Raw genomic sequence first — 57671 nt, 5'->3', positions numbered from 1 at the left:
CGCGCCGAGATCGCCGAGCGCCGCGATCGCGACGTTGCGGACGTCGGGCTGGGCGTCGTCGAGCATCCGCGTCAGCGCGGTGATCGCGGCCGGGTCGCCGAGCTTGCCGGCGGTGATGACCGCGGCCTTGCGCACCTCGATGTTGCCGTCGCCGAACGCGGCCACGACCGCGGCGACCGCGCGGCGGTCGCCGATGCCGCGCAGCGCCTCGATCGCGGCCCGCCGCACCTCGGTCTTCTCGTCGTTGACGCGCGAGATCAGCGGCACGACCACCGAGCGGTCGCCGCGCTGGCCGATCTTCGCGAGCGCGTTGACCGCGCCCAGCCGGACGTCGCTGTCGAGATCGCCCAGCGTGCGCACCAGCGCCGAGGTGCCGCTGGCGTCGGCGATCATCCCCAGCATGTCCGACGCCACGCGCCGCGTCGCCCGATCGGGATCGGCCAGCCAGTCGATCAGCCGCGGCACCGCCTCGACCATCTTGCCCTGGCCCGCGACCTGGGCCGCCTCGAGCCGGACCGCGGGGTCGTCGTCGTCGAGGGCGTGCAGGATGAACCGTCGGGTGAGCGCGGGATCGTAGGGCCGCAGCGCGCTGACCGCCGCGCGCCGGGCCTCGGGCTCGGCGCCGGGATCGAACAGCGGCGCGCCGTCGCGCTCGATCCGGCCGGCCCACGCGAAGCCCCAGGGATCGGCGGCGGCCGGCGCCGCGGCGGCGAAGGTGGCGAGGGCGAACGCGAGGCGCCGGAGCATCGCGGGGAGTATACGCGGCCGATCGCGTCGGCGCTCCGACCTTGGCGTCGGCGCGCCGTCGGTCACGGCGCCAGCTCGGCGATGGCCCACTCGACCTTGGCCCGGACCCGGTCGGGCAGGTCGAGGCGCAACAGCGCCTGGTACTCGGCGCGGGCGCCGCCCCGGTCGCCGTCGGCCCAGCGCAGCGCCGCCAGCGCCAGCCGGGGCCGGGCGTCGTCGGGCGCGGCCGCCTTGGCCCGGGTGAACGCGGCGGCGGCGCCGGCGCGATCGCCGGCGTTTGCGCGGACCATGCCGAGGTCGTGCCAGGCGGCCGGGTCGCCCGGCGTCAGCGTGGTCAGGGCGTCGAGGTCGGCGGCGGCGCCGGCGAGGTCGCCGACGAAGACGCGCGCGTCGGCGCGCTCGCGCAGCGCCAGGGCCTGGCTGCGTCGGTCGGGCGCGGTCGCGACCGCCTGGTCGTAGGCCGCGGCCGCGGCGTCGTAGTCCTTGCGCCCGAGGGCCGCCTCGGCCACGGCCAGGTGATCGCGGGTGCGGGGGCTGGCGCCGCCGGATGAGGCGCACGCGGCCAGCGCCACCAACGTCGCCGCGACCGCCAGTGCTATGGTCCGCGCATGCAGCACGCGACCGCGATCGAGATCCTCACGCAACAGGGCATGAGCCGGGATGGGGACGTCTTCCACGCTCCGGCCAGCGCCGTGGTCTCGGTCTACCTGGCCTACGGCGCGCAGTCGCTGATCCTCGACCGGGTGATGACCGTCGCGGTCTCGGCCGACACCGCGCTCATCACGACCCACCGCAAGGAGGTCTACGGCGTCGAGCTCGCCGACGTGCGCGCGGTGCGGGTCACGCCCGAGGCCAGCGGGCCCGGCTACCGGTAGCCGCGGCATCAGTCCAGCTTGGTGCGCGACCGCGGCGGCAGCGCCGAGCCGGTCGGGCGCGGGCGCACCACCGTCGGGCCGTCGTCGCGATCGTCGGCGGGGTCGGGATCCGGCGCGATCACGGGCACCGGGCGCGTCGCGGGCGGCGGGCCCTTGAACAGGCCGCTGTGCTCGGACCGCGGGCTCAGCGTCAGATCGATCGTGGCCTCGACGTCCTCGGCGTCGACCTCGTGGGTGACGCGGCGGCGCGGCCCTGGCGGCGGCGGCGGCGTGGTCCGGTGGGTGGGCGCGTGGCTGAACGCGTCCTCCTCGGCCTCGAGCATCGCGTCGAGGCGCGACGCCAGCGCGGTGGCCCAGGTCCCTTGCGGGACCAGCTCGATGACGCCGGAGCCGGGCGCGGCCTCGGCGGCGGCGGCGGCCAGGGCCGCGGTGACAGGCTCGGGCGCGGCGACAGGCGCGGGCGCGGCGACAGGCTCGGGCTCGGGCGCGGCGACGGGCTCGGGCGCGGCGACGATCGGCGGCGGCGGCGGGCGCACCAGCGACGCCGGCGCGGCCAGGTCCAGCGGGGCCGCGGGGGCGGCCAGCGCGTGGGTCGGCGCCGGCGCGGCCAGCGCGACCATCGGCGCCGGCGGCTCGGGCGCCAGCGTCGGCGCGCTCGCCGGCGGCAGCGGCAACGCCTGCAGCGGCACGGGCGCGGCCGGCTCCGCGGGCGGCGGCAGCGTCGGCGCGCCGGCCGGATCGACCGGCGCGATCGGCGGCGCGGTCGGGGCGGTGGCCAGCGCGTGCTGCTCGGCCAGCGCGCTCGGCCGCAGCGACACGGTCGGGGTCGGCGCGGCCAGCGGCAGCCGGCTGGTCTCGTTGATCGGCATCGGCGACGGCATCGGCACCGTCGCGGCGTGGGCCGGCTGCTCGGTCGCGGTCCGGGCGCGGTTGCGCGGATCCCACTCGAGCGGGCGGGGCGCGTCGAGCGAGTCGAGCCGCGGCTCGGTCATGAGCTGCTGGGTCGCGGTCGCCGCGCGCATCGCCGCGGTGGCCGCGGTCTGGGCCGCCTCGCGCTGCCACGGGTACTCGATCCGATCGTGGTGCGCGGCGCGGATGGCCTCGCGCAGGGAGTCGCTCATGCGGCGGAGATCCGCCATCGACAGGCCCGACTCGTCGAGCTGGCCGAGGTGGAGCTTGCCGTAGACGATGCGCTGCACCAGCGACTCGATGGCGCGCTCGTCGGGGCGCTTGAGCGTGCGCGACGCGGCCTCGACGGCGTCGCAGATCGCCAGGATCGCGGTCTCGCGGCTCTGCGGCGGCACGCCCGGGTAGCGGAAGTCGGCGATCGTGAGGCCGCGCGGGTTGCCCTGCTCCTGGCACTTGGCCCAGAAGTACTCGAGCACGCCGTCGCCGTGGTGCATGTGCATGAAGTCGATGATCCGCTCGGGGACGCCCGAGCGGCGGGCCAGCGCGATGCCCTCGGTCACGTGCGCGAAGATCGCGTCGCACGAGACCTCGGGCGCGAGCTGATCGTGGGGGCTGGGCTCGCCCGAGCGCAGGTTCTCGATGAAGTAGCTGGGCTGCAGCGACTTGCCCAGATCGTGGAAGTACGCGCCGACGCGCACCAGCCGGCCGCTGGCGCCGATGCCCTGGGCCGCGACCTCGGCCAGGTTCGCCATCGCCAGGCTGTGCTGCCAGGTGCCGGGAGCCTTGTCGCTGATCTGCTTGAGCAGCGGGTGCGAGAGGTCCTCCATCGCGACGAGGCGCCCGTGGGTGATCTCGCCGCACGCGAGCTCGAACAGCGGCATCAGCGGCAACGTCAGCAGGCCCGCGATCGCGCCGCCGAAGGCCGCGGCCAGCCACGCCGAGCGCGCGGGCTCGGCCAGCTCGTGCAGCGGCACGACGCCATCGGACAGGTAGAAGAACCCGAGGTAGGTGAGCGCGGCGCCGACCATCGCGACCGCGCCGGCGACGAGCGCGATCGACCAGCGCGGGCGGGCGTGGTCCGGCAGGACGATGGCCGCGGCCACGGCCTGGACGACGAGCACCGTCGAGATGCCGACGTCGAACGGCACGAGCAGGCCCATCGTCACCGCCGACAGGATGCCGGCCGCGAGCCCGACCGTCCGATCGAACACCAGGGTCGGGACCATCGCGCCGAGCGCGACCGGCACCGCCAGGACCGACAGCGGGTACGCCAGCAACAGGCCCTTGGTGACGATCGCGCCGAGCGCGACCGTGCCCAGCAGCACCATCTGGACCCGCAGCAGCCGCCCGCGGTTCGAGCGCCGCAGCTGGTGGGTGACCCCGACCGCGAGCAGGAACAGCACCGCCGCGTAGGCGGCGAAGCGCGCGCCGGTCGACGGCTGGCTCGCGCGCATCGCCGCGACCACCGACTCCTGGCGCGCGTCGGCGATCTCGTCGCGGGCGATCACCACCGAGCCGCCGCGCCCGGCCATGTGCTCGTCGTCCCAGCCGTCGAACGCCGGCACGCGCACGGTCACGTTGGCCGGCTTGCCCGCGGCGATCGTGGGCTCGAGGAACCACGCGTCCGCGAGCACGACCGGCGCGACGATCAGCGCGAACCCGAGCGACAACAGCACCGCCACCCACGGCGTGACGCGGGCCCGCCGTCGGATGATCTCCGACAGGCGTGCGCGGCTGGGGACGACCGGCGATCGCATCAGACGCCGATCTCGAACTCGGCGCGGGTGCGGGGCCCGTCGATCGGCGGGAACTTCATCCCGCGCAGGACGCCCGCGAGGCAGCCGTGGAGCGCGCCCGACTGCTCGCCGTTGACCTTGACCCAGGTGACCTTGCCGCTGGGCCCGTCGATGATGATGCTGATCGACGCGCTCGACGCGCCGGTCTTCTGCAGGCACCGCCCGAGCTGGCTGCCGTGGCGGGCGTAGACCCCGTAGACCGTGTCCATGTCGAGGGTCTCGCTGCCGCCGTCGCCGTCGTCGGACATGTCGAGCGCGAGGTTCTCGTCGCCGCTGTTGCCGCCGCGTCCGCCGCCGCCGCCGCCGCTGCGTCGTCCGCCGCCCCCGCCGCTGCCCTTGCGCGGCGGCGCCTTGGGCGCCGAGACCTTGACGTCGAGCGAGGCCTCGGCGACCGACGCCACGCCCTGGACCTGCTGCTTCTTGGCCGAGGTCAGCGTCGTCACGACCAGCCACACCGCGCCGACCGCGGCGGCGACGCCGAGGCCGATGACGCCGTACAGGGCGACGCCGCGCTTGCGCTCCGACGCCTGCTGCTTGACCTCGGCGTGGGCCCGGCGCGCGTCGTCGCGGACCTGCTTGGCGGCGTCGACCAGCGGGCCCAGCAGCGGGTGCTCGTCGACCTTGGCGCGCCCGCCCTCGTCCTTGTCCATCAGCACGTGGCCGTGGTGGATCTGGCCGTGCAGGACCTGCTCGACGATCGCCTTCATCGTGAACGGCCCGAAGTCGAAGTGGCCCTTGCTGACCAGCCAGCGCTCGTGGCCGTCCGCCATCGCCGCCTCGAGCGCGGGCGGGATCGGGATCGAGGTCAGCGCGACGTCGTCGCCGTCGTCCTCCTCGGGCGACATCAGGATGTCGACGACCAGCTCGCGGAGCGCCGCCGCCGACGCGAACCGCCGATCCGGGCGCTCGGCGCACGCGCGCGCGATCAGCTCGTCGACCTCGGGCGCGACCGCGGGCGCGGCCTCGCTCGGGCGCGGCCCGCCCCGAGCCAGCGGTCGGCCGACCAGCGCGTCGTACAGGAGCGCGCCGACGCCGTAGACGTCGGTGGCCGTCGTCGGCGCCTCGCCCCGGCCCAGCTCGGGCGCGAGGTAGCCGGGCGCCTCCACCAGGCCGGCGGCGATCGCGGCGGCGTGGGCCGGCCCCAGCGCCAGGTCGGCGAGCGCGACCCGGCCCGAGCGCGCGATCGTGACCGACTCGCTGGTCAGCGCGCCGTGGATCAGCCCCGAGGCGCGCAGGGCCTCGGCGACCAGGGCGATCACGTTGGCGGCGCCGCGGGCGGGCAGGCCGGCCCCCGAGCTGGCGTGCTTGCGGGCCAGCACCTCGCGCAGGGTCGGGCCGTCCTCGGCCTCGGTGATCACGTAGAGCAGGCCGTCCTCGAAGCCGGCGCCCAGGGTCGCGCTCAGGTTGCGCAGCTCGGTGCACGCGGCCGCGCGGGTGGCCTGGGTCTCGATCGCCCGGACGATCTCGGGGCGGGCCGCGAGCGCCGCGTGGACGAGGTGGATGGTGACCGCGACGTCGTCGCGTTCGGCGCGGTAGACGTCGGCGCAGGCGGTGGTGCGGATCCGGGCGCCCAGGGCGTAGCCGGCGATCCGCTGGCCGGTGGCCCCGGCCGCGAGGTCGGGGGACGAGGTCCCGGGCTGCATTCGCCACAGGATACCGGAATCGCTGCCCGGGAGGTCGCGGATGGCTACGGACATCGAGCGGCGTCGGCCCGGCGCGTCGCGGCGGCCAGCTTGGCCTGGCGGAGGAACGCGCAGCCCGACAGGTCGCCAGCGCCGACCAGCGCGTCACCGACCAGCCAGCGCGCGGTCCGGTTGCGCGGCGACAGCTGCAGCGCGGCGTCGGCCTCGGACAGCTGGCGCAGGCGGTTGCCGGCGCGGTGGGCGGCCAGCGCGGCGTCGAGGTGGGCCCCGACGCGATCCGCCCGATCGGCCCGATCGGCTCGATCAGGCGTGGACCCGCTCGACCGCGCCGAGGCGTCGGGGGTCGCGGCGTCGGTCGGGATCGGTGCGTCGACGCCCGCGTCGCGCGCCTCGCCCTGCGCGGCCAGGGCGGCGTCGTCGTTCGGCGCGCCCGCGTCGCGCGCCGATCGCGAGCGCGACAGCGCCACCGCGACCAGGGCGGCGGCGCCGAGCACGGCGACCGCCCCGATGATCCACGGTGCGCGGGGCCGCGGCGCGCCGGCCAGCAGGCTGTCGCTCGGGTCGGGCTCGTCGACGATCGCCGGGACCGGCAGCGTCGCCCCGTGGGCCTGCCGCGGTGCGCCGCCCAGCTCGAGCTCGATCGCGGCCAGGGCCGCCGCCAGGGCCTCGGCCGAGGCCGGGCGGTCGGTCGGCTCCTTCGCCAGGCACGCGGCGACGAGCGCCTCGAGCGCCGGCGGCGCGGCGACGTCGGGCGCGACCTCGTGGATCGTCGGGACCGGATCGCGGACGTGGGCCGCGAGCACCTCGAGCGGGCTCGAGCGCGGGAACGGCGGCTGCCCGGTCAGCATCTCGAACAGCGTCGCCCCGAGCGCGTACAGGTCGCAGCGGCCGTCGAGCGGCTGCCCCAGCGCCTGCTCCGGGGCCATGTAGTCGGGCGTCCCGAACACGATGCCGCCCTGGGTCAGCGCGGCCATCGACAGCGCTTGCTCGCCGGTCCCCTCCATCACCTTGGCGAGGCCGAAGTCGAGCACCTTGACGTGATCGGGATCGGCGCCGCGCCGGACCAGCATCAGGTTGTCGGGCTTGAGGTCGCGATGGATGAGCCCGACCCGGTGGGCCGCGGCCAGCGCGTCACACACCTGCCGGGCGATCCGCACCGCCCGGCGCGGCGCCAGCCGGCCGTCGCTCTCGAGCTCGGCGCCGACGGTCCGGCCGTCGAGGAGCTCGAGCACCATGTACAGGAGCCCGGCGTCGGTCACCGCGAAGTCGAGGACCTTGACCGCGTGGGGGCTGGCGATCTTGAGCGTGCCCCGGGCCTCGCGCACGAAGCGTCGCACCGCGCTCGGATCGCGGGCGAGGTGCGGGCGCAGGACCTTGATCGCCACCGGCTCGTCCATGAACCGGTGGTGGCCGCGGAAGACCGCGCCCATGCCGCCGGCGCCGAGCAAGGCCAGGACGTGGTAGCGGCCGTCGAGATCCGTGCCGATCAGCGCCTCGGCGGCGCGGGCGATCTCGCTCGAGGACGCGGCCGCGGGCACGAGGCGCTTGCTACAGCCGCAGGCCGTGCTTCATGCGGAAGCGCAGCCAGTCCCAGCCGAGGTACGCGGCGCCCGCCAGGCCGACGACGCCCAGGATCGGGTTGACCACCACCAGCACCACGGCCGAGCCGACCCCGGCGGCGGCCGCCAGGCCTCCCTTACGCTTGGCCACCGCGGTGTTGCGCTGGATCAGGGAGCCCATGACCGGAAGCTGCCTCATGGAAGCGCGGCTGTCAAACCGCGGTCGCGTGTCTGCCGGGACGCGGCGTGCGCCGCAAGTCCTTGGACCATCGCGGACCGGGCCTGGCCCGGTCGCTGCAAGAGCCCAGGCGTCGCCGCAAACTCCAGATCGCATAGCTCGCTGTGCTAAGAGGTTCCATGGTCCGCCGTTCTGCCGATCGTCGTCGTGGGTCGATCTATCTCGGCCTCGCCGCTGGCCTGTTCGTGACCAGCGGCGCCCTGATGGGTGGCTACATGCTGTCCGAACAGCCGCCGAAGTCGCCGGCGGCCCCCGCCGCGACCACCGAGGCCGGGGCGGATCACGCGGCGCTGGCCCAGGCGGTCGAGGCCACGCTGGGCGGGTCGGTCAAGCTGACCGCGGTCGGGCGTGAGCGCACGATCGCCTGGCGCGAGCTGGGCGTGTCGGTCGATCCCGGCGAGCTGGGGTACGCGGCGCGCAAGGCCGCTGACGGCGACGCCGTGCCGACGCTGCAGGCCGCCGGCGCGCTGCCGATCCGGCTCGATCGCGCCGTCGCCATGAAGGCCCTGGCCGGGCTCAAGGCCCAGGTCGATCGGGCGCCGACCGACGCGTTCCTCGACCTCGAGGCCCGGACGATCAACGACGACGCGCCCGGCTTCGCGATCGACGTCTACGCGTCGCTCGATCGGATCGAGGCCGCGGCCCGCAGCGGCGCCGCCACCGTCGAGCTGGTCGGCGTGCCGGTCCCGGCCGCGGTCACGCGCGCGACCCTCGGCATCGACGACATCTCGCACGTGCTCGGCACGTTCAAGACCACGTTCCCGGTCGGCGACAAGGACCGCAACTTCAACCTCAAGCTCGCGGCGTCGAAGCTCAACGGCTACGTGCTGCAGCCGGGCGTCGAGTTCTCGTTCAACGGCGTGGTCGGCGACCGCACCGAGAAGGAGGGCTACAAGATCGCCCACGTCATCACCGCCGGCGAGATGGTCGACGGCCTCGCCGGCGGCACCTGCCAGATCTCGACGACGCTGTTCGGCGCGTCGTTCTTCGCCGGCATCGAGATCGTCAAGACCACGAACCACTCGCGCCCGTCGACGTACGTGACGATGGGGCTCGACGCGACGGTCGTCTACCCGACGACCGATCTGATCATGAAGAACCCGTACGACTTCCCCGTGGTGATCCACTACCGCGTCGCGCGCGGCGAGTCGGTGGTCGAGATCCTGGGCAAGGAGCGGCCCTGGGATCAGATCGCGTTCGAGCGTCGGGTGATCGAGACGACGCCGTTTTCGACCGAGGAGCGCCTCGACGAGGCGCTGCCCGAGGGCTTCGAGACCCCGGACCAGAGCGGCTTCGACGGCTACAAGCTCGTGCGCTACCGCAAGTACTACAAGGGCGGGCGCGAGGTGAAGCAGGACAAGTGGACCCTCACGTACAAGCCGGTCACCGAGTACCTGCGCAAGGGCACCAACCCCGACCCGACGCTGCCGGTGCCGAAGGTCAAGCCGCCGCACACGCCCAAGGCGCCCGGCGACGGTACCGGGCGCGTGGTCCAGTAGCAGCGCGACGGGGGGGGCGGCGAAGGCGGGGGACTCGGCGGGTGGCAGAGTTGGAGCCGGACGCGGAACCGGAGCCGGAACCGGAGCCGGACGCGGAACCGGACGCGGAGCCGGAGCCGGACGCGGAACCGGACGCGGAGCCGGAGCCGGACGCGGAGCCGAACGCGGAGCCGGAGCCGGACGCGGAGCCGGACGCGGAGCCGGACGCGGAGCCGGACGCGGAGCCGCACGCGGAACCGGACGCGGAGCCGGACGCGGAGCGCACGCGGAACCGGAGCGGGCGGCCGGAGCCGGAGCCGGAGCCGGACGCGGAGCCGGAGCCGGAGTTGGAACCGAACGGGGAGCCGGAGCCCGACGCGGACCAGACGCCCGCGCTCCGGAACCCGGCGCGGGCCGGAGCGAGGCCTGCGGCGCGCCTGAGGCGCGGCGCCTACTTCACGGGATCGGGGCTGTCGGCGACGTCGCCCGAGGCCTTGGCGGCCTTGGCCACGCCGCCCGGGTTGACGTCGATGGCCGAGCCCTTGAGCGCGACCATGTTGCCGTCGATCTTGAGGCTGGCGGTGCAGCTGGCGTCGACGCCGGACGACTTGCCCATCAGGTCGCAGGTGCCCTTGGCCGTGATCGCGATCTCGCCGGCGAGGATCGTCAGGTCGTCCTTGCACTGCATCGCCACGTCGCCCTGCTTGGCGGTGAACTCGATCATGTTGGCCTTGGCGTCCATCTTGATCGAGCCGATGCCGCCGCCGTCCTCGATCAGGATCGAGCCGGCGTCGTCGTCGAGCGTGATCGTGTGGCCGGTCTTCGACTTGAACATCCGGCGCGCGTCCTTGCCGTCGGCGTTGGCGTCGATCGCCTTGTCCTTGCCGTTCCAGAGCGCGCCCAGGATGATCGGTCGGCCGATGTCGCCGTGCTCGAACGCGACCAGGACCTCGTCGTCGATCTCCGGGATCGAGAACCAGCCGCGATCCTTGCCGCCGCCGATCGAGATCCAGTTGCAGAGGTGCGTGTTGTCGGTGATCGGCAGCGACGGCAGCTTCACCTTGATCCGGCACAGCTTGCCGTCGTCCTTGATCTCGGTGACCAGGCCGATCACCGGTTCGTAGACGCGGTTGCTCTCTTCCTCGGCTGTCCGGGTGTCGGAGAACAGCAGGCTGGGGAAGTCGGTGATCATGGTGTCCATCGTAGTACGGACCGGGCCCGAAATATGCCCCCTGCGATCCGCCCGGCCGGGCGCCGGTCGGCCTACAGCCGGGGCGCCACCGGACCCAGCGACCCCGGCGGAATCGTTGGCGTGGCCGGGGTCGGCGGCGGCGGCGGCGGGGTCGGCACCGGGATCCGCGCCGGCCCCAGCGACAGGCACGACGGATCGCTCGACGGCTGTGGGCCGAGGAACTCCGGCCGGGACCCGTCGTTGGTCCCGACCACCAGCCCGAGCAGGACGTCGCCCGCGGTCCAGGTCGGTGGCATCGCCAGCTGGAACTCCTCGCGGAGGTACTCGCCGGCCCGCCAGCGGTCGGAGGGCAGGAGCCCGTCGAGCGTGACCCGGGCCCCGACCCGCACCTGCAGCGGCGCCATCGCCACCGTCAGGGCCGCGTCGTCGCCGACCAGGCCCGTCGGCGCCGCCCACAGCGCGGCGCCGATGCGGAACACCTTGCTCGGGCGTTCGACCGCGTGCAGGTACACCGCGAGCGTGGCCTTGCCGCCGGGGCCCGCCGGGGTGAAGTCGTAGCCGAGCACCTCGACCTTGCCGCCGTCGAAGGCGCGGCCGGTCAGCGGCACGGTCGGGGTCGGGCGCGCCGGCAAGAGCACCTTCTGCATCCGCGCCGCGGCCTGGCTCATCACCGGATCGCGCGAGAACACGACCCGCTCGAGCCAGAGGTCGAGGCGCTCGCGCATGATCGCGAGATCCTCGGGGCGGCTGCCGGCGAGGTTCTTCTGCTCGAGCGGATCGCCGACCAGGTCGTAGAGCTCGTAGAAGTTGCTCTTCATGTTGAAGATCAACTTGCGCGTGGTCGTCACCGCCGCGCGCAGCGGCACCGGGTAGTTGGTCTCGGCGAAGACCGTGCGATCGGGGTCCTCCTGGCCGTAGAAGATCTGCGGCACCAGGCTGCGGCCCTCGAAGCTGGCGCCGGCGACGTCGATCCCGCACAGCGCGGCGATCGTCGGCAGCACGTCGAGGTTCGAGACCACCTTGCCGAGCTTGCGCGGCAGGTTGTCGGGCACGTAGACCAACATCGGCACGTGCAGGATCTCGCGGGTCAGCGCGATCGCGTGGCCCGAGAAGCCGTGCTCGCCGAACGCGTCGCCGTGGTCGCTGGTCACGACCACGATCGTGCGATCGCCGCCGGGCATGCGCCGCAGCTCGTCGAGCAGCCGGCCGATGTGCTTGTCGGTGTAGTGCAGCTCGGCCTCGTACAGATCCTCGGGGCTGCCGCTCCAGTTGGTGTCGTCGGGGTGGGCCACGTACTGGGCGTGGGGGTCGAGGTAGTGCAGCCACAGGAACCACTTGCTCGCCGGCCGGCGCGCGATCCACGCCAGCGCCCGATCGGTGACCCGGTCCGACGACACCCGGTTGGCGTCGTGGGTCTTGCCGATCTCGTTGTCGTACTCGTCGACGCCCTGCTGCAGGCCCCAGTCGTTGAAGTACTCGTGGGTCAGGATCGCCCCGGTCTGGTAGCCGCCCTGCTTCATGATCTCGGGCAGGGTCAGGTTCTCGGGCTTGAGCCGCGGCGGCATGCCCGGCTTGATGTTGGTCTCGTCGAGCGCGATGCCCGAGTGGAAGAACTTCGAGGTGATGATCGCCGGCACCGACGCCATCGTCCCGGCCGACGGCGCCTGCGCGAACGTGAAGTCGGTGCTGCGCTCGGCCAGCTTGGCCAGGTTGGGCGTGACGTCGCGGGTGCGCCCGCCCGGGCGATGGCCGAACGAGGTGAAGTCGTAGCGGACCGTGTCGATCGTGATCAGCACGACGTTGTACGGCTTCTGGAACGCTGGCGGCACCGGGCGCTCGGGCCCGGTCGGCACCGCCAGATCGCGCATCGAGAAGTCACGGCCGTCGCAGTTCTCGTCGACGCCGTTGTCGGGCAGGTCGCGGGCGCCGGGGTGGATCGCGCGGTCGCGCGGGCCGCAGTCGTTCTCGCCCAGGAGCGAGCCGAAACCGTCGCCGTCGAGATCGTTGGCGCGCCGGACCAGGCGCACGAGGGCCTCGAGGCTGGGCGACGACGACGACACGATCGCCTTGACCTGGGGCGCGGCGCCGATGCGCGTGAGCGTCAGCGGCACCAGCACCAGCGCGGCCGCGGCCAGGGCCAGGGCGGTGCGCGACGACGGGGCCCGGGCGACGCGGCGGGCCGCCCACTCGCGCTGCAGGCCGGCGCCGGCCACGAACGCCAGCGCGGTGATCGCCTTGCGCCACGGCCAGACCGGCCGCAGGTGATGGTGGAGCTTGCCGGCGACGACCAGGGCGATCGCGGCGACCGTGACCACCGCCGCCGCCGCCAGCCAGGCTGAGCCCAGCGGGGTCCAGCGGGCGACGCGCGGCCACCGACGCGCGACGCGCACGACCAGCAGGGCGACCGCGCGCGCGAGCCCGCGCGCGACCACCGCCACGACCACCGCCGCGATCGCGGTGATCAACGCGGTCAGGGTCGGCTCCTTGTACGAGCGGATGAAGCGCGCGCCCAGGTGGGTGGTCGCGGCGACGAAGCCGACCAGCGCCAGCCCGCCGGTCAGGAGCCCGGCGACCGCCTCGGGCGACCACCGGCTCGGGGCCTGGCCTGGCGTCGGGCGGGCCCCGGCGACGGCGCGGCCGTCGCGGATCGCGGACCACAGCCGCGGCAGCGCCGCGGCCACCCCGGCCAGCGGGCCGACGATCAGCCACGCCAGCGCGCACAAGGTCGCCGACAGCGCCAGCAGGCGCGCGGTCATGATCACGCCGATCGAGCCGCGGAACTGGTTCCAGGTGACGACCGCCTCGACCAGCGCGGCCGCGGCGAGCCCGGCGCCCGCGACGGCGGCGCCGCGTCGGACGTCGTCGAGCAGGCGGCGGCGCAGCCGAGGCGCGGTCATGGCGCGCGGCGCAGCCGGTGCTTGACCAGGACCCACATCGCCTCGACCCCGTCGGTCCAGCGCACCTTCTTGCCCTCCTCGATCGCGCGCGCGGTGTACGCGATCGGGACCTCGACGATCTTCACCTGCCGGCGGCCGAGCTTGGCGGTGACCTCGGGGCAGAACTCGAAGCCGGTGCAGGTCAGGCCGAGCTCGCGCAGCAGGTCGGTGCGGAACAGCTTGAAGCAGGTGGCCTCGTCGGTGATGGCCAGGCCGTAGAGCAGGTTCGCGGTCACCGTGAGCATGCGGTTGGCGACGTAGTTGGCGGTGCGCATGCCGGTCGGGCGCGGGTTGGCGAGGAACCGCGAGCCGTAGACCACGTCGGCGCCCTTGGCGGCCTCGCCCAGGAGCGCCGGGTAGTCGGACACCTCGTACTCGAGGTCGGCGTCCTGGATCAGGCAGTAGTCGCCGGTCGCGGCCGCGAGCGCGGTGCGGATCGCGGCGCCCTTGCCGCGGTTCTGCTCGTGGCGCACCACCCGGATGCACGGGTCGAGGGCGGCCTGGGCGGTGGCCAGCTCGAAGGTGCGGTCGCTCGAGCCGTCATCGCAGACGACGATCTCCTTGGCGAAGCCGAGGGCCTCGGTGTCGACCGCGGCCACCCGCCGCAGGATCTCCCCGATGGTGGCCTCTTCCTGGTAGGCAGGGATCAGGATCGACAGCCGCATCGGTCCCGGGCGTTTACCACAGGGGCAGGGGCGGTCGCCATGCCGGCCGTGCTACACGGGACGCCGTGGCCGCGCCGCCCGCACCGACTCGCCGCGCCCGCGCCTGGGCCTGGCTCGCGCGCCACCGCTGGGCCCTGGGGTTCGCGCTCGCGTTCGTCTACGTGTTCCCGTACTTCCCGGGCATCCGCTCGGCCAACGAGCTGCCCCGGGTCTACCTGACCCAGGCCATGGTCGACGACGGCACGTTCGCGATCGATCGCGGCGTCGCGCGCTGGGGCACGACCGCCGACGTCTCGCCCCACGCCGGCCACCAGTACTCGAACAAGGCGCCGGGCTCGTCGATGCTGGCGGTGCCGGCCTACCTGGCGCTGACCGGCGTGACCCACGTCGTGGCCGGTCGCGGCCCGACCCTGGGCGAGATGATGTGGACGTTCCGGATCTGGACCGGCGTGATCCCGACGCTCCTGTTCCTGCTCTTGCTCGCGCGGTTCCTGCCGCGGTTCGCCCCGGCGCTCCCGGCCCAGCGGCTGGCGCTGGTGGCCTACGGCCTGGGCTCGATGGCGTTCGTGTACTCGGTCCTGTTCATCGCCCACCAGCTGTCGGCGGTGTGCATCGGCACCGCCTGGATCGTGACGGTGATGGTGATCGACGACGGCAAGCGCGATCGCTGGATGCTCGCGGCCGGGGCCGCGGCCGGGGCCGCGCCGCTGGTCGACTACCAGGCGCTGTTCGCGGCGGTGCCGATCGCGATCTGGGCGTCGGCGCGGCTGATCCAGACCCGGCGCGGCTGGGCCCCGGTGCTGTGGGCGGTGGCCGGCGCGATCGTGCCGATCATGATCCTGCTCGCGTACCACCGCGCGTGCTTCGGCTCGCCGTGGAAGACCGGCTACGACGCGTCGGAGACGTTCGCGTTCCACCACCAGAAGGGCTTCCTCGGGCTCGATCAGCTGCGCTGGCGCGCGTTCACCGGCTCGACGGTGGCCGGCGACAACGGCCTGGTCGTGTTCATGCCGGCGGTGCTGCTGGCGCTGCCGGGCTGGGCGATCCTGTGGTGGCGCGGCCACCGCGGCCACGCGCTGGTGTCGGCGTCGATCGCGATCATGTACCTGGCGTTCATCTCGGCGCTCAACTTCTGGCGCGGCGGCTGGCAGTTCGGGCCGCGCTACATCACCGTGATGCTGCCGTTCCTGGTGCCGGCGATCGCGGCCTGCCTCGACGCGGTCGATCGACGGCCGGGCTGGCGGATCGTCCCGTGGGCGCTGGTCGCGGTCGGCGTGGCGGTCCACGCGCTCGGCGTCGCGACGTTCCCGCACTTCCCGGAGAAGTTCCACAACCCGCTCTACGAGGTGGCGCTGCGGCTGCTCGGCGACGGCCTGGCCGCGCCCAACCTGGGCGCCGTGGTGGGGCTGCCCGGCGCCTGGAGCGTCGGGCCGTGGTTCGCGCTGATGGCGGGCCTGTGGCTGGGCGCGGGGCTCAGCGTCCGTGCGCGCGGCCGCGCGCGCGATCTGGCGGCGGCGGTGGCGCTCGCGGCGCTGGTCGTCGTCGCCTACCGCCAGTTCCCTGGCGGCGGCCGCGTCGCCGACGTCGCGTACACCGGCTTCGTGCGCCCGACGGTGATCGCGGCGCCGCGGTGACGCCCTTGCGCGCCCGGCGAGTTTGACGTACCTCCGCCGCGATGACGCGCCACCGCCGCTCGCTCGCCGTCCTGTCGCTGGCCCTGATCGCGCTGGCCGGCGGCTGCAAGCGCACGGGCGGGCGCGCCGAGGGCGGCCCGGCGGGCGGCGGCGACGGCGGCATGACCGTGAGCGCGGCCCTGGCCAAGCTCGAGGCCGGCTGCACGGGCGGCGACCTCGAGGGCTGCCGCAACCTCGGGGTGATCTACGCCGAGGGCAAGGGCGTCGCGCCCGATCTGGCGCGCGCGGCCGGCCTCTACCGGCAGGCCTGCGACGGCGGCAACGCCGCCGGGTGCAACAACCTCGGGCTGGTCGAGCTGACCGGCCGCGGCACCACCGCCGACCCGACCGGCGCGCGCGCGCACTTCCAGCGGGGCTGCGACGCCGGCAGCCTGCTGGCCTGTCGGAACCTCGGCCTCGCGATGGCCAAGGGCGACGGCGGCGCCCGCGACGACGTCGGCGCGCTGGCGGTGTTCGCCAAGGCCTGCGACGCGGGGCTCGCGCTGGCGTGCACCAGCGCCGGCACGATGCACGCGGCGCCCGACACGACCGTGCGCGATCCGGCCAGGTCGCTCGGCTGGTACCAGCGCGGCTGCGAGGCCGGCGACGGCGGCGGCTGTCGCCAGCTCGGCGGCGCCTACCTGACCGGCTCGGGCACGACCGCCGGCACGGCGCCGGCGGCGCTGTGGCTGGGCAAGGGCTGCCAGCTCGACGACGGGCCGTCGTGCCGCCTGCTCGCTGACCTCACCGCGGCCGGGCGCGGGGTGCCGCAGGATCCGGCGGCGGCGGCGGCGCTGGCGGCGCGCGCCTGCCAGCTCGGCGATCGCGCGGCGTGCCCGCCGCCGGCCCCGACGTCGATCGACGCCGGCGCGCCGCCGTCACCGTGACGGCGGCTCGACCGCGACCAGCTCGAGGCGCGCCAGCTCGAGCTCGGGCGCGCTGACCAGCGCCAGCTCGTTGACGCCGCGCTCGAGCGCGAACGTCGTCCAGGTCAGCGCGGTCTCGTCGGCGCCGACCGTCGCGGTCGCGACCAGGCGCTGGTTCCAGTACGCCCGCACCGGCGCGCCGTCGGGGTGGCGCACGCGCACCGTCACGGTGACGCCGCCGGTGCGGTTGAGCGGGACGAGCAACGTCGCCACCGGCCCGGCCAGGCGCAGCACGCCCGGGCGGCCGCGCGCGGGCACGAGGCCGTAGCGGAACGGCGGCGGCAGCCCGGCCACGTCGCGCCGATCCTCGCGCGGCGGCGGCACCGAGTTGAGCCCCGGGAAGGTCTCGCCGAGGAAGTGGACGCCGACGACGCGATCGTAGGTGTCGAGCGGGACGCCGTGGCGCGCGGCGAACAGCGCCCGGGCCGGCCACGTCGCGGCGATCGACGCGCGGGCGGCGACCTGGCCGGCCCGGCGGCGCACGCCCTGCTGCAGGTGGATCCGGTAGACGTTGGCGGCGCGATCGCCGCCGTAGATCCGCGCGGTGGTCGAGTCGTAGTGGATCGCGAGGCCGACGGTCGCGATCGCCAGCGCGATCGCCAGCGCGGCGAGCGGCGCGGTGACCAGCGCCAGCGCGGCCCGGGCCCAGCGCGGCCGCCGGGTGATCGTCGCCAGCGCGAGGACGCCGGGCGCGAGCAGCGCGCCCAGGCCGATCGCGAACGCCGCGTAGCACGAGTCGAACCGGCGCCCGCCGAACGAGCCGCCGCCCCACCAGTCCCAGGCCGCGCCGTTGATCACGACCTGGAGCGCGACGCCGACGATCAGCAGGCCGGCGAGCCGAGCGCGGCGCGCGCACGCCGCGATCAACCCCAGCGCGGCCAGCGCGTACAGCGGCGCCCAGTGGAACAGGCCATTGCGCGACGAGAACAGCACCTCGCTCCAGGCCGGCGCGTCCCAGCGCATGAAGCCGTCGCCCTGGGGCACGACGTACAGCGCGCCGTACATCGCGCGCCACACCAGCAGCTGCGGCAGCACGCACGCCGCGGTGACCGCGGCGCCCAGCGCCCAGCGGCCGACCAGCCGCGCGCTCGGCCGGGTCCGGCGCAGATCGTCGACGGCGGCGGCCACCAGCAGCACGCCCCAGGTCGCGAGCTGCGGCCGCGCGAGCGCGGCGAGCCCGAGCAGGAGCCCGAGCCACGCCCAGGTGCGCGCGGTGCGCGGGCGATCGTACGACGCGTCCCAGGCGTCGATCAGCCACGCGGCGAAGAACGTCGCGTACGGGTGGGCGTAGCCGGGCTGGCGGACCGCGTAGTAGACGACCGGCCCGGCCGCGGCGACCATCAGCGCCGCGAACAGCCCGACCGGGCCCGGCGCGAACCGGCGCGCGATCACCCGGGCCGGGAACACCAGCGCCAGCGTCGACAGCAAGACCGACATCCACATCACCGCGGTGACCTCGGCCTGGCCGAAGCCGTCCTGGCGATCGTTCGTCGCGATCGAGGCGACGTGGCCGAGCCCGAACGCCGGCAGCGACAAGAGCGCGGGCCCGACGCCGAACACGTTGCCGGGCTTGCCGGTCGGCGTCCGGCCGAACCGATACCAGTTCTGCGTGACCGCGTACTCGTCGGTCAGATCGAGATCGTGATCGAGCGCGAGCGACGGCAGGTACACGTAGTAGTACGGCGCGTCGGCGTAGGGCTCGGCGGTCGTCCAGCCGCGCGCGTCGTGGCCGCGCTGGAACCACCAGGTCGCCAGCGCGAGCAGCGCCACGATCGCCAGCGTCAGGCCCCAGCGACCGCGGGTCTCGCGATCGGCGAGCGCGCCGGCCATCGCGGCGCCGAGGCCGGGGCGGGCGGTCGACACCGACGCAGCCTACGGCAAGCCCGGGGTCGGGTGGAGTTTGTGGCGCCAGGTCAGCGATACGGGGCCGCGGCGATCGCGCCGTGCCGCGTCGCGCGCGCCACCAGATCGATCCCGGCCGCGAGCCGGCGGGCGTCGAGCAGCGGCCCGGCCCAGGTCACCCGCACCCGCGCGCCGACGACCTCGACCAGATCGGGCCGCGCCGCCGGCAGCACCGGCGCGATCGCCGCGATCCGGGCGCGGGCCCAGCTCGGGTCGGTGGTGCGGGCGCTGTGGTCGTCGGGGCCGTCGAGCGCGACCTCGCCGGGACCGCGGGTCGGCGTCAGCGGCTCGGCCACGCGGTCGGCGCGCAGCCACAGGGACGGCGCGTGCGCGGGCGCGGGCGCGCCGGCTCGGGCCACGGTGACCAGACGCTGATCGCGCACCGCGGTCGTGACCTCGATCGTCGCCGCGCCGCGCCCCGTGCGCGCGATCATGCCGCCGTCGACGTCGAACCGGGCGCCGACGACGCTCGCGCCCAGGGTCGCGGCCAGGCGGCGCCACTCGGCGGCGGCGCGATCGCCGCGGCGGGCCAGGAACGCCGCGGCGTGGCGGGCGGCGTCGACGAACGCGCGCGCGGGCGCGGCGGCGGCGGCGAAGCGCACCCGCTGGTCGGCCAGCGCGAACCCGAACGGCTGCGCCGCCTCGGGGTGGAAGGTCGCCGCGATCGCGTCGCGCTCGCTGGCGCCGAACCACCAGCGCGCCCACGCCAGATCGTTGGTGTCGAGCACGTAGCGGTCGTCGAAGCCGGCGTCGCCGAGCCGGGGCTCGGGCACGAACAGCCCGCGCAGGAACCGGTAGCCCGGCCGCGCCGACAGGGCCAGGGGCCCGGTCCCAGGGGCGCGGGCCGCGACCTCGGTGGCGACCCGCGCGTCGTCGGCGCAGGTGGTCGCGACCGCGACGCCGTCGACGTCGACCTCGTCGCGCAGGCCGCGCGCGGGCGCGGCGCCGAGCGGTGGACCGGCCCGCCCGCGGCCGCCGCCGGACTCGACGAACCCCGGCGCCCGGGTCGCGGGCCAGTCGGCGAACGGCATCGGCGCGGGCGCGGGCCGCGTGGTCACGGCGCGCACGCGGGGCGGGCCGATCGCCAGGTCCGCCCCGGTGACCGACCGGATCGCGGCGGCGATCACCTGCGGATCGGTGACCACGCCGGGCCGCCGGTCGGCGCGGCGGCCGGGTCCGAGCACGAGCGTGTGCACGCGCTCGCTGCCGTCCTCGGCCGCGACCAGACGAACCTCGACCGTGGCCGCGCGCGCGGTCGTCGGCACGACGAACGCCGTCTCGCCGCGGGTGCCCCAGCGGCCGCGCCAGGTCGCCCCCAGGCCCGCCGCCAGCTCGGCCCAGGCCGTGGCCAGGTCCTCGGGCCGCCGCGCCAGCGCCGCGGTCACGGCCACCAGGTCGCGCAGGGGCGCGCCAGCGGTCCGCACCTGCCACCGGCCGAAGCTCAGGCGCGCCGAGCCGCCGCTGGCGATCACTCGACCGAGCCGGTTCTCCGCGGCCGCCACCAGCGCCTGGGCGTAGGGCAGGTCGCTCGCGCGCAGATCGAGCTGGGCGAGGGGGCTCAGCGCCACGTCGACGTAGAGGCCGGTCACCGACGTGGCGCACGACGCCAGGGCGCGCCGGTCGGGGCCGACCTCGAGCGCCACGTCGAGGTCCCCGCTGCGCACCAGCGCGTGCAGGCCACCCCCGACCGTCGTCGGCCCGCGGACGCAGGCGAACGGCTCGAGATCCTGGCGCAGCTCCGCCGCGGTGACGGCCACGGGCCCATTCTAGCAGACCATGTACTGAACGGATGTGTGGTATCCGACTCGATGTGCCACGCCGTCACAGGTCGTACGATGCAGTGACATATCCTACCTAACGTCGCTGATCTCGGTCGGTCCAGCGGGGGCGGGCACACCCAACCAACAACTTCTCCACAGGCAGCTCGAGTCGCCACCAATGGTCATCGTAACCGGGTGCTTAGGCGCTTGACGAGCTGTGAATAACCCGCCCGGGCAGGCGAGTTGTCAACAGGCATCCGGAGCACCGGACACTCAGTCCGGTTTTCGGACACGGCCACCCCGCCAGGGTGTCCGGATGGCGGACCAGTCCGTGGTCGGACCGCTTGATTGGTTGTCCGGAGGTCGGACACGGTCACCGCCGCCGGCCGGCCCGGGCGTCCGGAGTGGCGGACATCAGCAGGCCGACCGCGAGGGTCAGCCAGGCCACCGCCGCCATGGCCGCGGCGACGAGCTCGAGGACCGCGGTCACGTACGGGCGCGCCGGCGGCCGGCCGTCGACGAGCGCCGTCGGCACGCCCGCGAGCACCGCCGCCATGGCGACCGCGGTCGCGCAGGTGATCGCGATCGCGCCGAGCGCGCGCCGATCGCGGCGCGCGAGCACCAGCGCCGGCACCGCGGCGAGCACCGCGCACACGATCGCCGCGCGCGGATCGCGCGCGGACAAGGTCGGCGCGCCGCGCCACGCCAGGTCGGCGGCGATCGCCAGCGGCAGCCACGCCACCGACCAGCGCGGCCGCGCGCGCGCGATCGCGAGCCCGCCGCCGATCACCAGCAGCAGCCCGGCGAGCAGCCAGCGCGCGCGGCCCGGGCGCGGGAGCGTCGCGTCGGGATCGGGCGCGGCCAGGGCCGCCGCCAGCGGGCGACCGACCGCGCCGGGCCGCGGCGGCTGGCCGGCGACGTCGCGCAGGTGGCGGGCGAGGTCGACGAGGTGCACCGCGCCGCGCCGGGCCGCGCCCGGCGGCGTCGGCGTCACGCAGCCGCGCACGTAGCGCACGGCGGGCTCGGCGTCGCCGTGGCCGCCGCCGGCGCGGTGGCCGTGATCGCTGAGCACGAGCCAGGTCGCGTCGGGGCGGCGCGCGATCAGCGTCGCGACCAGGGCGTCGGCGTCGGCGCGCGCGCGTCGGTACGCCTCGGTGCCGCGGCCGCCGGCGTGCGCGGCCCGATCGATCGCGAGCACGTGCACGAGCACCAGCGGCGCGGTCGACGCGACCGCGGCCCGCGCGGCCCGCGGGAACTCGGTCGCCCACGCGGCCACGGCGTCGGCGTCGGCGTCGGGCTCGGCGGCGTCGGCGCGGGCGGCGGGCTCGACCCGCGCGAAGCCCATCGAGCCGGCGATGCGGGTCCACGACTCGACCACGGCGATCGAGCCTGGGACCAGGGCGGGCAGGGCCCCGGGCGGCAGCGCGCGCCGACGGTTGCTGGGCCCGAGCCCGAGCTGCTGCGCGGTCAGGCCGGTCCACAGCACCGCCTGCACCGGCAGCGACTTGGTCGGAAACCCGACGTCGATGGTCAGGTCGACGCCGCGGGCGCACAGCGCCGCGAGCGCCGGCGTCGTCGCGTCGGCGGCGGTCAGCCCGTCGAGCACGATCACCCGCAGCGGCGCGCGCGGCGGCGGCGGCACCGCCGGGCCCGGGCGCAGCGGGCGCTGGGTCGCGCCGACGCCGTCGCCGATCATCCACGCCGCCAGCGCCCGGCGCGCGCCGAGGAGCGCCAGCGCCACCGCCAGCGCCACCAGCGCGAGCGCGAGCGCCCGGCGGCGCGGGCTCACGGTCCCGCGGTGCGCGCGCGCCGGGCCGCGCGGAAGGTGCCCAGGTAGTCGCGGGCGGCGGTGCGCCACGACACGTCGCGCGCCATCGCCCGGCCGGCGATCGCGTCGAACTCCGCGCGGTCGTCGCGGAACGAGGTGATCGCGCGCGCGAGCGCCCACCACAGCCCGGGCGCGTCGATCACCTCGAACCGGAAGCCGGTGCCGTCGGGCGCGGCCGCGTCGATGACCGTGTCGGCCAGGCCGCCGACCGCGGCCACGACCGGGACCGTGCCGTAGCGCATCGCGTAGAGCTGGCCGAGCCCGCACGGCTCGAACCGGCTGGGCATCGCGAACAGGTCGGCGCCGGCGTAGATCCGTCGGGCGATCGCCGGATCGAAGGCGAGCCGCACCGCCAGGGCGCCCGGGAACGCCGCCGCCAGCCCGCGCAGGCGATCCTCGAGGTCGCGGTCGCCGCTGCCGAGCACGACCACGCGGGCGCCGGCGGCGATCGCGGTCGGGACCACGTCGGCGAGCAGATCGATCCCCTTCTGCGGCGTCAGCCGCGCCACCGCCGCGACGATCGGGGTCTCGTCCGTGACGGCCAGGCCCAGCTCGGCCGCGAGCGCCGCGCGGCACGCGACCTTGCCCCGGCGCTCGGCGCGGGTGAATCGGGCCGGCAGCGCGGGATCGGTGCGCGGGTCCCACGCGGCGGTGTCGATGCCGTTGGTGATGCCGACGATGCGCGCGACGTCGGTGCGCAGGAACCCGTCGAGGCCCTCGCCGCGCTCGGGCGTGAGGATCTCGCGGGCGTAGGTCGGGCTGACGGTCGTGATCAGGTCGGCGTAGGCCAGGCCGGCCTTGAGCAGGCTGAGCTGATCGTAGAACTCGGCGCGGTGGTGATCGAACACCGACCACGGCAGGCCCAGGCGCGGCACCCAGTCCTTGCTGCACAGGCCGCGGTACGCGAGGTTGTGGATCGTCGTGATCCGGGCCGCCGGCAGGTCGTCCTGGGCCGCGTAGGCCACCGCCAGGCTGCCCTGCCAGTCGTGGCCGTGGACGACGTCGATCGGCCCGTCGAGGATCGTCGGCGCCGCGGCCAGGGCGGCCCGCGCCAGCACCGCGAAGCGCATCGGGTTGTCGTCGTGATCGCGGCCGTCGGCGTCGCCGTACAGGCCGTCGCGATCGTAGAGCGGATCGCACTCGACGAACCACACCCCGGCGGCGGGGCGCACGGTCACCGCCACGATGCGCTCGCCGATCGCCAGCACCAGGCCCCGGCCCGGCCCGAGCGCGACGCCGGCGGCGGCGAGGCGCTGGCGCGTCGCTCGGTACAGCGGCACCACCGTCGCGATCCGGACCTCGCGATCGGCGGCGGTCAGCGCCGGCGGCAGCGCCGCGACGACGTCGGCCAGGCCGCCGGTGGCCGCCCAGGGCGCGACCTCGGACGCCACCGCGAGGATCCTCATGGCTCGTCGGTGCGCTGCCCGAACTGCAGGAACCGCGGGCCGGCCGACTCGTAGCTGTGGCGGCCGTGCTCGGCGATCGCGAAGGTCCCGGCGGTGAGCTGGCTGCGCAGCTCGGGATCGTTGGCGATCAGCTCGGACACGTCGTTGGCCAGCACCACCGGGCCCTTGACCGGCACGACCGTGCCCTTGGGGATGACCGCGATGCCGCTCTCGGTCACGAACGGCAGGCGCGCACGATCGGCGTCGAGGTCGTAGCCGATCTCGGCGCCGGGCGCGATCTTGCAATTCTTGTCCATGATCACGCGGCGCAGCCGGGCGCCGGCGCCGATGTCGCAGCCCGACAGCACCACCGACTCGACCAGCTCGGCGCCGGCGTGGACGAAGCAGTCGTAGCCGAGCACGACCTTGCGGAGCGTGCCGCTGGCGACGATCGAGCCCTCGCACATCAGGCTGTCGTCGATCTCGCACGGTGGCAGGCCCTCGCCGGCGCGCACGAACCGGGCCGGCGGGTAGTCGCGCTGGGCGCTGCGGATGCGCCACTTGCGGTTGTACAGGTCCATGGCCGGGACCCGGGCCCGCAGCTCCATGTTGGCGTCGAAGTAGCTGTCGATCGTGCCGACGTCGCGCCAGTACGGCTCGGCGTCGGCGGGGTCGCCGGGCACCCGCGACGCCCCGAAGTCGAACGCGAACACCCGGGCCCCGGCGGCCAGCAGGCGCGGGATGACGTCCTTGCCGAAGTCGTGGCGGCTGGTGACGTCGGCGGCGTCCTCGACGAGGACCCGGGTCAGGGCGTCGGCCTTGAAGATGTAGTTGCCCATCGACACCAGCGACCAGTCGGGGCGGCCCGGCATCGCCGGCGGATCGGCGGGCTTCTCGACGAACGCGATGATGTTGTGCTGCTCGTCGACGTGGAGGCACCCGAACTGGTGGGCCTCGGACCGCGGCACCGCGAACACGCCGACGGTCAGGTCGGCCTCGCGCTCGCGGTGGAACTGCTCCATCTGGTCGACCGCGAACTTGTAGACGTGGTCGCCGCCGAACACGCACACGTGGGCCGGGCGCGCGTCGCGCACGAGGTTGAGGTTCTGGTAGACGGCGTCGGCGGTGCCGCGGTACCAGAACTCGCCCAGGCGCATCTGCGCCGGCACGACCTCGATGTACTCGCCGAAGCCCGACAGGCGCCAGTTGCGCGACAGGTGCTTGATCAGGCTCGACGCCATGTACTGCGTGAGCATGTAGATGCGGCGGTAGCCGGCGTTGACGAAGTTCGACAGGACGAAGTCGATGATCCGGTAGCGGCCCGCGAACGGGACCGCCGGCTTCGAGCGGTGCAAGGTCAGCGGGCCCAGCCGCGATCCCTTCCCGCCCGCCATGATCATCGCCAGCGTGTCCTTCATCAGGGAGGATGGTACCGCGGCCCCGTCGCCGGTGACAGCGCGCGGCGGTCAGGCTACAACCGCGCGGTGCAGTTGTCGGTTCGACGCCTCGGCGGTCGGGTGGTCGCGGCCGCGGCGGTCGCGGTCGTGGCGATCCTGGTCATGGGCAAGCTCGGCGGCGGCGGCGGCGACGTCCGCTGGCAGATCGACCTGGCGCCCGCCGGCGAGGTCCGCTCGGTCGAGGTGACGATCACCGGCGGCGACCAGGTGCTGGCGGTCCACCAGCAGGTCGGCGGCCGGGCGGTGCGCCTGACCACGCCGGCGCCCAAGGGCCGGGCCAAGGTCACGATCGACCTGATCCTGCCCGACGGGCCGCACCGGGTCGTGCGCGAGGCCGACGCGCCGGCCGGTGCGACCGTGGCGATCACCGTCGGCGAGTAGCGCCGCGGGGGGCCGGCGCGACCGCGGCGGTCACCGTCGTGCGCCCCGCCGCGCCGGCCGGCGCGACCGGGGCGATCACGGTCGGGCGGAACGCCGCGGGGCCGGCGCGACCGGGGCGATCACGGTCGGGCGGAACGCCGCGGGGGCCGGCGCGACCGGGGCGATCATGGTCGGGCGGAACGCCGCGGGGGCCGGCGCGACCGGGGCGATCGCCGTCGGCGAGCAGCGGCGCCGTGCCGCACCCGCCGCGCCGCCTCACTTGAACAGGTTGGCCCGGTAGTAGCGCAGCTCGGCGATCGACTCGCGGATGTCGCCGAGCGCGCGGTGGCTCTCGACCTTGGGCGGCTGGGCCGCGAGCGCGGTCGGGAACCAGCGGCGGCCCAGCTCCTTGACCGTCGACACGTCGATCATCCGGTAGTGCAGGCGGGCGTCGAACGCCGGCAGGTAGCGGCGGATGAACCGCCGATCCTGGTGGATCGAGTTGCCGCACAGGACCGGGCGATCCTTGGGGCCGAAGTGGGCGTCGACGAACGCCAGGGTCTGGGCCTCGGCCTCGGCCTCGGTCACCCTCGACGCGCGCGCGCGCTCGGTCAGGCCCGAGCCGCCGTGGTGGTCGGTGTTCCAGCGGTCCATGGCCGCCAGGATCTCGTCGGGCTGGTGCACGACCAGGTCGGGGCCGATCGCGACCTCCTCGAGCAGATCGTCGGTCACGATCGTCGCGATCTCGAGCACGCGCTCGCGCGCGGGATCGAGGCCGGTCATCTCCATGTCGAGCCACAAGAGCAGGGACGTCATCGGCGCGGCACGGTAGCGCGAGGCCGGCGCCCGGCGCCATCGCCCGACGGCGCGATCACGCGGCGGCGGCGGTCATGACCGCGGCGATCGCCGCGCGCTCGTCGGGCGCCATCGCCCGACGGCGCGATCACGCGGCGGCGGCGGTCATGACCGCGGCGATCGCCGCGCGCTCGTCGGCCGGCGGCAGGCCCCAGCCGGGCGCGTACCCGAACACCTCGCTGGCGGAGCGCCGGACCAGCCCGTCGATGACGTCGAGGCTGTCGAGCGGCACCAGCGCCGGGTGGACCTGGCCGCAGGCGTGGGCGAGCTGGAGCAGATCCTTGCGCAGCGTCACCAGGTAGTTGGCCAGGCGCGCGCTCTTGAGCGTGGGATCGAGGCCGCGCATCAGCCAGCGGTTCTGGGTGGCGATGCCGGTCGGGCAGTGGCCGGTGTGGCAGCGCTGGGCCTGGATGCAGCCGATCGCCAGCATCGCCTCGCGCGCGACGTTGATCAGATCGCAGCCCATCGCCAGCGCCAGGAGCGCGGACTCGGGGAAGCCGAGCCGGCCCGAGCCGATGAAGACGAGGTCCTCGTGGACGCCCTCCTCGGCCAGCGCCCGGTAGACCGCCGCGAAGCCGAGCTTCCACGGCAGCGCGACGTGATCGCTGAAGACCAGCGGGGCGGCGCCGGTGCCGCCCTCGCCGCCGTCGATCGTGATGAAGTCGGGCGCGCGGCCGCTCTGGCGCATCTGCCGGGCCAGCTCGTGCCAGAACGCCATCTCGCCGACGGCGCTCTTGATCCCGACCGGCAGGCCGGTCTCGTCGGCGAGGCGCTCGATGAAGTCGAGCATCGACGACACGTCGCGGAACGACGAGTGCGCGGCCGGGCTGTGGACGTCCTGGCCGACCGGCACGCCGCGGATGCGCGCGATCTCGGGCGTGACCTTGGCGCCGGGGAGCAGCCCGCCCATGCCGGGCTTGGCGCCCTGCGACAGCTTGAGCTCGATGGCCTTGACCTTGGCCGAGGCGATCGACTCGCGGAACCGCTCGATCGAGAACGTCCCGTCGGGGGCGCGGCAGCCGAAGTAGCCGGTGCCGATCTGCCAGATCAGCTCGCCGCCCGCGCGGTGGTAGTCGGAGATGCCGCCCTCGCCGGTGTTCTGGAGCGCGCCGGCCAGCGCCACGCCGCGGTTGAGCGCGGTCACCGCCGCGCCCGACAGCGAGCCGTAGCTCATCGCCGAGACGTTGACGATCGAGGTGGGCCGGAACGCCTTGGCGCGGCCGCGCGTGCCGCCGAGGACCTTGACGCACGGCAGGTCGGCGGTGGCCGGCACGTGGGCCGACAGCGGGAACGCGGCGTGGCGGACGATCACGTACGACGAGGCCTGCTCGAGATCGTTGTCGGTGCCGAAGCCGAAGTAGTTGTTCTCCTTCTTCGACGACGCGTAGACCCAGCGCCGCTGATCGCGCGAGAACGGGCGCTCCTCGTCGTTGCCGGTCACGATGTACTGGCGCAGCTCGGGGCCGACCAGCTCGAACAGGTAGCGGAAGTGGCCGATGATCGGGAAGTTGCGCAGGATCGCGCGCCGCTTCTGGGTCAGGTCGTAGATCGCGACCACGAGCAGGAGCCCGCCGAGGGCACACACGATCCACAGCCAGAGCGCCATCGCGGCCAGGGTACCACCGCCGCCGGTCAGGGTCGGGCGTCGAGCCCGAGCCGGCGCAGCTTCTTCTGCAGGCCGAACCGCGACAGCCCCAGCAGCCGCGCGGCCGCGCTCTGGTTGCCGTGGACCCGGGTCAGCGCCGCCTCGACGTACGCGCGCTCGAGCGCGTCGACCGCGGGCTTGAGCGCGAGGTCGCCGTCGGCCGGCGCCCGCAGCGACGGGCCGGTCGGCGCGCGCAGCGGCTCGGGCAGATCGTCGACGGTGATCGGATCGCTGCCGAGCGCGACCGCGCGGGCCAGCGCGTTCTCGAGCTCGCGCACGTTGCCGGGCCAGGCGTACCGGGCCAGCGCCCGCGCGGCGTCGCGGCCGACCTTGGGCGGCGGGCGATCGCCGACGATCCGCGCGAGCAGCCGACCGACCAGCGCCGGCAGATCGCCGGGGCGCGCGCGCAGCGGCGGCATCGCGATGCCGATCACGTCGAGGCGGTAGCGCAGGTCGTCGCGGAAGCGGCCGGCCGCGACCAGCTCGGCCAGCGGCACCCGGCTCGCGGTGACCAGGCGGACGTCGACCTTGTGGCTGCGCTCGTCGCCGACCCGGCGGACCACGCCGTCGGAGACGACCCGCAGGAGCTTGGCCTGCATCGCCGGGCTGGTGTCGGCGATCTCGTCGAGGAACAGCGTGCCGCCGTCGGCGATCTCGAACAGGCCCTTGCGATCGCGCTCGGCGCTGGTGAACGCGCCGCGGACGTGGCCGAACAGCTCCGACTCGAGCAGGGCCTCGGGCATCGCGCCGCAGTTGATCGCGACGAACGGGCGCTCGCGCCGCGGCCCGACGTCGTGGACCGCGCGCGCGCACAGCTCCTTGCCGGTGCCGCTCTCGCCGGCGATCGCCACCGGCAGCGACACCTGGGCCGCGCGCTCGATCAGGTCGAGCACGGCGGCGATCGCGGGCGAGTCGCCGACGATGGCCTCGAGCCCGGGCCGGCGCGGGCGGGTCGGCGCCGCCGCGCGCACGACCGCGAGCTCGGCGTCGCGCTCGGCGATCTCGGCCGCCAGCCGGGCGTTGAGGTCGGCGATCGCGCGGGCGTCGGCGCGGGCGGCGGCGACGAAGCGCGCGGTCGAGATCGCGACCGCGGCGATCCCGGCCAGCTCGGTCAGCGTGGTCGCGGCGTGATCGTCGAAGGCGCTGACGCGCAGCCGGTGATCGACGTACAGGCAGCCGATGACGTGGCCGCGCTGGAACAGCGGCACCGCCACCACCGAGCGCAGGCGCAGGGCCGCGATCGAGGCGGCGCCGTCGAAGCGATCGTCGGCGCCGGCGTCGACGGTCACGACCGCCTCGCCGGTGGCGATCGCGCGCTGGGCGATCGAGCGGCTGATCGCGGTGGGCGCCAGCGCGTCGGCGACGAAGCCGCGGGCCGCGGCGACCGCCAGCTCGCCCGGGGCGCCGTCGGCGCCGTCGGCCTCGCCCAGCAGCACGAACGCGCGCTCGCCGCCGGTCAGCTCGACCGCGGCGTCGATGATCTCGTCGAGGACCCGGTCGAGCTCGACGTCGGCCGACAGCCGGCGGGCCAGCCCGAGCAAGCGCCGCAGCCGGGCCAGCTCGGCGGCGGTGCTGGGCGCGGGCCCGGTCGCCTCGGCCGGGCGGGGCGGGGCGCTGAGGTAGGCGGCGTCGGGGTCGGTCATGAGTCCTGCCCTCCAGGGGTCGGGGGTCGCGGCGACGAGCTCGTCGAGCCAGGCCCGGGCGCGCTGGGCGCGCGCGGTGGCCCCGGGGGCGTCGGCGCGGCGCGCCAGCTCGGCGGCCAGCGCCAGCGCGCGCCAGGCGCGATCCTGGCGACCGTCGCGCCGGGCCCGCTCGCCGGCGACGGTCAGCGCGTCGATCAGCGTCGGGGCGGCCGGCGCGAGGCCGCGGATCGCGACGCGGCCGCGCGCGACGGTCGTGCGATCGCGGTCGTCGTCGTCGTGATCGAGCGCGTCGGCGGCGGCGAGCGCGTCGGCGGCGGCGGCCGCGTCGGGCGCCACCTCGGCCAGGCTGCGCTGGGCGTGGGCGCGATCGGGCAGGGCGGCGGCGACCGCGTCGGCCCAGGCGGCGCGGTAGCGCGCGGCGGCCCCGGCGTCGTCGCGGCGGCGCCGGGCGACGTCGCCGAGCACCAGCGTCGCGTAGAAGCGCGGCACCGGCAGCCCGGCGGCGGTGGCGCGCTCGAGCGCGCTGGTCGCGGCGGCGTGGGCGGCGTCGAGCTGTCCGCACGCGAGCAGCGACACCGCGCGGTTGGCCTCGACCGCCGCCAGCTCGGCCACGCGCCCGAGGCCGACCAGCTCGGCGCCCGCGGCGGCCAGCGCCGGCAGCGCCGCGCCGTGCAGGCCGCGCTCGGCCAGCGCCGCGGCGTGGTTCTGCAGCGCCACCGCCGCGGTGTGGCCGTCGCCGCCGGTGCGCGCGGCCGCGGCGGCGTCGCGGTAGAGCCGGGTCGCGGCCAGCAGCCCGCCGCCGGCCTGCGCGATCATGCCGCGCACGACCAGCGCCCGGGCGCGCACCGCGTCGTCGCCGGTGGCCTGGCCGATCGCCAGGGCGGTGGCGACGTGGACCTCGGCGTCGGTCAGCTCGCCCAGGTACAGGTGCGCGGTGGCGCGGGCCTCGGCGCACAGCGCGCCGGCGGCGGTGGCCGGGACCGGCTCGAGCGCAGCCGCGGTCGTGACCGCGTCGCGGTAGCGGCCGCGCGCGACCAGCAGCCGCGCGTGGGCGCCGATGCGGGCCGGGTCGGTCGGCGCGGTCGTCGCCAGCTCGGTCAGGATCGCCTCGGCCTGATCGAGATCGCCGGCGCGCTGGGCGATCCGGGCCGCCACCAGCCGGGCCGGGCGCACCAGCGCCGGCGCGCGCTCGGCCCGGGCCAGCGCGGTGCGCGCGCGGGCGTAGGCGCCCAGCACCAGGGCCGCGCGCGCCGCGAGGAGCGCGGCCTCGGCGCCGGTGTCGCCGTCGTCGTCGGTCGCCGCCTCGGCCAGCTCGAGGGCTCGGCGCGGCGCGCCGCGCGCCAGCGCCGCCGTCGCCAGCTCGACCTCGAGCGCGGCCAGCGCGGGCGTGAGCGGCAGCGCCAGGAGCACCGCGCCCCACCGGGCCGGCGCCAGCCCGCGCGCGCGCGCGGCCTCGACGATCGTCGTCGCGAGCGCCGCGGCCTCGGCCGTGGGCAGCGCGGCGCGCACCGCCTCGGCGACGCCGGCCGCCAGCGCGTGGCCGTCGCGGGTGAGCGCGCCCAGGCGCTCGAGCCGCGCGAGCGCCGCCGCCCCGGCCGCGAGGTCGAGGCCGTGGGGCTCGAGGATCGCCGCCAGCTCCTCGAGCTCGAGCCGGTCGCGCCACAGCGCCAGCACCCGCGCCACGGTCGCCGCGTGCTCGTCGGCCGCGAGCGCCGCGCGCGCCACGACCGCGGCCAGCCCCGCGATCGGCGTGGCCGGGTCGCCCGCGCGCGGATCGCCACCGTCGGCGCCGAGCGCCGCGAGGATCGTCAGCGCGAGGTTGGGCAGGCCGCGGCTGGCGCGGACCAGCGCGTCGAGCCACGCGTCGGTGACCGCGCCGCCGCACGCGGCCGTCGCGATCGCGCCCAGCTCGGCGCGGGTGCACGGGCGGATCGTGATCACCGGGCCGGGGGCGCTCGGCGGCTCGTCGCCCTCGACCACGACGAACACCGCGGCCGGGCCGGCGGCGCCGTCGAGCGCGGCGATCGCCGCGGGCGCGCGCTCGTCGTCGGTCAGATCGAGCACCCGCGCCGCGCCGGTGGTCGCGACCGCGGCCGCGATCGCGCGCTCGGCCAGCGCGCGGCCGCGCTGATCGTCGGCGCCGGCCGGCGCCAGCGCCGCGCCGTCGTCGAGGTGGGCGGTGGTCACGACCAGCGTCGACGCGCCGTGCAGGGTCGCGGCGATCTGATCGCGGCGCAGGCCGTGCTCGACCACCGCGCGCGCGGCGCAGCCGATCGGCCCGTGCACCAGCACCGGCGGCGCCGACACCCCGGCCCGCGCCTGCGCGCAGCGCGCGGCGACCGCGGCGATCGCCGGCTCGAGCGACGGCCAGGCGTCCCCGCCGATCACCCGCGGCACCGCGGCCGGGGGTGTCGGGCGCTCGGCCACCGTCGCCGGCAAGGCCGCCCGGGCCGCGTGGGCCCGCGCGAACACCGCCAGCGCCGACGGCGGGCGCCGCTCGGGATCGAGCGCGAGCAGCTCGTCGATGAGGTCGGCCAGGCCCGGCGCCTCGGCGTCGGACAGGCGCGGGCGCGGCGCGCCGACGATCGCGGCGATCAGCGCGGCCCCGTCGCCGGCCACCGGCGCGACGCCGCGGGCCGCGAAGAACAGGCTGGCGCCGAGCCCGTACAGATCGCCCGGGGGATGGACGCGGCCGGCCAGGGCCTCGGGCGCCAGGAACTGGGGCGTGCCCCGGGCCGCGCCCTCGAGCCCCGCGGCGCCGGCGAGGCCCAGATCGATCAGCACCGCGCGGGTGGCGGCGCCGACGCCGGTGACCACGATGTTGGCAGGGGCCACGTCGCAGTGGACGAGCCCGGTACCGTGCAGCATCGCCAGCGCCGCGGCGACGTCCACCGCCACGGCCCAGAGCTCGGTGGGCCCGAGCGGCGCCGCCTGGGCCAGCGTGCGCCCGACCAGCTCGTCGGCGGTGTAGTACGCGGTGCCCGCGGCGATCGGCCCCAGGTCGGCGTCGAGGATCCCGACGTCGTGCACCCGTGGCAAGGTCGGGTGTTCGAGCCCGGCCAGGCGGCTGAACTCCCGAACCAGGTTGGCCCGGGCGCCTGGTGCCACGGCCTTGAGCGCCAGGGTCTGGTGACGCTGGCGATCGAGCACCCGGACGACCCTCCCTTGAGCGCCAGCGCCCAGATCCGCCTGGAACTCGTACCGCACGCTGGCCCGGCCCATGTCACCTATATTGGCAGGCCCTGCCGCCCAGTTGTCAACAAGGTAGGTCGATGGCAACCTGGTTGCGAGATCGCGACCGCGAATTCCGCGCCTGCGGGCCCGTGATATGGTCCGCACGTGGGTGAGAAGGATCCGTCGCGACGCGCCAGCGACGATACCCGAGCGCGGATCGATCGCCTCGCGGGTGGCTGGGATGTGCCCGACCGGCCGGCCGACCCCGCGCCCGCACCCACCGCACCCGCCGCACCCACACCGCCCACACCAGCCGCATCGCCAGCGCGCACCTCGGCGACGACCCGTCCGCCGCCGCTCCCGCCGCGCCGGGATCGCCCGTCGGCGCCACCGCCCGTCGCCCCGTCGACCGAGCTGCCGCCGGTCATCATCGCGAGCCGCGCCGATCCGACCGACGCCGAGCGGGACGACGACACCCGGGTCGATCCGCGCGGCGACGCGATCGTCCTGGCCGAGGCTGCGCGCGCGCCGGTCGTCGCCGGCGCGTCGCTGCCGGTGCGCGCGACGTTTCGTCGCCGTCGCGGGCTGAGCGGCGACGTCGCGTACGTCGCGACCGTGCTGTTCGGCAGCGCCGCGTCCCGGCGCGAGCTGCGCCGCCTCGAGGGCGCGCTCGCGGCCCGCCAGGCCGAGCGTGAGCGCGCGCTGATCGCGCTCGGCGCCGACGGCGTCGCCGACCCCGGGCTGGCCAGCGCGCGGATGGTCGCGGCGCGCGACGCGCTGGCCGAGCTCGAGGAGGCGCGGGCCGGGCGCTCGGGCCAGGCGGCCGCGGCCGACGCCGACGCCGCCGCGATCGAGCGCAACCACAAGGGCGAGCTCGACAAGCAGCACGAGGCGGTGCGCGCGATCGACGCCGAGCTGGTCGCGATCGCTGGCCGGCTGGCCCCGCTCGAGCGCGAGGCCGAGGGCGTGCGCAAGCAGGGCGACGCGCTGCGCGCGACCCTGACCCGTCAGGACGACGCGCTGCGCGCCCACGAGGCCAAGGCCGTGGCGATGCGCGGCAAGGCCGAGCGCGCCGGCGTCGAGGCCGAGATCGCGACCCTGCGGGCCGAGCGGGTCGCGATCGCCCGCGACGAGCCGGCGCTGGCGGCGCAGCTGGCCGCGCTGACGCCCCGGATCGCCGGGCTCGAGGCCGATCGCACCGACGCCCAGCGCCGCCTGGCCGACGCCAAGGCCGCGATCATCGCCGCCGGCGAGCGCGCGGCCGACGAGCTCGGCGCGGTCGCGGCGACCCGACGGGTCATCGAGCGTGGCGTCGCCGATCTCGAGAAGCAGCGCGATCGGGCCCTGCGCGACCTCGGCAGCGAGCTGGCGATCGAGCGGCCGACGTCGCTGGCGTCGGCGCTGGCCGTGCTCGACGCCGCCGATCTGGCGATCGCCACCGACGATCGCCGCGCGATGGAGCTGCGCGAGATGCTGGCCACGGTCGATCGCAAGGCGCTCGCCCGTGGGGTCGCCGCGGTGCTGGTCGTTCTCGGCGTCGTCGGCGCCGCGACCTGGGTCATGGTCGTCGGGCGCTGAGCCTCGCGGCGGCCTCAGCCGGCCAGGGCGACCAGGCGATCGAGCGCGAGCAGCGTGACCGCGAACCGTGCCGCCGCGAGCCCGGCGCCGACCAGCGCGACCGCGGCGCCGGCGGTGGCGGCGAGCCGGGCCGGGCCCGCGCCGCGCCGGGCCCCCCGCAGGCCCAGGCCGACCCCGCCGATGCCGAGCCCCAGCGCCACGAACATGCCGGGAGCGGGCAGGGCGACCGCGACGAGCGACGCCAGCGCGAGGACGAGCGGGACCACGGGGCCAGGGTCGGCCAGGCGGTTGTGCAGGTCCAGTTTTCGGCGGCTTGTGCCGGCGTGGCGCCCGCGCTATACGCGGTCCCCCATGACCGCCCCTGCGACCCACCTCCGCGCTGGTAGCTGCGCGATCGTCGGGTTGCCGAACGTCGGCAAGTCGACGCTGCTCAACCGCCTGGTCGGCAAGCGCCTGGTCGCCGTGTCGCCCAAGCCGCAGACCACGCGCAACCGCATCCTCGGCATCCACCGCGGCCCCGACGTGGAGATCTGCTTCGTCGACACGCCCGGCATCCAGCACGGCAAGGGCGCGCTGCGCCGCTTCATGCGCGACGAGGCGCTGGCCGCCGCCGCCGACGGCGACGTCACGCTGCTGGTGATCGACGCCAGCGAGGGCCGCGCCGCCCGCCCCGGGCGCCTGGCCGAGCCCGACGCCGCCGAGCTGGTCGCGACGATCGCCGGCTCGAGCCTGGTGGTCGCGCTCAACAAGGTCGATCGGGTCCACAAGCCCGACCTGCTGCCGCTGATCGAGAGCTGGTACGCCTGGGGCCAGGGCCGCGCCACGCCGATCGAGGTGGTGCCGATCGCGGCCAGCACCGGCGACAACGTCCCGCGCCTGGTCGCGACGATCGCGGCGCGCCTGCCGGTCGGCCCGGCGATGTTCCCGACCGACATGGTCACCGATCGCGCCGAGCCGTTCCTCGCCGCCGAGCTGATCCGCGAGCAGCTGTTCCGACAGCTCGGCAAGGAGCTGCCGTACAGCGCCGCGGTGGTGATCGAGCGCTTCGAGGAGCACGATCGCGGCGACCTGTCGATCGGCGCCTACATCGCGGTCGAGCGCGACTCGCAGAAGGCGATCGTGATCGGCCGCGGCGGCCAGCGCATCAAGGAGCTGGGCGTCGCCGCCCGGCTCGCGCTGGGTGAGCTGTTCGGCTGCGCGGTGCACCTCAGCCTCCTGGTGAAGATCGCGCCGGCGTGGACCACCGCCGACGCCGCCATCCGGCGCTTCGGGTATCGGGGAGAGTCATGACCGCCACCATCGCCCTGGTCGGCCGCCCCAACGTGGGCAAGTCGACCCTGTTCAACCGCATGGTCGGCGGCCGGCCCGCGCTGGTCCACGACACCCCGGGCCTGACCCGCGATCGTCGCTACGGCGAGTTCGAGTACTTCGGCGCGGTCGTGCGCGTGATCGACACCGGCGGGCTCGATCCCGCCGCCGAGGGCGACGTGATCGGCCGCGGCATCCACCGCCAGGCCTGGCGCGCGATCGACGAGGCCGACGCGCTGGTGCTCGTGGTCGACGGCGCCGCCGGCCTGGCCCCGCTCGACGCCGAGGTCGCCCGGGTCATCCGCGCCACCGGCAAGCCGGTCGTGCTCGCGGTCAACAAGATCGACTCGCCCAAGCGCGACGTCGAGGTCGCCGACTTCTACAGCCTCGGCCTGGGCGAGCCGTTCGCGGTCTCGTCGGCGCACGGCCGCGGCTTCGACCGCCTGCTCGAGCAGATCGTCAGCGTGCTGGGCCTGACGGCGCCGGCCCCGGCCGTCGCGGCGCCGGCCCCCGACGACGACGCGGTCGAGGGCGACGACGAGGTCGAGGACGACGAGGACGACGAGGACGTGCTCGAGGACGACGAGGACGCCGCCGAGGACGAGGACGCGCCCGCGCCGGCGCGGGTGACGCGCCGCCGTCGTCCCCACCGCGCCGACGCCGACGCCGGGCCGGTGCGGATCGCGCTCCTGGGCAAGCCCAACGCGGGCAAGTCGTCGCTGTGCAACCGGCTGCTCGGCGAGGAGCGCTCGCTGGTGCATCACCAGCCGGGCACGACGACCGATCCGGTCGACACGCCGCTGTCGTTCGCGGGCCACGACTACATCCTGGTCGACACCGCCGGCATCCGGCGCAAGGCCCGGGTCGAGGCCGACGTCGAGAAGCTCGCGGTCACGATGGCGCTCGGGCAGATCGAGCGCGCCGACGTGGTCGTGCTGGTGATCGACGCGGCGGTCGGGCCGAGCGAGCAGGACGCGCGCCTCGCCGGCGCGGCCGAGGAGGCCGGCAAGGCCCTGGTGATCGCGCTCAACAAGAGCGACCTCGTGCGCGGCAGCGGCGCGGCCGAGGCGGTGCGCGCCGCCACCGCCGACAACTTCCACTTCGTGACCTGGGCGCCGACGGTGATGGTCTCGGCCGAGCGCGGCGACGGCGTCGACCGGCTGATGGACGCGGTCGCCAAGGTCGCCGCCCAGCACGGCCGGCGGATCACGACCTCCGAGCTCAACCGGTTCTTCGCCGAGGTGTGCGAGACCGTGCCGCCGCCGATCTGGCGCGGCAAGTCGGTGCGGATCTACTACCTGACCCAGGCCGCGGTGGCGCCGCCGACGTTCGTGCTCAAGGTCAGCGCGGTGGGCGGCGTGTCGCCGGCGTACCGGCGCTTCCTCGCCAACCAGCTGCGCAAGCGCTACGGCTTCAAGGGCACGCCGATCCGGGTGTTCACGCGCGCCAAGGACAGCCGCGGCGACAACGATCGGGCGTAGCCCGGGTTCGGGCGCGGGTCACGGCGAGCGCGGCCGCACGACCGCGGCCGGTAGGGTTTCGGGCGCGGGGCGCGGCGAGCGCGGCCGCACGACCGCGGCGGCCCGGGAGGACGCTGGGGGGCGCGGGTCAGGGCGAGCGCGACCGCACGACCGCCGCGGCCCGGGCCGACGCCGGCGCGGGTCAGGGCGAGCGCGGCAGCACGACCGCCGCGCTGCCGACGTCGTCGGACGCGCCGCGACCGCGCACGACCGCGGTCGCGCCGGTGCCGAGCGCCGACACGCACCCGGGGCTCTCGTCGAGCTGCTCGTAGACCGTCAGCGCGGCGTTGGCGACCGGGCCGTGGTTGGCGGCGAGCACCAGCCCGCGCACGTGGGCGGCGTCGGGCAGGTCGAGGTCGCCGGCGCCGTCGGGGGACACCTCGAGGAAGGTCCACTCGGGCCGCAGGTCGGTGGTGCTCGGGCGGACCGTGACGTCGTAGGTCAGCTCGACCCCGGCCAGATCGCCGTCGACGTAGAGCGTGAACTCGCCCTTGCTGGTGGTGGTCGCCTGGGCCGGCGCCTGGCCCAGCGCGATCCGGCTGGCGTCGGACGACAGCACGCACAGCGAGGCGGCCGAGACCGCGGCGGTGACGGTGGCGCCGGCGACGCCGCGGCCCTCGAAGTCGCGGACCCGGCCCACCAGGACGCGCCGGCGCGGCAGCGCCACCGCCAGGCCGCCCAGCGCCGGGGTCAGGGTCTCGCCGTAGTGCGCCGCCAGCTCGCCGTTGGGCGGCTGCAGCACGTCGACCGTGTACACGAGCGGCTGGCTCTCGAGCAGCGGGAACAGCAGCAGCGTGGCGGTCCCGCCGATCGAGGTCGTGCGGGCCTCGACGGTCAGCTCGCGGCCGCCGCCGAGCATGCGGTCGAGCCGGACCACGACGGTGGCGCCGTCGACCGCGACGGTGCCGCCGGCGCCGGCCACGCCGGTGACCGCGATCGTGGCCTCGACCGGCTGTCCCAGCAGCGGCACGTCGACCGCCGGCATCGACGCGCTGACCACGACGTCGCGCATGCGCACCGACGGGCGGTGGTCGATGTCGGCCGCGAGCGGCGGCGACAGCAGCACGTCGACGACGTCGGTGCCGGTCGGCAGGCGCAGCTCGAACATGCCGGCCTCGTCGGTGATCGCCAGGGTCGAGACCACCTGGCGGGCGCCGACGACGGGGTTGGTGACCACCTCGGCCACGACCCGCCACCCGGCGACCGGCCCGTCGATCACCGGCCGCGTGAGCTGCCCGGCCATCGCCCGCTGCTGGGCCGGGTCGAGATCGAGGTCGAACTGGATCGTGCCGGTGTCGAGATCGATGTCGTCGCTCGAGAACTGGCGGTCGAGCATCGCCGGCGCCAGGAACTCGGCGGCGACGCGGCCGCCCGGCGTGCGCGGCTGCGTCGCCGGGGTGAACGTGACCATGTAGTCGAGCGGCGCGCCGGCGCGCGGCCGCGCCAGCGCGACCTGGTAGGTGCCGTCGTCGGCGACCTCGGCGACCTCGGCCACCTTGGGGCCGCCCGGGAACGCCGGCGCTCGGCTGAACCGGACCTGCCCCGGCAGCGGGAAGCGCTCGACGCACGCGGGCCCCGTCGGCGGGCACGGGATCGTGACGGTGCCGCGCACGGTCACCGCCGCGTCGAGGATCAGCGCCTGATCGATGCCGTTGCCGAGCGTGCCGTCGGCGGCCATCGTCAGGTCGGCGATCGCGGTCTTGACCAGCGCGCCGCGCAGCTCGGTCGGCGGCGTCACCAGCGCCGAGTACCGGCCGGTCGGCGGGTCACCCCAGCACACGCCGACGTCGCAGACCTCGCCGGCGGCGCCGTTGCAGTCCGCCTGGACCTCGCACTCGACCGACGCCTGGGGCGAGTCCGCGGCCGGCAGGCACGCGGCCAGCGCCAGCGCGAGCGCGGCGGCCAGGCGGGTCCTCACGACGCGGCCCGCTCGCAGATGATGTTCCACCAGAAGGTCGCGATCTCGCCGGGCGCGGTCACGTCGCGGTACATCCGGGTGGCGGTGCTGGCCGGCTGGCGGTCGAGCACGTCGAGCTCGAACACGTGCGTGAGCGTGTCGGCCAGATCGTCCGAGCAGACGCCGATCAGCGAGCACGTGGTCGTGCGCTCGAGCGTCGGCGTCGGGCCGGGCGCGGCCATGCACTCGGCGCGGACCGGGGTCTGCCGCTCGATGCCGTAGTCGACGTACATCCGGAAGAAGAGCGTGTCGCCGACGTCGGTGTCCGACGCGGTGATGCGCAGCTCGCCGGAGCCGACCACGAACGTGTGCGGCCCGGGCCGGACCAGCTCCTCGCCGTTGCCGTCGCGCACCGACCGGAGCGACGGCGGGTGGTTGGCGCCGGCGTCGGGCTGGTCGGTCTGGAGCGGCGGCGGGATCACGCAGCCGCCGAGGGTGGCGAGGAGCACGAGCGCAAGACCATGCACGCCGCGCGCCATCGAGGCATTCGCCTTTGTCATCAGGTGCTTACCCAGTGCGGACCGCGCCGACGCGGACCCCAGGTACGGCACCGATGTCACGGATCCCGGGCCGATCCCGGGCGCCGTCGCGGGCGCCGGCCGCGGGCTCATTCGAGCGCGCCCTCGTCGAAGGCGTCGCCGCCGGCCTCCTTCTCGAGGTGGCGGAAGATCGTGCGCGGATCCACGCCGAGATCGCGCGCGGTCTTGGTGCGGTTGCCGTTGTTCACGGCGAGCACCTCGTTGATGTAGTCGCGCTGGAACTTGTCCTTGGCCTCGGCCAGCGTGAGGATCGACGGCAGGTTCTCGGCCGACAGCCCCAGATCGTCGGGGCCGATCACCGTCGACTCCGCCAGCACGATCGCCTTCTTGATGCGGTTCTCGAGCTCGCGGATGTTGCCGGGCCAGGCGTGCTTGCGCATCGCCACGGTGGCGTTGGGCGAGAAGCCCTTCACCTTGGCGTCGAACTCGCGGGTGTAGCGCGACAGCAGGTAGCGCGCGATCACGATGACGTCCTCGCCGCGGGCGCGCAGCGGCGGCAGCTGCAGGTTGACGACGTTGAGCCGGTAGTAGAGATCCTCGCGGAACCGGCCGCCGGCGATCTCCTTCTCGAGGTCGCGGTTGGTCGCGGTCAGGATCCGGATGTCGACCGACTCCGAGCGGGTGTCGCCGACCCGGACCACGACCCGCTCCTGGATCGCGCGCAGGAGCTTGACCTGCAGCTCGAGCGGCATCTCGCCGACCTCGTCGAGGAACAGCGTGCCGCGGTGCGCCGCCTGGAACTTGCCCAGCTTGTTGGCGACCGCGCCGGTGAACGCGCCCTTGACGTGGCCGAACAGCTCGCTCTCGAGCAGGTTCTCGGGGATCGCGCCGCAGTTGATCGTGATGAACGGCTTGCCGGCGCGCGGCGAGCGGGTGTGGATCTCGCGCGCGATCAGCTCCTTGCCGGTGCCGGTCTCGCCGGTGATCAGCACCGAGATGTCGGTCGGCGCGATCTTCTCGACCTTGCGGTAGACCGACTGCATCGGCGGGCTGGTGCCGACGATCTCGCCGAACCGGACCGCCTCGAGCCGCTCGGCCAGCTTGCGGTTGTCGACCTGCAGCTCGTTGAGCAGGAGCGCGTTCGAGACGATCAGCGACGCCTGGGCCGAGAACACCGTCAGCACCCGCATCGTCGCTTCCTGGAACAGGTTCACGATCGAGTCGTTGCCGACGTAGATGATCCCGAGCAGCCGGCCGCGGTCGAGCAGCGGCACGCAGATCACGCTCGACAGGCGCAGCTGCATGACGCTCTTGGCGGCCGCGAACTCGTGGTCGTTCATGGCGTCGGAGATGATCACCGGGCGCCGGCTGGCGACGACCTTGGCCACGATCGAGTCCGAGAGCTGGCTGACCGCGTCGGCGATGTTCTCGCGCCGCAGGTTGCGCGCGATCTTGACGTCGAGCGTGTCGCCCTCCATCAGGATCAGGAAGCCCTTGTCGGCGTTGGTGATCTCGATGACCAGATCCATGAGCGTGTCGAGCAGCTCGGTCAGGTCGCGCTTCTGCATCAGCTTCTCGGAGAAGTCGAACAGCTTGGCGTAGGCGTCGAGGTCGGCGACGGTCTGGGCGGCCTCCTCCTCGATCGGCGGCGCCTCGTCGATCAGCGCGAACCGCAGCTCGCAGCTGCCGATCACCAGCTTGTCGTCGTGGGACAGCTTGTGCTTGCCGCGCTTCTTGCCGTTGACGATGACCTCGGCCTTCCGCGCCATCGTCGTGATCGTGTAGGTCTGACCGTCGAAGTGGATCGACGCGTAGGTGTCGCCGACCAGCGGGTCCGGCAGCACGACGTCGTTGTCGGGCCCCGAGCCGATCGACGTGATCTTCTTGTACAGGTGGTAGACCGTCGGTGGTCGTCCGGGGGCGGTGAGGCGGAGCGATGGCATGGGTCCTCGTCGAGGCGGATCAGAACTGCAGGCGCACGCTGAGGCCGGCGCCGTCGGGGCTGAGGGTGGGGGTCAGCTCGAGCCGGCTGGTCGGCTTGGGCGGCGGCGGATCCTTGCGCCGCAGCTCGGGCGGCAGCAGCGACTCGTCGGGCTTGCGCTGCACCGACGGCTGGTAGTGGCGCAGCGAGTCGACGATGCCCCAGGCCATCAGGCCCAGGCAGGCGACGCCGGCGCCGATCTCGATCGCCTCGAGGCGGCGCACGAACTGGTTGTCCTCGTCGGGCACGACCCCGTTGATGCCGTAGGTGCCGACCAGGTAGAGCCAGATGCCGGCCGACACCGCGCCGGTCACGCCCTGGCTGGCCGCGAACGCGATGGCCTTGCCCGGCTGGCCGTTCTGGAACTGGCCGGCGCCGAACGGCACGAAGTTGATGTAGTAGGGCCGGGTCTCGATCACGACCATCGACGCCAGCAGCCGCTTGTAGCGCTCGTTCTCCTCGGCGATGCGCCGGCGCTCGGCGTCGAGCCGGGCGCGCTCGGCCACGAGCGCCTTCTGCTCGTCGAAGTAGCGGACCGCGTCGGCCGAGAACAGGACGGTGTCGAGCGTGAGGTCGGTCTGCAGGTACAGGGCCTCCTCGAACTCGCGGCTGGCCGTGGCCCGGTCGCCGGTCTCGAACGCGCACACGCCCAGCAGCACGTGGGCCTCGAGCAGGTCCTCGGCCCGGGCCAGCCGCGGCGCCGGGTAGAGCAGGTAGCTCAAGAGCGGGATCGCGGCGCCGTACTCGCCCTGGCGAAACGCCGCCCGGGCCCGGGCCAGGTCCTCGGCCGGCGTCGCCGCGTCGGCGGCGGGCGCCACCGCGGCCACGGCCGCGACCGCCATGAGCGCGAGCCCGGCTAGGGCGCGCACGTGACCTCCTTGGCTTCGGCGTAGCGCACGGTGACCTTCTGGCTCGTGATGGTGTCACCGATGAACCGCACCGTCACCTGACGCTGGGTCAGCGCGCCGCCGAACGTGATCAGCGTCGGCTTGTCGAGGCGCGCGGTGTGGCCGTCGATCTCGACCTGGACGTCGGCGCGCGCGCACCGTGGCGTGAGCTGGGCCGGCAAGAACCCGAGCGCGATCGCGATCCGGCCGCCGGCCGACTCGGGGCCGACCCGGCGCTGGCTCGGCTCGCAGCAGTCGTCGCGGCGCACGGTCCGCCCGGTCGCCGCGGTCGGCGCCGGCAGCTCGGCGTGGCCGCCGAGGTAGCGCTGCCACGGGCCCTCGCCGATCCGGACCTCGGCGTCGGGCGGCGACACCGACAGCGTGAACGTGCGCGCCGCCGCGGCGTCCTCGGGCGGCGCCGGCAGCAACGCGTGCGCGTCGGCGCGGCGCGGGCCCGGGTCGTCGATCGGCGCGTCGACGTCGGCGTCGATCGGTTCGGCGGAGGCGTCGAGGTCGCCGGCGTCGAGCGCGCCGGCGTCGACCGGCGGGGGCGCGTCGACCGCGGCGTCGGCGGCCACCGCGGCGTCGATCGCCGGGCGCGGCGTCGCGCCGCCGCGCAGCGCGTGGCGCAGGCCCCAGCCGCCGCCGCCCGCGAGCACGACCAGCCCGACCCCGACCGCGACCCGCCGCCAGCGGTGCCGGCGCTCGATCGACGCCAGCAGCAGCCGCGCGCCCTCGTGGTCCGGGTCGATCGTCAGCACCCGATCGAGCAGGTCGAGCGCGAGCGCGTGGCGGGTCGGGAGCTCGGCCTTGGCCCGCCGGAGCAGGTGATCGACCAGGCGCTGGCCCAGCGCGACCTCGTAGACCGCCGGCGCGGCGAAGTAGCGGGCCAGCTCGTCCTTGGGCGTGCCCAGGCCCGAGCCGTCGAGGTAGCCCTCGAGATCGGCCACCATCGCGGTCATCGTGGGGTAGCGATCGGCCGGGTCGGCCGCCATCGCCTTGACGATGATCCGCCCGAGCTCGCCGCCGACGCGGGGGTTGGCCTGCCGCGGATCGACGTACTTGCACTCGGCGATCCGCTTCAGGATCTCGTGCGGGTTCTTGCCGTCGAACGGCAGCTTGCCGACGGTGAGCTGGTACAGCACGATCCCCGCGGCGAACACGTCGGTGCGGAAGTCGAGCTCGTGGCCCAGCACGTGCTCGGGCGACATGTACGCGGGCGAGCCCAGCAGCTGGCCGGTGACGGTCATGCGCTGGGCGTCGACCATCTGCGAGATGCCGAAGTCGGTCAGCTTGACCACGCCGTCCGAGCGGATCATCACGTTCTCGGGCTTGACGTCGCGGTGCAGCACGCCGTGGCCGTGGGCGTGGGCCAGCGCCCGCCCGATCTCGGCCACGACCATCGCGCCGATCTCGGCGAACCGCGGCGGGTGGTCGGTGACGAACTGCTTGAGCGTGGCGCCGTCGATGAACTCGGTGACGATGTAGCTCTCGGGCGACTCCTTGCCCGAGTACGCGAAGATCTCGAGGATGTTCTCGTGGCGGAGCTTGGCGACCGCGTGGGCCTCGCGCTCGAACCGGTCGCGGGCCTCGGCGTGCTCGGCCAGGTGCCGGTGCAGCACCTTCACCGCGACCTCGCGCTTGAGCGAGTGATCGATCCCGCGATAGACGACCGCCATCCCGCCCTGGCCGACGCGCGCCAGGAGCTCGTACTTGTCGAGGACCTGTCCGACGTCGATCACGGGGGCGGGGCGGGCGGCACCGTGACAACCATGTCACGGCGAGGCGGCTTCGGGCTAGGACTGCCGTCAAGCCGGGAGGGTTGTCTAACCCGCGGCCATCCTAGGCCCCGGGCCGCGGCTCTCGCAACCCGGGCGTGACATCAGCGTCGCGGGCCCGAACCCAGGTAGGATGCCGCATGCGCTGGCCGGCCACCGTGATCGCGCTGGCGGCGGCCGCGGCGCCGGCGGCGGCCGACCTCGCCGACGTGCGCCTGTCGGAGGTCGCGACCGCGGCTGGCAGCGGCGATCCGGCGGCGCGCTACGTCGAGCTCGAGGCCACGGCCGCGGCGTGCGTGTTCCCGTCGACGCGGGTGGTCAGCTACGACGCCGCCGGCGCGGTGCTCGGCGACGTCGCGCCGTTCGCCAGCGCCACCTGCCTGGCCGCCGGCAGCTACCTGCTCCTGGCCACGCCCGCGGCCCAGGCCGAGTTCGCCACCGGCGCCGACGGCAGCCTGGTGCCGCCGCTCGATCTCGACGCCGGCCAGGTGTGCCTGGTGTCGAGCGCGACCCGCTACGACTGCGTGCGCTGGGGCGCGGTCGCCGCGCCGGTGCGCGATCTGTTCGGCCCCGACGACGCCAGCGCGGCGGTGCCGCCGCCGGCCGGCCTGGCGCTGGCCCGGATCGCGGCGACCGACGTGGTCGCGGTCGACTGGCGGGTCGAGTCGCCGACCCCGCGCCGGCCCAACGACGGCTCGCCGTGGGATCCGGCCGACGCCGGCGTCGACGGGCCCCGCCTCGACGCCGGGGTCGACGCGCTGGTGGTCGACGCCCAGCGCCTGGACGCGCCCGCCGACGCGGCCGCGCTCGACGGCAACCAGCGCTTCCTCGACCTCGACCCCGGCGGCGGCGCCGCGTGTGGCTGCACGACCGGCGCGACGCCCGACGGCGCGGCGGTGCTCGCGGTCGCCGCCGCGATGCTGGCGCGGCGCCGGCGCCGGCGCGGCCGCGGGTAGTCGTCACCAGGTCTCGGCGCCGTGGCACGCCGGATCGCAGCGCCTGGTCGCCGCCGTCCAGGTGCCGGGCTGGCGCAGGGCCACCTGGTTGATCCCGTCGACGTGCAGGCTCAGCCCGACGATGACGTTGCCGGCGCCGACGACGGTCGCGTGGCACTCCTGGCACGCGATGTTCTGTGACTTGACGTGGCGCCGGTGCTCGCCCGACATCGTGAAGCTGGTCGACGGCGTGGTGGCGTCGTTGTGGCAGGACGCGCAGGTGATGACCGGGTCCGTGGTCCAGGCCGCGCCGCCGTTGTCGGTGCGGCCGTTGCCGTGGCAGTGGGTGGCGCCGCAGGTGGCGGTGGCGAGCGTGTAGGTCGCGATCGGGTTGAGGCCGTCGAACCGGACCTCGGCCCGGCCGTCGCCGTCGATGTGGCCGGGCGAGAACACCGACGTCGGCTTGACGTGGCAGCGGGTGCAGTCCCAGGCGGCGTGGATCGTGGTCGCGCCGACGTGGAGCGTGTGCGCGCCGACCGCGACGGTGCTGCGCAGGAGCTCGCCGCCGACGCCGGCCGGCGGCGCGCCGGTCAGGTTGTCGGTGCCGCCGTGACAGAACGTGCACCGGGTCTCCCAGTCGGCGTGGCACGAGGTGCACGACACCGCGCTCATGCCGCCGCGGAGGTCGGCGCCGTGGCAGGCCTGGCAGGCCGCGAGGCCGCCGTCGTTGGCCGCGGCGCCGTGCGCGCTCGGCGCGGCCCAGCCGCCCGGGTGCGGCGACGCGGTCTCGACCACGCCGTCGAGGTGCAGCGCCGGCGCGACGAAGCCGCCGGCCAGCGACACGACCGCGGCGTGGCACATGCCGCACGCCTGCGGGACCGGCGCGCCGACCGCCGGGTGCGCGCCGCCGGGCGGCAGGCCGTGGCAGGTGCCGCACGCGGCCTGGCTGCCGTCGACGGTCGTCCACGTCGGCGTGTGGTTGCTGCCGCCGGGCAGGAGCGTGGCGCCGTGGCAGTAGGCGTCAGCGCAGCGGGCGCCGTCGAAGCTCGGGCTGGCGCCGTCGGCGCGCGCGGTGGCGCCGAACCGCAGCTCGGCCGGCAGCGGCGTGTCGAAGTGACCCGCCGCCAGGATCGTCGCCGGCACGCGGTGGCACTCGGTGCAGGCGATCGGCGCGCGCCAGGTCGACGACCGGAGGTGGCTGCGGTGGGCGCCGACCCCGCGGGCCGTGGTCGCGAGGTTGCCGCTGACGTCGCGCGGCGGCGACGGATCGCCGGCGCCGCCGTGGCACGCGTCGCAGGTGAGGCTCCGCACCTCGACCACGCCGTCGACGTGCAGCGCCGGGTTGGCGAAGCTGCCGTCGGGCGCGATCACCGCGTCGTGGCAGGCCGCGCACGCGGCCGGGGCCGCGCCGATGACCGGCGGGTGGCCGCCGCCCGGGGGCAGGCCGTGGCAGGTGCCGCACGCGGCCTGGCTGCCGTCGACGACGGTCCAGGTCGGCGTCGTGTCGGTGCCGCCCGGGCGCAAGGTCGCGCCGTGGCAGTAGGCGTCAGCGCAGGTGACGCCGTCGAAGGTCGGCGCGGCGCCGTCGGCGCGGGCCCGGGGCCCAAAGGTCAGCTCGGCCGGCAGCGGCGTGTCGCGGTGGCCGACGCTGTCGATCGAGGTCGGCACCGCGTGGCACTCGGTGCACGCGATCGGCGCGCGCCAGGTCGACGCCCCCAGGTGGCTGCGGTGGGCGCCGACGCCGCGGGCCGTGGTCGCGAGGTTGCCGCTGACGTCGCGCGGTGGCGACGGGTCGCCACCGCTGCCGTGGCAGCTGTCGCACGCGGTCGCCGACACCTCGACCACGCCGTCGATGTGCAGGGCCGGGTTCGCGAACCCGCCGCCCGCGGCGATCACCGCGCCGTGGCACGGCGCGCACGACGCCGGCGGCGTGCCGGTCACGGTCGGGTGCGGGCCGCCCGGCGGCAGGCCGTGGCAGGTGCCGCACGCGTCCTGGCTGCCGTCGACGATCGTCCAGGTCGGCGTGGTGTCGCTGCCGCCGGGCGCGAGCGTGGCGCCGTGGCAGTAGGCGCTGGTGCAGGTGACGCCGTCGAAGGCGGGCGCGGCGCCATCGGCGGTCGCCAGCGGCCCGAACGTCAGCTCGGCCGGCAGCGGCGTGTCGAGGTGGCCGATCGCGAGCGGGGTCGCGGGGACCCGGTGGCACTCCTCGCACGCGATCGGCCCGTGCCACGTGGCGGCGCCGAGGTGGGCCTGGTGCGCGCCGACCGCGCGCGCGGTCGTGGCGGTCTCGCCGCCGAGGCCGCGCGGCGGCGCCGGGTTCGCGGCCGAGCCGTGGCACGCGTCGCAGCTGGTCGCGACCACCTCGACGATCCCGTCGATGTGCAGCGCGGGGTTGGCGAACGAGCCGTCGGCGGCGATCACCGCGCTGTGGCACGCGGCGCAGGCGGCCGGGACGGGGCCGCTGACCGACGGGTGGACGCCGCCGGGCGGCAGGCCGTGGCAGGTGCCGCACGCGGCCTGGGTGCCGTCGACGGTGGTCCACGTCGGGGTGGTGTCGCTGCCGCCGGGCGCGAGCGTCGCGCCGTGGCAGTAGGCGTTGGTGCACGTGACGCCGTCGAAGCTGGGCGTGGCGCCGGCGGCGGTGGCGAGCGCGCCGAACGTCAGCTCTGCGGGCAGCGGCGTGTCGGCGTGGCCGGCGGCGCCGATCGTCGTGGGCACGGTGTGGCACTCGCTGCACGCGACCGGCGCGTGCCAGGTCGCCGCGCGCAGGTGGCTGCGGTGGGCGCCGACGCCGCGGGCGGTGGTCGAGGTGGCGCCGGTGACGCCGTTGGGCGGCGACGGGTCGCCGGCCGAGCCGTGGCACGAGTCGCACGCCAGCGGGTTGAGCTCGACGATGCCGTCGATGTGGTTGGCCGGCGCCAGGAAGGGCGTGCGGATGTCGACCGACGGGTGGCACGGGCTGCACCAGGTCGCGGCCGGGTGCGGCGGGCCCGGCGGCAGGCCGTGGCAGGTGCCGCACGCGGCCTGGCCGGCCTCGCCCGAGGCCCAGCGCGGCGTCGAGTGGGTGCCGCCGGTGAGGCTGGCGCCGTGGCAGTAGCTGGTGCATGCGGCGCCGTCGAAGCTCGGCGCGACGCCGTCGGCCGACGCCAGCGGGCTCCACACCAGCTCCGCCGGCAGGGCGGTGTCGATGTGCCCCAGCGAGTCGCGGGTCGGCGGGACGACATGGCAGTCCTCGCACGTGACGTCGCGGTGCCAGATGCTGTCGGTGGTCAGGTGGGCCCGGTGGGCGCCGACGCCGCGGGCCAGGGGGCTCGAGTTGCCGGTGGTGTCGAGCGGCGGGGCCGGGGAGGCGACGTCGCCGTGGCAGGTCCAGCACGCGGGCTCGGGCGCGGCGTCGATCTCGGCGTCGATCGGCGCGTCGACCGCGGCGTCGACCGCGCCGTCGAGCTCGGGCGCGTCGGGCAGGGCGCCGTCGACGGGGGTGCTGGAGCTGCCGCCGCAGGCGGCGAGGACACAGATCGCGAGCGGGAGCACGCGCCTCATGGCTCAGCGCGTTGCAACCTCGGCGCCGTGGTGGGGCCTGAGACAGCGCGCCGCACCGTCGAGATCGGCGCGGCGCGGATCCGCGCACGACCTGCGCGATCGACCGATCAGGCCGCCGCAGCGTCGCAGAGTTCGCGCGCGCGCGCGCGCGCCGATCGGGCGGTCCCGCGCGCGTGTGCAACGAGCGGACAGCGCGGCGCGCGCCGGCTCAGCGCTCGGACGTAGGTCGGTCGAGCGCTGGTGCACGCGGCGGGCGTCTCGCGTCGTGGGGCTGCGCGCCCCGCGCGGTCCCTCGCGGCGCCGGCCCGCTGCCCCTAGTTGTTGAGCGCGCCGGCCGCGATCCACGAGCGCACCCGGACGATCAGGCCCGGGTACATGTCGAAGTAGGTCGGGTTGCTCAGGGGCATGCGGGTGCCGCAGGTCGTCCCCTCGATCTTGCGCACCAGCGCCGAGTCGTCGGGGGCGCCCGGCGCGACCCGCGCCAGCGTCGCGCACGCCGCGTTGTTGGTGGTGACGCCGACGAGCGCAGCGTAGCTGCCGGACGCCGCGAGCGTGAGCCCGCCCTGCATGCCGTGGCAGGCGGTGCACTGCGCGCCGTCGAACACCGCCTGCACGTCGGTGAAGTGCGGCACGACCACCGCGAGCGTCACCGTGCGCGTCACCGGCGGGTTCACGCCGTCGCTGACCTCGACCGCGAGGGTGAAGGAGGTGTCGGTCGCGATCGCCGGGGACACCCAGGCGCTGGCGCTCGCGGCCTGGCCGTCGGGCCAGGTGCCGGGGGCGGCCGGCGTCACCTGGGTCCACGCGTAGGTCAGCGCGTCGCCGTCGGCGTCGGTGGCGGTGATCGCGAGCGCGGCGCGGTCGCCGGCGAGCAGCGTCGGCGGCGCGGTGATCGTCGCGGCCACCTCCGGCGGCGCGTTGGGCGGCGCGTCGATCGGCGCGTCGAGCGCGGCGTCGATCGGCGCGTCCGGGGCGGCGTCGGCGGCGGGGGCGTCGTCGCCGCCGCAGGCCGTGGCGGCGACCAGCCCGAGGGCGAACCTGCGTGCGTGCGAACCGAGGAGCTTGGACATGGCACCGGGACCGACGGCGGCTGGGCCGCGGCCGCGCGACGCTACTACGGCTACAGCCGGCCGGCGGACTTGAGCGTGGCGAAGAACGGCAGCGCCTCGCGCATCAGGTCGAGGTCGGGATCGAGCTGCTTGCCGATGCCCTCGGTGACCGCGATCGCGACGTTGCACATGGTGTAGGTCGCGTTCACGCGCACGCGGTGGGTGCGCAGGATGTTCATCATGTCGAGCGCCACCGTCGACACCTGCACCTCGCCCAGGGGCTTGCCCAGGTAGCGCCCGACGAAGGCGATCACGTCGGCCTCGTAGGCGGCGTAGTCGCGGACCTTGGCCGACGGCGAGAACTCGGCCATCAGCTTGGCCATGGTCTTGCCGTCGCCGGTGGCCCAGCTGGCGAACGACGCCGCGAACGCGCGCCGGGCGCGCTCGTCGAGCTCGGCGGTCAGGCCGAGATCGAGCAGCACCACCTTGGCGTCGCGGTCGACCAGGATGTTGCCGGGGTGCAGGTCGGCGTGGACGAAGCCGTCGGCGAAGACCATCTGCAGGAGCGTCCGGAAGCCGATCTTGGCCAGGCGGGTGGCGTCGGCGCCCTGCGCGCGCGGCGCGTCGAGCACCTTGGCGCCGACGATGAAGTCCATCGTCAGGACCCGCGGCGAGCACAGCTTCGGGTGCAGCCGCGGGAACGCGACGTCGGGATCGCTGGCGAAGTTCTTGGCGAACCGCGCGTTGTTGGCGGCCTCGACCGACAGATCGATCTGCGCGCGGATCGCGCGGCCGAACTCGTCGACGCTCTCGACCGGGGCCAGCAGCCGCGCCGACGGCGCGAGCGCGATCACCCGGGCGAAGAGCCGCATCACCGTCAGGTCGAACGCCACCAGGTCCGGCAGCCCCGGGCGCCGGACCTTGACCGCGACCGCGGTGCCGTCGGCCAGCTCGGCCTTGTGCACCTGCGCCACCGACGCCGACGCCACCGGCGCGCGGTCGAAGCGCGCGAACAGCTCGTCGGGCCCCCGGCCGAAGTCCTCGCGGAACGCGCGCTCGACGTGGCGCCACGCGAACGCGCCGACGTCGTCCTGCAGCCGGGTCAGCGCGCCGATGATGTGCGGCGGGAACAGGTCGGGGCGGGTCGACATGATCTGCCCGACCTTGACGAAGGTCGCGCCGAGGCCGATCAGCAGCGCCGCCAGGCGGCGCCCGAACCACGCCTGGCGCGCGGCCTTGCCGCGGAAGCTGAGCAACATCACCAGCCAGCCGATCAGCCACACCGCGCCGTGGAACAGCAACAGGAGCGCGATCCACAGCCCGCGACCGGCGAAGCGAAGGGCGCGCATGGCTGGTGTAGTATCAGCGGCCTGATGGCGCAGCAACGGCGGAGTGGGGTGGTGGTGGCGGGGCTCCTGGCGCTGACCGCGGGCGTGGCCGCCGCCGACGATCGGGCGATCGCGCTCACGTACGAGGCGCCCGACGCGTGCGTCGACGAGGCGACCGTGCGGGCCGAGGTGACCGAGCGGCGGCCGTCGGCGCGGTTCGCGGTCGACGGCGCGGTCCTGGCCATCGCCCGCGTGCGCGAGTCGCCCGAGGGCTTCGTGGCCGAGCTGACGATCATCGAGCCGGGCGCGGCGGCGACCAGCCGCCTGTACCCGCCGGTCGATCACTGCCTGGTCGCGACCGCGCGCCTGGCCGACGCGCTGGTCGTGCTGTTCACCGACCTGCCGCCGCCGGTCACCGCCCCGGGCGAGGCGCCGAGCCCGCGCGAAACGCGCCCGCCCGAGTCCACCCTCGAGGCGGCCGTCGGTCGCACCGTCGGCGCCAACCCGACCGCGGCCCCGACGATGGCCCTGAGCGTCCGCCGCATCAGCGGCCCGTGGTCGACCGGCGGCCGCGGCCGGATCCTGTGGGACGCCGAGACACCGGACGCGGACGAGGAGTTCCCGACCCGGTTCAGCTCGTACAACGCCGAGCTCATGTTCGTGGCGTGCGGCGCCTGGCGCCCGCTGCTGGCTTGTTTCGAGGCCGGCGTCGGCGCGCGCAATGTGTCCTGGTCCGGCACCTTCGATCGCGGCGCCGATCTCACGGCCTACGGCGTCGGGGGCGTCCGGGTCGGTGCGACGCTGTCAGTCACGCGCCGCGTGCACTTGATCCCCGCGGTCGAGTTGCTCGGGGTCACCAGCCAGCCCGCTACTGCCTCCCAGGTCCCCCTCGACGCCGAGCCCTACAGCGTGACCGCCGAACTCGGCGTGTCGATCGATTTCGGCGGCGGGCGATCTGCGCCACCAAAATCTCAGCCAGGCCCTTGACTCTACGGGCGCCGCCAGCTACCAGAAGGCCCTCGCGAAGCCACTCGCGAGCGACTCCTGGTGTGTAGCTCAGTGGCAGAGCACTACCTTGACACGGTAGGGGTCCACGGTTCAATCCCGTGCACACCAACGACACGATAGGGCGGGGATGTCGGGCGGTTGCGGCGATTGGGGGCGGCGGTGCCGGGGGCGCTGCAGGCCCCACCTCCCCGCGGACCTCCCCACTTTCTGCGAGGCACCCCGCCGGGCGAGCCCTCACGCGGTGGCGCGGTCATCACGCGGTGACCTTCCGGGTGAAGCCCCAGCCGGCGAAGGTCGCGCAGCCCGCGCGCAGCGCCAGCGCGCCCACGGTCGCGGCTTCAGCGGTCGCCCACACGACCGGCCCGGGGGCGTCGAGTCGCGGCGGCGTTCGACCACGGCGCGCGCGCGGCGGCGGCGCCAGCACTGGCGTCGTGGCGATCGGTGGCGGGACCGGGTTGCCGCGGTAGGCCATGACGAAGTCATCGGCGGCCGCCAGCAACTTCCCGAACCGCACGGGATCGAGCTCGGCCAGGCGCGCGCCGATCTCGCGCCACGCACCGACGCGGGCCGCACCGACGCGGGCCGCACCGGGATCGGGGTCGCCTGCGACGATCCTGGATGCGATGTCGAGTAGGCGCGCGAACCGCGCCGGGTCGACCTTCGCCAGCTCGGCGCCGGTGCGGTTCCAGCTGGTCACCTCGGCCGCGCCGCCAGGTCGCACCACACCACCGATCGCCAGCTCTCGAGCTCGGCCGCCGGATCGCCGCCGGCCGCGACCGCGCGTGCCAGTGCCAGCGTCGCCGCGATGGCGGCGCTGGTGTCGCGCTCGCGAATGACGGCGCCGATCGCGGTCCAGTCGAGCCCCACCCGCGGCGTCGCGCGAAGGTACTCGGCGCGCGCGGCCAGTTCGGCGACCGTGGTGGCGTACACCCCCTGCGGCCTGGCCTTCCCGCGCGGCATGCCCGACAGCCCCCGGATCGTGCGCCCGAGCTCGGCCCAGATCGTCGAGGCGTTCGATGAACGGGCGCTCATGACGGCAACCCGCCGCCGTTGGACGCGTCGAGGATCGCCACGGCCCCGTCAAACACGGCCTCCGGGTCGGTCGTCGCGTGCATGTCGACGATCGCTTGCGCCGCGATCATCAGGCGGCAGAACGCCGACGCGTCGAGCCTGGCGAGCGCCTGGCCGACGCGCGGCACCAGGTCGCGTGGTCCGCCACGTCGACCTTCACGGGTGCCCCGCGGCATCGTGCGCGTCCAGGATCGCGACCGCGGTCACCTCGGCCGCGCGCACCATCGACTCGAACAGCTCCGGCGCCGCACGGCGCAGCGCCGCGCCGACGTCCATCCAGCGTTGGAGCTCGGCGCGCTCTTCCCGGGCCGCGCGCGCCCCGTCCTCGGTTGTGTCGTGGGCCATATCAGTTCACCTCGGGTGTGGTGGGCGCGGTCGCGCGGGTCACGAGCGCGGCCAGGGTCGCGGCGACCTCATGGTCGCGGGCGGTCGAGTAGTGCCGCTGCATCGTCGCGGTGGCGTGGCCCGAGATCGCCCGGGTCACCACGTCGGACACGCCGGCCTCCCGCGCCAGGTCCTGCATCGTGCGGCGCATCGCCCGCGGGGTCACCCGGTAGGCCAGGCCGATCGCCGCGCCGCACTCGGCGAAGGGCTTGGCCAGGGCCTCGACCGGCAGGAACCCGCCGGTGGTGCTCGGGAACAGCCGGGTCCGACGCGGCAGCGCGGCCGGTGAGCGCGGCGACGTGATCGCGCAGCACCGTCACCAGCTCGGCCGGGAGGCGGATCCGCTGGTCGCGCCCGGTCTTGGTCGCCGGCATCACCTCGCACCGGCGGGTGTGCGACTGCCGCACGAGCAGTACGCCGGCCTCGAGGTCGAGATCGGGCGACGGGCCACGCCGGCGCAGCGGGCGCAGCGACGACGGGCGCAGCCCCGTCACGAACCCGAGCAACGTGATCGCGTAGCGGCCCGGGAACCGCGACCGCATCGCGGCGAGGAACCGGGGCAGATCGGCGGGCGCGAGGGAGTTCGGCGAATCGTCGGTGTAGGTCCGGTGACCGCGGGTGTCGAACGGCCGCACGCGCCGCATCGGATCGCGGAGATCGAACTCGTCGGCGGCAGCGGCGGTCACCACGCGCAGCACCGACAGGATGGTGTTGCCGGTGGCCGGCTTGGCCTCGCCGGCGCGGATGCGTCGGCCGTAGGTGCCCTTCCAGGCCTCGACGTCGGCGGACACGATCCGATCGACGAAGAGATCGCCGAACGCTGGCACCAGGTGGGCGCGAAGGATCGTCGACCACTTCTCACGGCCGGCCGCGCTGGCGATCCGACCCTCGGCCACCTCGCGATCGAAGATCGTAGCGGCGTAGTCCGCGAAGCGCGGCAGCTCGGCGGGGGCGGTGGTCCCGTTGCGCGCCTTGACGCGATCGATCTCGGCGGCCAGCCAGGCCGCGGCATCGTGGGGCCGCTTCGCCTGCGGCACCACGCGGCGCACTTCGAACTTGCGGCCGGTGCGGCCGTCGGTCCAGCGCGCCCGGACGTGGTAGCCCCCGGCCTTGCGCCGGTAGACGCCGGGCGCGACCGGGCGCGGATCCAGCAAGTCGTCCCAGCGTCGCACCCAACGGCCGCCGAGCTCGGCGCGCGTCACGCGTCACCGCCGGCGGCGGGCGCGCCGATCTCGTCGAGCGTACGGGGCTCGCCATCGGGCGCGAGGCCCTGGCCGACGACGCTGTAGCCGGCATCGCCGACCGCCGCCGCGATGGTCGACAGGGCGGCGCCGATCGCGTAGCGCACGCGGCGGGGGGCGTCACCCGAGGCGACCGCGGCGTTCAGCGCAGCCCATGCGGTGCATGCATCCCGCTCGGCCGCGGCCGGCCCACCCACTGCGCGAAGCACCGCGGCCCGCGCTTCCTCGAGGCAGTCGGCCGGCCAGAACACGTCAGCGCCGGGGGCTTCCAGGGCGTCGATCGCGTTGAACAGGTCGGTCGCCAGCCGGTTGATCTGGCCGACGATCGCGTGCGCGCGTGCGGCGAAGTCGGGCAGCGGCGTCACGAGGCCACCTCGCGGGCGAGCTCGGCCGCCGCTTCCCGATCGACGCGCGTCAGCAGCGGACCGCCGAAGCACGTCCCGTCGCACTGGTCGAGGCCGGCGGGGCAGTCGGCGGGCGTCTCGCACGGGTAGGCGCACGAGCCGGATCGGCACACCGCGCCGATCGGACACCCGCTCTCGTCGGCGCAGCGGATCGCGCAGGTCCCGGACTCGCACCGGGCGCCCGCGCCGCACGCGTCGACGTCGCAGGGGTAGCCGGCGGCGCACTCGCACGGCGCCCCGAGCGCGGGCAGACCTTCGCCCACCTCGCACGCCACCAGCGCCACCAGCGCGAGCGCGACGGCCAGGGCCAGGGCCGCGGTCGGGTGCATCAAGCCACCTCGACGGCGAGCGCGTGGGGGCCGGCCGCCCGGCGTGGTCGCGGTGGTCGAGGTGGTCGCGGTGGTCGCGGTGGTCGTGGTGGTGGTGGTGGTGGTCACGGTCGGTTCCTTCGGGTGTCTGCCAATGCGATGGATCGGCCGCTCATCCGTTGGCGGCGCGCGGTCGGGCGGCCCTCGGGGCTCGCCTCGGTTCATCTGGTACTCTACCCATTATGGGTAGCGTGGCGGGCGCCGCAAGTGGGCCGCGCTCGATTTCGGGTCCCGCGGTGGCGATTCCCGGTTTGGGAAGTGCTAGTGGGACCGCTTGCGCTTCAACGTGACCACCGCGGCGGCGAGGTCGGCGGCCTTCATCTTCGCGCCAGCCTCACACCAGGCCGCATGGTCCGCGCCGCGGATCGCCACGAACGGCGGCGGCACCGGCGGCCCGCTCGGGTCGGCCTTGGCGATGGCAGCGCGCACCCGCTCGATCGCGTCGAGGGTCGGCGCGCGGTCGGCGTTCTCGGCCAGCACGCGCCACAACGTGGCTTGCCCCATCCCACCGGCCCTGGCCACCGCGAGAAAGCCGATCGCGTCGACGCGCCGGCGCAGCTCCGCGACGTAGGACGGGGCCAGCTCGGGGCGGTGGGTGATCGTGCGCTTGGGGACATCGGCCGGCGGATGGTATCGGCGCGGCGGCGCGGCGTGGGCGTCGCGGCCACGGCTACACCCGATCCCCGAGGATCGAGATCCGGCGCACCCGGCCACCGCTCGCAGAGAAGGTGAACTTCAGGAGCATGGCGGCCAACCCGCTGATCGTCTGCCCCGGGACCGTCCAGTTCGCGGCGATCGTCGCTTCGCTGATCGCGATGGTGGTGTAGCTGGCGCCGGGGGTGGCGCTGGCGCTGGCGAACGTGTTGACGCCGGCGGCGTCGGCGCGGATGGCGTCGACGGTGATGGCGCAGGCCCCGTTGCCATAGACCTCGACGGTGATGTCCCGGATCTTCGTGAACGCCTCGACGGGGATGGCGACCGTCCAAGTCCCGAGCCCCGACGATGCGACGTAGTGGTTCGTCGCGTCGTAGGCCACGGATCCGGTGACGGCGCCGGCGACAGGGACGAACGACACCGACACGCTGGTGGCCTTGAAGCGCCCGCCGTCGAGGGGCGACGCTGTACCCCGCACCCATCGTCAGATCCGCGGCGACCTCGCCGGTCACCACCAGGTCGCCCGCGGTGGCGAGCCCGGCGACGTCGAGGTCGGACGCCAACACGGCGTCGCCCGTCACGCCGAGCGTCGTCGACACCGCCAGCGACCCGGCGATCGTGTGGTTTCCCGACAACGCGCCGTCGCTGAGGTACTGGCACCACGCGGCGGTGTACTTGTGCAGCCAGTTGAAGTACTCGGCGGGCGGGTTCTCGCCCGCGATGAAGCCCAGGAGCTTTTTCCCGGACGTGGGCTCGACGACGTCCGCGGACGGCCCGCTGGCGAAGGTGGGGACGGTGGTCGGTTTGGTGGACATGGTCGCTACTCGCTTTCGTGGGGTTCATCAGATCGGAGCGTCACGGCGGCTCACTGGAGGGTCATCCCTGGGCCGCCACGATCTCGTGCGCCGTGTAGCGCACGAGCAGCACGCGCCGGCCGAAGTCGTCGAACGTGGCGTCGCGCCCGGCGCCCGAACGGTCGATCGCGACCAGCGCGCCGGTGCGGAACAGGCGGTGCTTGTACGTGCGCCCGAGGTACGTGCCGATCACGACCTTGATCCCTGTAGGCGATCGGCACGCCGTCAGCGTCGGCGACGTCGAAGTACCAGGCCTCGTCGCGGCTGTTCCAGTACACGCGGAACGCGTAGTCGACGCCGTCCAGCGTCGTGCTGAACGAGTAGTCGACCTTCGATGGGATGACCGGCAGGATCTGCACTAGAACTGCCTCCGCCGGCGCGCAGGGCGTCGGCCGAGTAGGGCGCGCCGTCGAGGTCATCGATCGGCGCCGCGTCCTCGATCGCCTGCAGCTGCGCCCACCTCGGGTCGCTGGTCGACATCGGACTGCTTGTGACGTTGAGCTCGCCCGTGGCCTGGTCGAGGGTGTAGGTGCGTTCGACGTACCGGCCCGACACGATCGTCGCGCCCTGGCGGCGGACGCCTCGCTCATACCCCAGGTAGGACGTCTGGCCGGGTGAGGTCCGTCTCAGGCGCGTTCTGTTGCGCGAAGAAATCAGCCCGCTCCGATGGGTCAGCGGCTTCCCGGTGTCGACGTAGC

46 protein-coding genes and 1 tRNA gene (1 of these 47 running past the window's edge) are annotated in these 57671 nt (G+C 75.2%); 11 read left to right on the top strand and 36 right to left on the bottom strand.

What is annotated here, in order from left to right; translation table 11 throughout:
• On the bottom strand, nucleotides 1-813 hold the start of the coding sequence (locus IPL61_18945) for a HEAT repeat domain-containing protein (GenBank protein ID MBK9033320.1). 1746 nt of this gene lie to the left of the window's left edge; only the first 813 of its 2559 coding nucleotides appear in the window; it begins with the start codon at nucleotides 811-813; its stop codon lies off the left edge, out of view.
• Nucleotides 810-1364, bottom strand: a complete 555-nt coding sequence (locus tag IPL61_18940) for a tetratricopeptide repeat protein (GenBank protein ID MBK9033319.1) — start codon at nucleotides 1362-1364, stop codon at nucleotides 810-812. Before IPL61_18940 ends, IPL61_18945 begins: the two co-directional genes overlap by 4 nt.
• Here IPL61_18940 and IPL61_18935 point away from each other — a divergent pair.
• Nucleotides 1356-1622, top strand: coding sequence for a hypothetical protein (locus IPL61_18935; GenBank protein MBK9033318.1), 267 nt, complete (start codon nucleotides 1356-1358; stop codon nucleotides 1620-1622). The genes IPL61_18940 and IPL61_18935 overlap by 9 nt on opposite strands.
• Before the next feature lie 8 nt (nucleotides 1623-1630).
• On the opposite strand, the gene IPL61_18930 is transcribed toward IPL61_18935, so the two are convergent.
• From IPL61_18930 to IPL61_18915, 4 genes are read right to left on the bottom strand one after another with little or no spacing between them, the layout of a single operon-like run.
• Complete coding sequence (locus IPL61_18930) at nucleotides 1631-4288, bottom strand: HDIG domain-containing protein (protein MBK9033317.1); 2658 nt, start codon at nucleotides 4286-4288, stop codon at nucleotides 1631-1633.
• Entirely contained in the window at nucleotides 4288-5970 is a 1683-nt protein-coding gene (locus IPL61_18925) for a protein kinase (protein MBK9033316.1), read from the bottom strand. Before IPL61_18925 ends, IPL61_18930 begins: the two co-directional genes overlap by 1 nt.
• A gap of 44 nt (nucleotides 5971-6014) precedes the next feature.
• The gene (locus IPL61_18920) at nucleotides 6015-7508 is read right to left on the bottom strand and encodes a serine/threonine protein kinase (protein ID MBK9033315.1); all 1494 of its coding nucleotides are present in this window, start codon (nucleotides 7506-7508) and stop codon (nucleotides 6015-6017) included.
• 10 nt (nucleotides 7509-7518) lie between these two features.
• Nucleotides 7519-7710: a hypothetical protein gene (locus IPL61_18915; GenBank protein MBK9033314.1), complete on the bottom strand. Its 192-nt coding sequence runs from the start codon at nucleotides 7708-7710 to the stop codon at nucleotides 7519-7521.
• A gap of 176 nt (nucleotides 7711-7886) precedes the next feature.
• On the opposite strand from IPL61_18915, the gene IPL61_18910 reads away from it, so the two are divergent.
• Nucleotides 7887-9266 carry a VanW family protein gene (locus IPL61_18910; GenBank protein ID MBK9033313.1) on the top strand — a complete coding sequence of 460 codons (1380 nt, stop codon included), beginning with the start codon at nucleotides 7887-7889 and terminating at the stop codon, nucleotides 9264-9266.
• A 430-nt stretch (nucleotides 9267-9696) separates the two neighbouring features.
• On the opposite strand, the gene IPL61_18905 is transcribed toward IPL61_18910, so the two are convergent.
• From IPL61_18905 to IPL61_18895, 3 genes are all read right to left on the bottom strand, one after another.
• Nucleotides 9697-10437, bottom strand: coding sequence for a hypothetical protein (locus IPL61_18905; protein ID MBK9033312.1), 741 nt, complete (start codon nucleotides 10435-10437; stop codon nucleotides 9697-9699).
• Between the two features lie 71 nt (nucleotides 10438-10508).
• On the bottom strand, nucleotides 10509-13334 hold the full coding sequence (locus tag IPL61_18900) for a sulfatase-like hydrolase/transferase (protein MBK9033311.1): 2826 nt from the start codon (nucleotides 13332-13334) through the stop codon (nucleotides 10509-10511).
• Nucleotides 13331-14038: a glycosyltransferase family 2 protein gene (locus tag IPL61_18895; protein MBK9033310.1), complete on the bottom strand. Its 708-nt coding sequence runs from the start codon at nucleotides 14036-14038 to the stop codon at nucleotides 13331-13333. The genes IPL61_18900 and IPL61_18895 overlap by 4 nt, the downstream gene beginning before the upstream one ends.
• 65 nt (nucleotides 14039-14103) lie before the next feature.
• Here IPL61_18895 and IPL61_18890 point away from each other — a divergent pair, with 65 nt between their 5' ends.
• Together IPL61_18890 and IPL61_18885 are read left to right on the top strand one after the other, a co-directional pair.
• Nucleotides 14104-15672, top strand: coding sequence for a hypothetical protein (locus IPL61_18890; GenBank protein MBK9033309.1), 1569 nt, complete (start codon nucleotides 14104-14106; stop codon nucleotides 15670-15672).
• Nucleotides 15673-15713: 41 nt separating this feature from the next.
• Nucleotides 15714-16598, top strand: a complete 885-nt coding sequence (locus IPL61_18885) for a sel1 repeat family protein (protein ID MBK9033308.1) — start codon at nucleotides 15714-15716, stop codon at nucleotides 16596-16598.
• Here the strand turns inward: IPL61_18885 and IPL61_18880 are convergent.
• From IPL61_18880 to glgC, 5 genes are all read right to left on the bottom strand, one after another.
• Nucleotides 16590-18500 carry a hypothetical protein gene (locus IPL61_18880; GenBank protein MBK9033307.1) on the bottom strand — a complete coding sequence of 637 codons (1911 nt, stop codon included), beginning with the start codon at nucleotides 18498-18500 and terminating at the stop codon, nucleotides 16590-16592. The genes IPL61_18885 and IPL61_18880 overlap by 9 nt on opposite strands.
• Nucleotides 18501-18550: 50 nt before the next feature.
• Entirely contained in the window at nucleotides 18551-20296 is a 1746-nt protein-coding gene (locus IPL61_18875) for a hypothetical protein (GenBank protein ID MBK9033306.1), read from the bottom strand.
• Between the two features lie 376 nt (nucleotides 20297-20672).
• Complete coding sequence (locus tag IPL61_18870) at nucleotides 20673-22088, bottom strand: hypothetical protein (GenBank protein ID MBK9033305.1); 1416 nt, start codon at nucleotides 22086-22088, stop codon at nucleotides 20673-20675.
• Nucleotides 22085-23533 (bottom strand): glycogen synthase GlgA, encoded by a 1449-nt coding sequence (glgA, locus tag IPL61_18865; protein ID MBK9033304.1) that lies wholly within the window; start codon nucleotides 23531-23533, stop codon nucleotides 22085-22087. The genes IPL61_18870 and glgA overlap by 4 nt, the downstream gene beginning before the upstream one ends.
• Nucleotides 23530-24930, bottom strand: coding sequence for a glucose-1-phosphate adenylyltransferase (gene glgC, locus IPL61_18860; GenBank protein ID MBK9033303.1), 1401 nt, complete (start codon nucleotides 24928-24930; stop codon nucleotides 23530-23532). Before glgC ends, glgA begins: the two co-directional genes overlap by 4 nt.
• 66 nt (nucleotides 24931-24996) lie before the next feature.
• Between glgC and IPL61_18855 the strand changes: the two genes are divergently transcribed.
• Complete coding sequence (locus IPL61_18855) at nucleotides 24997-25350, top strand: hypothetical protein (protein ID MBK9033302.1); 354 nt, start codon at nucleotides 24997-24999, stop codon at nucleotides 25348-25350.
• A 255-nt stretch (nucleotides 25351-25605) separates the two neighbouring features.
• On the opposite strand, the gene orn is transcribed toward IPL61_18855, so the two are convergent.
• The 3 genes from orn to IPL61_18840 all read right to left on the bottom strand — a co-directional run bounded on the left by orn (nucleotide 25606) and on the right by IPL61_18840 (nucleotide 32694).
• Nucleotides 25606-26145 carry an oligoribonuclease gene (gene orn / locus IPL61_18850; protein ID MBK9033301.1) on the bottom strand — a complete coding sequence of 180 codons (540 nt, stop codon included), beginning with the start codon at nucleotides 26143-26145 and terminating at the stop codon, nucleotides 25606-25608.
• Between the two features lie 127 nt (nucleotides 26146-26272).
• Complete coding sequence (locus tag IPL61_18845; GenBank protein MBK9033300.1) at nucleotides 26273-27790, bottom strand: FMN-binding glutamate synthase family protein; 1518 nt, start codon at nucleotides 27788-27790, stop codon at nucleotides 26273-26275.
• Nucleotides 27791-27816: 26 nt separating this feature from the next.
• A complete protein-coding gene (locus IPL61_18840) occupies nucleotides 27817-32694 on the bottom strand; it encodes a sigma 54-interacting transcriptional regulator (protein ID MBK9033299.1) in 4878 nt (1625 codons plus the stop codon).
• A 117-nt stretch (nucleotides 32695-32811) separates the two neighbouring features.
• Between IPL61_18840 and IPL61_18835 the strand changes: the two genes are divergently transcribed.
• On the top strand, nucleotides 32812-34224 hold the full coding sequence (locus IPL61_18835; protein MBK9033298.1) for a hypothetical protein: 1413 nt from the start codon (nucleotides 32812-32814) through the stop codon (nucleotides 34222-34224).
• A gap of 14 nt (nucleotides 34225-34238) precedes the next feature.
• Here the strand turns inward: IPL61_18835 and IPL61_18830 are convergent, their stop codons facing one another.
• Nucleotides 34239-34490 (bottom strand): hypothetical protein, encoded by a 252-nt coding sequence (locus IPL61_18830; protein ID MBK9033297.1) that lies wholly within the window; start codon nucleotides 34488-34490, stop codon nucleotides 34239-34241.
• Nucleotides 34491-34575: 85 nt separating this feature from the next.
• Between IPL61_18830 and era the strand changes: the two genes are divergently transcribed.
• Nucleotides 34576-35514 carry a GTPase Era gene (gene era / locus IPL61_18825; protein ID MBK9033296.1) on the top strand — a complete coding sequence of 313 codons (939 nt, stop codon included), beginning with the start codon at nucleotides 34576-34578 and terminating at the stop codon, nucleotides 35512-35514.
• Nucleotides 35511-37013 carry a ribosome biogenesis GTPase Der gene (gene der / locus IPL61_18820; GenBank protein MBK9033295.1) on the top strand — a complete coding sequence of 501 codons (1503 nt, stop codon included), beginning with the start codon at nucleotides 35511-35513 and terminating at the stop codon, nucleotides 37011-37013. Before era ends, der begins: the two co-directional genes overlap by 4 nt.
• A 181-nt stretch (nucleotides 37014-37194) precedes the next feature.
• Here the strand turns inward: der and IPL61_18815 are convergent, their stop codons facing one another.
• From IPL61_18815 to IPL61_18795, 5 genes are all read right to left on the bottom strand, one after another.
• Nucleotides 37195-38970, bottom strand: coding sequence for a hypothetical protein (locus tag IPL61_18815; protein MBK9033294.1), 1776 nt, complete (start codon nucleotides 38968-38970; stop codon nucleotides 37195-37197).
• The gene (locus tag IPL61_18810; GenBank protein MBK9033293.1) at nucleotides 38967-39458 is read right to left on the bottom strand and encodes a hypothetical protein; all 492 of its coding nucleotides are present in this window, start codon (nucleotides 39456-39458) and stop codon (nucleotides 38967-38969) included. The genes IPL61_18815 and IPL61_18810 overlap by 4 nt, the downstream gene beginning before the upstream one ends.
• A gap of 158 nt (nucleotides 39459-39616) precedes the next feature.
• Nucleotides 39617-41431 (bottom strand): sigma 54-interacting transcriptional regulator, encoded by a 1815-nt coding sequence (locus IPL61_18805; protein MBK9033292.1) that lies wholly within the window; start codon nucleotides 41429-41431, stop codon nucleotides 39617-39619.
• Nucleotides 41432-41450: 19 nt separating this feature from the next.
• Nucleotides 41451-42338, bottom strand: coding sequence for a hypothetical protein (locus tag IPL61_18800; GenBank protein ID MBK9033291.1), 888 nt, complete (start codon nucleotides 42336-42338; stop codon nucleotides 41451-41453).
• Nucleotides 42326-44098, bottom strand: a complete 1773-nt coding sequence (locus IPL61_18795) for a serine/threonine protein kinase (protein MBK9033290.1) — start codon at nucleotides 44096-44098, stop codon at nucleotides 42326-42328. The genes IPL61_18800 and IPL61_18795 overlap by 13 nt, the downstream gene beginning before the upstream one ends.
• A 176-nt stretch (nucleotides 44099-44274) precedes the next feature.
• Here IPL61_18795 and IPL61_18790 point away from each other — a divergent pair, with 176 nt between their 5' ends.
• Nucleotides 44275-45090 (top strand): hypothetical protein, encoded by an 816-nt coding sequence (locus IPL61_18790; GenBank protein MBK9033289.1) that lies wholly within the window; start codon nucleotides 44275-44277, stop codon nucleotides 45088-45090.
• Between the two features lie 3 nt (nucleotides 45091-45093).
• Here the strand turns inward: IPL61_18790 and IPL61_18785 are convergent, their stop codons facing one another.
• The 3 genes from IPL61_18785 to IPL61_18775 form a co-directional block, all read right to left on the bottom strand.
• Nucleotides 45094-48612, bottom strand: a complete 3519-nt coding sequence (locus IPL61_18785) for a CxxxxCH/CxxCH domain-containing protein (GenBank protein ID MBK9033288.1) — start codon at nucleotides 48610-48612, stop codon at nucleotides 45094-45096.
• A 314-nt stretch (nucleotides 48613-48926) separates the two neighbouring features.
• Complete coding sequence (locus tag IPL61_18780; GenBank protein MBK9033287.1) at nucleotides 48927-49682, bottom strand: hypothetical protein; 756 nt, start codon at nucleotides 49680-49682, stop codon at nucleotides 48927-48929.
• A 50-nt stretch (nucleotides 49683-49732) separates the two neighbouring features.
• The gene (locus tag IPL61_18775) at nucleotides 49733-51010 is read right to left on the bottom strand and encodes an AarF/ABC1/UbiB kinase family protein (protein MBK9033286.1); all 1278 of its coding nucleotides are present in this window, start codon (nucleotides 51008-51010) and stop codon (nucleotides 49733-49735) included.
• A 24-nt stretch (nucleotides 51011-51034) separates the two neighbouring features.
• On the opposite strand from IPL61_18775, the gene IPL61_18770 reads away from it, so the two are divergent.
• Both IPL61_18770 and IPL61_18765 read left to right on the top strand, forming a co-directional pair.
• Entirely contained in the window at nucleotides 51035-51976 is a 942-nt protein-coding gene (locus tag IPL61_18770) for a hypothetical protein (GenBank protein ID MBK9033285.1), read from the top strand.
• Nucleotides 51977-52034: 58 nt separating this feature from the next.
• A tRNA-Val gene (locus IPL61_18765) sits at nucleotides 52035-52106 on the top strand.
• 144 nt (nucleotides 52107-52250) lie between these two features.
• On the opposite strand, the gene IPL61_18760 is transcribed toward IPL61_18765, so the two are convergent.
• From IPL61_18760 to IPL61_18715, 10 genes are all read right to left on the bottom strand, one after another.
• Nucleotides 52251-52721 carry a hypothetical protein gene (locus IPL61_18760; protein MBK9033284.1) on the bottom strand — a complete coding sequence of 157 codons (471 nt, stop codon included), beginning with the start codon at nucleotides 52719-52721 and terminating at the stop codon, nucleotides 52251-52253.
• Nucleotides 52691-52957: a hypothetical protein gene (locus IPL61_18755; GenBank protein ID MBK9033283.1), complete on the bottom strand. Its 267-nt coding sequence runs from the start codon at nucleotides 52955-52957 to the stop codon at nucleotides 52691-52693. The genes IPL61_18760 and IPL61_18755 overlap by 31 nt, the downstream gene beginning before the upstream one ends.
• Before the next feature lie 68 nt (nucleotides 52958-53025).
• Complete coding sequence (locus IPL61_18750; GenBank protein ID MBK9033282.1) at nucleotides 53026-53196, bottom strand: hypothetical protein; 171 nt, start codon at nucleotides 53194-53196, stop codon at nucleotides 53026-53028.
• A 28-nt stretch (nucleotides 53197-53224) separates the two neighbouring features.
• Entirely contained in the window at nucleotides 53225-53413 is a 189-nt protein-coding gene (locus IPL61_18745) for a hypothetical protein (GenBank protein ID MBK9033281.1), read from the bottom strand.
• Between the two features lie 68 nt (nucleotides 53414-53481).
• Complete coding sequence (locus tag IPL61_18740; GenBank protein MBK9033280.1) at nucleotides 53482-54606, bottom strand: hypothetical protein; 1125 nt, start codon at nucleotides 54604-54606, stop codon at nucleotides 53482-53484.
• A gap of 44 nt (nucleotides 54607-54650) precedes the next feature.
• The gene (locus IPL61_18735; GenBank protein MBK9033279.1) at nucleotides 54651-55058 is read right to left on the bottom strand and encodes a hypothetical protein; all 408 of its coding nucleotides are present in this window, start codon (nucleotides 55056-55058) and stop codon (nucleotides 54651-54653) included.
• Nucleotides 55055-55534, bottom strand: coding sequence for a hypothetical protein (locus IPL61_18730; GenBank protein ID MBK9033278.1), 480 nt, complete (start codon nucleotides 55532-55534; stop codon nucleotides 55055-55057). The genes IPL61_18735 and IPL61_18730 overlap by 4 nt, the downstream gene beginning before the upstream one ends.
• 192 nt (nucleotides 55535-55726) lie before the next feature.
• The gene (locus tag IPL61_18725) at nucleotides 55727-55969 is read right to left on the bottom strand and encodes a hypothetical protein (GenBank protein ID MBK9033277.1); all 243 of its coding nucleotides are present in this window, start codon (nucleotides 55967-55969) and stop codon (nucleotides 55727-55729) included.
• A 166-nt stretch (nucleotides 55970-56135) separates the two neighbouring features.
• Entirely contained in the window at nucleotides 56136-56546 is a 411-nt protein-coding gene (locus IPL61_18720) for a hypothetical protein (GenBank protein MBK9033276.1), read from the bottom strand.
• A 449-nt stretch (nucleotides 56547-56995) separates the two neighbouring features.
• Entirely contained in the window at nucleotides 56996-57166 is a 171-nt protein-coding gene (locus IPL61_18715; GenBank protein MBK9033275.1) for a hypothetical protein, read from the bottom strand.
• Between the last annotated feature and the right edge of the window lie 505 nt (nucleotides 57167-57671).

This window comes from Myxococcales bacterium (assembly GCA_016717005.1).
GTDB lineage: Bacteria > Myxococcota_A > Polyangia > Haliangiales > Haliangiaceae > UBA2376.
This window is presented reverse-complemented; position numbering and strand designations above follow the sequence as displayed.

Excerpts from the sequence above, each read along its gene's own strand:
- IPL61_18780 (MBK9033287.1), bottom strand. The coding sequence starts at position 49,682 with ATGTCCAAGCTCCTCGGTTCGCACGCACGCAGGTTCGCCCTCGGGCTG.
- IPL61_18845 (MBK9033300.1), bottom strand. The coding sequence starts at position 27,790 with ATGGCGCTCTGGCTGTGGATCGTGTGTGCCCTCGGCGGGCTCCTGCTC.
- IPL61_18755 (MBK9033283.1), bottom strand. The coding sequence starts at position 52,957 with ATGCCGCGCGGGAAGGCCAGGCCGCAGGGGGTGTACGCCACCACGGTC.
- IPL61_18725 (MBK9033277.1), bottom strand. The coding sequence starts at position 55,969 with ATGGGGCAAGCCACGTTGTGGCGCGTGCTGGCCGAGAACGCCGACCGC.
- der (MBK9033295.1), top strand. The coding sequence starts at position 35,511 with ATGACCGCCACCATCGCCCTGGTCGGCCGCCCCAACGTGGGCAAGTCG.
- IPL61_18895 (MBK9033310.1), bottom strand. The coding sequence starts at position 14,038 with ATGCGGCTGTCGATCCTGATCCCTGCCTACCAGGAAGAGGCCACCATC.
- era (MBK9033296.1), top strand. The coding sequence starts at position 34,576 with ATGACCGCCCCTGCGACCCACCTCCGCGCTGGTAGCTGCGCGATCGTC.
- IPL61_18910 (MBK9033313.1), top strand. The coding sequence starts at position 7,887 with ATGGTCCGCCGTTCTGCCGATCGTCGTCGTGGGTCGATCTATCTCGGC.
- IPL61_18770 (MBK9033285.1), top strand. The coding sequence starts at position 51,035 with ATGGCGCAGCAACGGCGGAGTGGGGTGGTGGTGGCGGGGCTCCTGGCG.
- glgA (MBK9033304.1), bottom strand. The coding sequence starts at position 23,533 with ATGAGGATCCTCGCGGTGGCGTCCGAGGTCGCGCCCTGGGCGGCCACC.
- IPL61_18785 (MBK9033288.1), bottom strand. The coding sequence starts at position 48,612 with ATGAGGCGCGTGCTCCCGCTCGCGATCTGTGTCCTCGCCGCCTGCGGC.
- IPL61_18900 (MBK9033311.1), bottom strand. The coding sequence starts at position 13,334 with ATGACCGCGCCTCGGCTGCGCCGCCGCCTGCTCGACGACGTCCGACGC.
- IPL61_18790 (MBK9033289.1), top strand. The coding sequence starts at position 44,275 with ATGCGCTGGCCGGCCACCGTGATCGCGCTGGCGGCGGCCGCGGCGCCG.
- IPL61_18885 (MBK9033308.1), top strand. The coding sequence starts at position 15,714 with ATGACGCGCCACCGCCGCTCGCTCGCCGTCCTGTCGCTGGCCCTGATC.
- IPL61_18775 (MBK9033286.1), bottom strand. The coding sequence starts at position 51,010 with ATGCGCGCCCTTCGCTTCGCCGGTCGCGGGCTGTGGATCGCGCTCCTG.
- IPL61_18745 (MBK9033281.1), bottom strand. The coding sequence starts at position 53,413 with ATGGCCCACGACACAACCGAGGACGGGGCGCGCGCGGCCCGGGAAGAG.
- IPL61_18930 (MBK9033317.1), bottom strand. The coding sequence starts at position 4,288 with ATGCGATCGCCGGTCGTCCCCAGCCGCGCACGCCTGTCGGAGATCATC.
- IPL61_18935 (MBK9033318.1), top strand. The coding sequence starts at position 1,356 with ATGCAGCACGCGACCGCGATCGAGATCCTCACGCAACAGGGCATGAGC.
- orn (MBK9033301.1), bottom strand. The coding sequence starts at position 26,145 with ATGACGTCCCTGCTCTTGTGGCTCGACATGGAGATGACCGGCCTCGAT.
- IPL61_18915 (MBK9033314.1), bottom strand. The coding sequence starts at position 7,710 with ATGGGCTCCCTGATCCAGCGCAACACCGCGGTGGCCAAGCGTAAGGGA.
- IPL61_18805 (MBK9033292.1), bottom strand. The coding sequence starts at position 41,431 with ATGCCATCGCTCCGCCTCACCGCCCCCGGACGACCACCGACGGTCTAC.
- IPL61_18905 (MBK9033312.1), bottom strand. The coding sequence starts at position 10,437 with ATGATCACCGACTTCCCCAGCCTGCTGTTCTCCGACACCCGGACAGCC.
- glgC (MBK9033303.1), bottom strand. The coding sequence starts at position 24,930 with ATGAAGGACACGCTGGCGATGATCATGGCGGGCGGGAAGGGATCGCGG.
- IPL61_18925 (MBK9033316.1), bottom strand. The coding sequence starts at position 5,970 with ATGCAGCCCGGGACCTCGTCCCCCGACCTCGCGGCCGGGGCCACCGGC.
- IPL61_18840 (MBK9033299.1), bottom strand. The coding sequence starts at position 32,694 with ATGGGCCGGGCCAGCGTGCGGTACGAGTTCCAGGCGGATCTGGGCGCT.